The following is a 57,671-nucleotide window of genomic DNA, read 5'->3' on the forward strand; positions in this document are numbered from 1 at the left end:
GCCAAATGTTCTGACGACGGACAGTGCGGGATAGTTGAACTGGTCGCCCATCATGTCCGATGGCCCCCAATAGAGCACATCGCCTAAACGTTTCCTGAAGCGCCAGACGCCCTCGTCAATCACGCATTCGTCCAGATAATTTGCCAGATAATAGGTGCCGACGCCCCGAAGATTGCTGATTTCCACGGTGTAGGCGCGCACTTTGGCCGTGTCAGCGGTATGTTCCAGAATGTGGAAGCGGGGCGGAACCTGGAAGAGGAATTTGAGCCCGAATGCCTCAGGGTCTGCCTTCCCTCGAATGGCGTCGCGGCCTATCATCGGGTTGCGTCCCGTCATGCGGATTTCGCCATCTTTGCAAAAGGTCATAGAGTAGCGTTGGGGATCGTTCGAATTGATCGCTTCGCAATACTCAAAATACAGGCCGTTGATCCCGTTCCATATGTCTGACATGCACTCTCTCCGTTAGGACGAAATTCGATATTGGGGTTCCGCAGCGTCCGACAGCGCGACGCATGATCCGCATCCTCGACCACTTGATAGCAGGAATAACCTATCAACAGGGAGGCTGGACTTGGGGGCTGGCTTTTTCAGGGCCGCCGGGAGCAGGACGCCATCGATAAACGCCTTTCTAAAGAGAGGTTCAAACGCCAGGGGCTGTTTTAATTCTTGACGCTCGCAGCGGTGCATGAGGCCGACAATCGGACCATGCACGGCTGATACGAGGATCACGCCATTGTTGGGGGGAGGGTGCCATGTCAGTCGTCCGGCCGACCGCGATGCGTGCTGTTTGGGGACAGAGCCTATGAGTTTTCAGCGTCGTTCTGCCGCAGTGGTAGGCGTCTACACGACCGAACAGGGGCGGTCCCTCAAGCGATCATCGACGTCGCTGCAGATAGAAGCGGTCAAGGGTGCGCTCGATGATGCAGGGCTGTCTCTGGCGGATGTCGACGGTATTGTTGCGCCCATCACGATGGAGGCGGCGGGGCTGAAGCTGCCTTCCGCGCAGCACTGGGCAGCCCAATTGGGTGGTAGGGCGCTGACCTATACGGACAGCGCCGGGGGACATCTGGGCGCTCAGAAGGCTGCTGCGGCCATCGCCGCCGGTCTTGCCAATGTTGTCGTCCTGTTCCACGGCAAGGCAAATCTGGAGATCGGCCCGCGCGGCAAGATCAACCAGACCATGCATGCCGAAACCTGGGAAAGCATGGCCTGGGGCGGCTATATGGCGCCCTGGTATGCCATGTGGGCGCGGCGTTACATGCATGAATATAATGTCACCAGCGAAGACCTGGCGCAGGTTCCGGTCATTCATCGACATCATGCGACGCTGAATCCGGCATCGCTCATGGGGTCTCGCGGTGAATTGACAGTCCAGGACGTGCTGGAGTCCCGGTTGATCGCCGACCCGCTTCGCCTGCTGGATTGTGCGCTGGACAATGACGGCGGATGGGCGATCGTGATCGCTGCGGCCGACATCGCCCGCGATTGCCGGAGGAAGCCGGTCTGGATCATCGGCGGTGCAGAGGCCGTGGACTCCGACCTGTACATGACGATCGACACGCCCTGGATCGGACGTGAAGGATCGGCTGCGAGCAAGGTGGGCGAAATTGCCTTCGCGCAGGCGGGGATTACCCCAGACGAGGTTGATGTCGCAAATCTTTACGACTGTTTTTCAGTCACATTCCTCCGCGACCTCGAAGAACTAGGCTTTTGCAAATTGGGGGAAGCGGCGGATTATGTCCGTGCCGGGCATACCCGCCTTGGCGGTTCCATGCCGTGCAACACGGACGGGGGCCTCTTATCCAATACGCACAATGGCAATCCCACCGGGATGATGGCCATCGAGCTTGTACGCCAACTGCGCGGCGAGGCGGGCGCCCGGCAAGTGCCGGATGCGCGGATAGGCTTCGCCTTTTCACAGGGCGCCGCCGTCCACGGGGTCTGCGGCAGCTTGGTGCTCGCGGCCGACTAGGCGCGCTTCCCATGAAACCAAGTTAAAGAAGAGGATATAATGAATAATCATCAAGCACTTGCCGGAGTTCGGATTCTCGATCTGAGCGGCACCATTGCGAGCGCCGTCGCAGCCATGCTGCTGGGCGATTATGGAGCGGAGATCATCCATATCAAGCCACCGACCTGGACGGCGTCGGCCGACCTTCCCGGACTGGCGGTCTGGCATCGCAACAAGCTATGCTCGTCGTTGGACTGGGATACGGAAGCCAGCGTCGATGAGGTGCGCCAACTCCTCCGCGGCGCGGACATTTGCGTCACCAGCGACGAGGCGACCGTTGCCCGGCTTGGTCTTGATGCCGGTGCGCTGCCAAGGCTGGTTCACCTGCACATGCCCTCATGCGTTCCGCTTGATGCCGGCGGTTTTGATGTCGACAATCTTCTGGCGGCGACATCCGGGGTTGCCCTCCGCCAGGGGTCGTTCGAGGGCGGTGCCATTGATCTCGTGACGCCCTATATCTCCTATGAACAGGGTCTGTGGGCTGCGACGGCTGCGGTCGCCGCGCTGGTCGAAAGGGAAAAATCGGGTTTCGGCCAGCAGGTGGTCGTCGATGGTTTCCACGGGTCGATCGTGGCCAATATCGCGACGCTGGTGATGGACCCCGACGCGCCGTCGATCAACACGGCGGTCGGGCCGGGCGGGCCGAACCCGCCTTATTCCTCCTATCGCTGCGCTGACGCCAAATGGGTATTCCTCGGTGCGCCCACGCCCAAATTCCAGCAAGCCGCCCTGGCTGTGCTGGGCATCCCGGAGCTCTGGAACGATCCCCGGATCAACGGGGTATTCACGAACCTGCACAGCCCTGAAAATCGCGGCTGGGTTCGCAAGGCGTTCGAGGATGCCTTCGCTGCCCAACCAAGCAAATATTGGCTGGAGCAGCTTGAAGCGGTTGATGTCCCCGTCGGCCTTGTCGGGGAAAGCAAGGACTGGCTTGACGATCCGCAGATCCGGGCGGTTGGTCAACGTCAGGTGCTGACGGACCCGGGCCATGGCGAAGTGGTGATGGGCGGGCTGCTCGTCGACCTTTTCGGCACGCCTGCCAAAGCCTCCTCGCCCCGTCGTTTCGTCGCGCTGGATGAGCTGCCGTCTTGGTCCGAGCAGGCGGTGCCGACGAAACAGAAGTCCCCTCCATCCGGTCGCGGGCCGCTGGACGGCATCCGGGTGCTCAATCTCGGCGCAATGCTCGCCGGGCCTTATGCGGGCATGCTGATGGCGGAACTGGGCGCGGACGTGGTGAAGGTGGAGCCGCGGGGCGGCGATGTGTTCCGAATGGTCGGATCCCACTATAACCGCGGCATGCGTAGCCTGGAGGTCGACCTTCGCAACAGTATCGGACATGCGTCCTTTCTGCGGCTGGTGGGCGTGAGCGACGTCGTCATCGACAATTACCGGCTTGGCGTTCTGGGGCGCCTGGCGATCGATTATGACTCGCTGACCGCCGTCAAACCGGACATGATTTCCGTTTCGGTCACCGGTTTCGGCGAAACCGGTCCATCTGCCTACCGTCCCGCTTTCGACCCAATGATTCAGGCCACGTCCGGCATGCAGAAGGCCCAGGGAGGAGACAGTGATCCGGTCTTCATCGGCGTCGCCGTCAATGACGTTTCGAGTGGATGCGCCGCCGCTTTCGCGGCCTGCCTTGCGCTGTTCCATCGCGCGCGCACCGGCATGGGGCAACGCACTGGCACCTCGCTGGCCGCCGCTTCGGTGTTCATGCAGTCGGGCGAACTGGTTCAATATCCGCACTGTCCAGCTCCGCGCGTCGGCGGTCGGGACTTTGCCGGCCCCTCGAAGATCGATCGCTTCTATCCCGCTGCCGACGGCTATGTCAGGGTGCTGGCGAACAGCATCGACCAGTTTGTGGACGCAGGCTTGCTGCAATCTTCGGCTGTGTCGGACGAAGCGGCCGTCGGCGAGATTTCCAAGGCCTTGCAAAAACTGTCCCGGCAAGATGCGATCTCGTTGCTGGAAGCGCATGGAATCACGGCTGTTCCCGCGCGCAATATCAGCGAACTACCAGCTGATCCGTTGGTACGGGATGGCTACCTCACGACCGTGCGGGGCAATACAGGAGGCGACTTCTATGTGCCGCAGCGCCTGGCCCGCTTCGCACGAACCGAGCGGTCGGACACGCTGCTGACGGCGGGTGCGGGGGAACATAGTTCCGAACTGCTCGAAACGGCGGGTCTCTCGGCCAGCGAGATAGAAGGCGCAATCGCCAGCGGGGCGATTCATCAGGGCGAGCCACTGGCGGGCATCGGCGGGGTGTCATACCGATAGGGCGGTTGAAGCCCTGCCGGTCAGGAAGGCCGCATGATGATGTCATGCGGCCTTCAGTTTTTCAGGCTTGCTTCGCTACCGCCGCCGTTCGATCCGTCACAGGTTCATCCTGCACCGCGCTCCAGTCAGGATATTTGCCCAGTCCAACCAGCAGCATGGCCGAAAACAGGCTTGCGGGAATGGAAGCCAGGATGAAAAGTGAATAGCTGCCGGTAGTATCGTAGATCACGCCGCCCAGCATGGGGCCAAGGGCGCTGCTGATGGCGATGATGCTGGCCATCACGCCGAATATCTTCCCGTAATTCTTCATGCCTCCATAAATGCTGGTCAGATAGCCGCAGAGTTGCAGCTTGGTGCCGCTCGCATAGCCGATCACCAGCATGGCGGTTACGATCAGGGCTGGGGTTCGGAACGGTTCCAGCAACAGCAAGAGGGCGGCTGCGGCCATCGCGTTGGTTATCGCCCCCACCGTCCCGGCATGGAAGCGATCCATCAGCCAACCGCTGACAAGGCTTCCGGCAATGGCCCCAAAGCCGGACAGGCTTGCCAGATAGGCTGCGGATGTGCGGCTGAGCCCCGCCTCGATCAGCAGCGGCACCTGGTGCACGACAAGGCAGGCGGTCAGCAGCAGCGTGATGAGCGTTGCGGCACCGACACGGATGATCGGACCGCTGCGAAGCGCCTGACGGATCGACAGCCCGTATGCGTAAATCTGTGGCCCGCCGGCTTCGCCCTGACCGCCCCGCCGTTTGTCATCATGTCCATCATACAGAAATAGCGCGCACAGGACGAAGACGGGCAGTCCCCAGCCAATGCCCATGACGACATAGCTTGTTCGCCACCCGAAACTTTCGATCAGCCAACGGACGAGCGGCGGCGCGACGATATTCGCGAAAGATACGCCGCAAAGTGTTACAGCGACCGCAAGGCTCCGCGAGGCCACGAACCGCGACATGACGGCGGCGGTCCAGATGGTCGTTTTCAAAAAGGCCTGGCAAAGGGCGAATATGACCCATAGCATGGCCCATTGCGTCAGGTTCCCGTTTGCGATCGCAAAGGAAGCAATGCATGCGCCAGTCATTATCGTGCCGGGAAGAGCCAGGAATCGAACTCCCCAGCGATCGACAAGTACGCCCACCAGCGGCATCAACGGGACCGATATGATTGCGGAAATGCTGGCGCCGATGGCAATCTCGGTCCGGTTCCAGCCAAAGTCCCGGCTAAGCGGTTCGATGAACAGGCCCATCGAATAATATGCTATCGGCGGGTAGGACATGCCCAGAAATGCTGTCAGAACCAGCGGCCAATGTGCCTTCCATTCCCTCAGTCCCGGTGATTTGCTGTCCATTGAGAACTCTTTTCGATTTGAGTCAGAGAGATGTCGGCGATCGCCATGCGACCAGTTGACGCCCTGGAAATGCGGAAGGCATCATTCCCTGAAAGAACTCCCGCCGTTGGCGGAAAGTATCTGTCCGGTGATCCAGCCGCTTTCCTCCGAAATCAGGAATGTCAGAACGCGCGCGGCGTCGTCGGGCCGGCCGATGCGGTCCAGCGCATTGATCGGCGCTTCATGGTCGCCTTCCTTGACGATGCGTCCGGGATTGACGCCGTTGCAGCGCACGCCGAACTTGCCATAGGCAAGGGCGACGCTTCGCACCAGCGCGCCCAGCGCCGCCTTGGAGGAAGCGTAAGCGGGCCAGGTCGGCGACCCCATGAATGCCGCTCCGGAGGTGACAACGGCAATGGCGCCTCCGCCCGCATTTATCATGTGTGGCATGGCCGCCTTCATCAGCCGGGCGTGGCCGATCGTGTTGACCCGGAACACATGTTCCCAGACTCTTGAGTCCATATCCAGAACGGGACGATCTGCGTCCGCTGTCGCGGGAGACAGATCGGCCCCGGCGATCGCGAGGCCATCCACGCCGCCGAACCGATCGAGGCAACGCTGGACGAGGCGATCGATGGACGCATCATCGGCCAGATCGAAAACGACCGGCAGAGCCGTTCCCGGACCTTCCAGACCGGGCATCAGGGCATCGAGCCCGGCACCGTTGATGTCACCGACGACGACATGCGCGCCGCAACCTGTCAGGCGCGCCGCCAGAGCCGCCCCGATTCCCGTCGCGCCACCGCCGATGATGATGCGTTTGCCGCGCAAGTCGTGCACAGTCACCTCACCACTGTTTCATGGCTGCGCCATCGAATGGCCCAAGGCCGCACGGATCACTCGCGAACGACCCAGCGGTAGGACGTGGCGTTTGCGCCCGGCACGTCCACAAAGCCGATTTGCAGCGGCTGACCGATATGGATATCCTGCCAGGGCGTGCCTATCAGTTGCGCTATGACGATGCAGGGGCGCGGCTGCTCAACCAACTCGCCCATTGCCACGACATAGGGTGCTTCCTCCGCGAATGCGCCCAGCCCGCGGTGCACAACCGTATAGGAATAAAGATGGGCGTTGCCGGAAACGGGAGTCCAGTTCAAGGCATCTGACAGGCACGTCCGGCATGCCGGATAGGGCACCCAATGATAATCGCCGCAGTCCCGGCACTGCGGCACCAGAAACTCGTGGCGTCGCAGCCCTTCAAGGAAAGGTGCGTTTCGACCGTTCAGTTCTGGTAGCGGTTTTGAATGGACCGCGGTTTCCGGCTCAAGCACGACCATGACTGTTTCCTGTGACTTGGCGGTTAGAAGCGTTCGACGCCCGGAAGCTTGAAAAATTCCGGATCCTTTTCCAGCCCGGCGACAAAGAAGTCGTTCATCTTCTGGTCCATCCAGACGCGTTCGCCCACCATCTTGCCATCCTGAAACGTGATGACCGCGTTGAAGTAGCAACGTTGTGGTTCACCCGTCCCAAGCTTGAACATGGTGCTGATTTCCGTGGTGAAGCTGTTCTCGCCGAAAGATCGCGTGAGGGTGGTGCCTGCATCTGCGGGCGTCTCCCGCCGTTCGGGATCGACCTGTGCGATCACGATCTCATAGTTCAGTTCATGATAGCGGTGCACCGCTTCCTTGCCCTTGACCCGGATGCGGGCGGGAAGAAATTCGTAGACCGGATCGTCGATGAGGGAATGTTCCATGATGCCGTCGAAATCACCGGCAAAGAAACGACGGCTATGTTCCCCATTGAGTTCGATCATTTCGAGCGGCGTCATACGAGGACCGGGGCGCTTTTCCAGCGGCATGAAAACCGCACGGTTTTCGGGCTGCATGGCCGCGAGCAGTTCTTCGTCGTTCAGGGCAATCATGATCTATCCTCTCAATTGTTTCAGTCTGACGGGCGCGTTCGGGAACGGACCCCGACACCCCGGCCGTATGCGAAGAGGAGTGATCGCCCCCCTTCGCGAAGCATCACGGGGCTGGCGTCACTCCCAGAGTGTGAGCCCTGGAATATTTGCCCCGCAGGAAGGCCCGGTCCCATTGATCCGGGGTCATCTTGGCGGCGCCTTCATGATTGTCGAGATCGAATTGCCCGCTCTTTTCGATGGCACGGGCCACCGCCGGGCGCTGGGCAATCTCGTCCATCCAGCGGTTCATGTTGGGATAGGCGGATCGGTCAAGGCCGGTGACGGTGACGTATCGAAGCGGGGGAAAGGCCGCCATGTCAGCGATGCTATATTCGTCACCCGCCAGATAGCGGCTTTCCGCCAGCCGCCGTTCGACGACATCGTAAAGGCGCAGCACTTCGTTGGTGTAGCGTTCAAGGCCGTGGGGCTGGTCCTTCACGCGGCGGCTGAAATACACATATTGGCCGAACATCGGGCCGATGCCCGACATCTGGAACATCAGCCATTGCATGCAGGTATAGCGGTCGGCCGATGCCTCCGGCAGGAAGGCGCCATGTTTTTCCGCGAGGTAGAACAGGATCGCACCCGATTCCCCCAGCGGGAATGACTTGCCGCCGAATCCGTCCTGATCGATGATCGCGGGGATACGCGAATTCGGGTTCACTTTCCGAAATTCCGGTTCGAACTTCAGATTTATGATGTCCACCTTGGTGTGGCGATACTCCAGTTCCAACTCCTCAAGGGCAATCACCACCTTCAGGACATTTGGGGAAGATCCGCCAAAAAGCTCAATCACCACCGCCTCCTTGACTGTATTTGCAAATTTTCTTTCAGAGGGAGTAGCGTGCCAGATGCGCAATTGACCTATCTTTCAGTTGGCAGGGTTTGATCCGTCCTGACGCCCGCCGGTCGAAAATCCTGACATTGGATAGGTTGCGAACCGCAGGCCAGGGCTAAAAGCCCATAGGGTTTGCCGACCTCGCGGACAGCCGGACGCTGGAAGCCGATGTTGCTTTGCTTTTACTGTCATTGCCTGGCTTTGCGGCATAATTGATGTTCGGAGGCAAATTTGGGAGAGGTGCCGATGTTGAGTGAAAATTCACCCCAGATGAAGGTCCTGAAGCTCACCTGGGCGACGCTTGACTGGGACAAGGAAGGGGAAGGGCGGGACATGAGCCGCTTTCTGCCCCTGCCCGCGAAGGAGACGCTCAGCGAGAGCGAGCGCAAGGATCTCGATTGGGTCGTGGCGCGCGACCAGCGCAAGTTCGATTGCATGCCAATGCTGCGTGATGAATATCCGTTCGAGGTGGCCCCTCTGTTCACCGGCCTGTTGCAGACGCCTCGCCTGGCCCGTCTCTGGGCTGAACTGGGCGACTATTACATGACCGCGAGCATTCGCGGCACCATGAACGAAGTCGAACGCGCCTGGATCGATATGGGACTGCTGCCGCTGCTCGTGAACGGATGGGTACAGGCCGGCAACATCGCGGTGGCGGCCGCGAACGGCATCTCCGCAGAGGATATTCAGGCAATTCGGGATGACCGGCTGGATGCGCTCCCTTCGGACGGGAAGGATCTGGTGGAACTGGTGCGGCTCACGGTCGAAGGCACTTTGACAGCCGAGCGATTCCGCGAACTGGCAGATGGCCGGGGCACGAAATGGGTTATCGAAGCGATCGGATACACAGTGTTCCGCTATGCTTCCGCCATCATCGATTCCATCATGTGGAAGATTCAGAAGATCGAAGTAGGCGACGAACTGATCGACGAGATGTTCACCGCCCTGAAAGAGGGCAAGCTGGGTGCCCAGAACATGATGGACAAGGAGGCCTTTGCACGAGGTGCGCTGGAACAATAGTAAAGAGTCCAGCTCATCGGACCTTGGCATTAGGTCGCGCCTTTGTTGAACCCGCTGAATATCAGTACGGGCGTTTGAATATATCTTGGGAGATGGACGAGCATGAATGGACTGTCCGGCAAGGCGATTATTGTCGCGGGTGCTGCGACCGGCATCGGCCTGGCGACTGCGCGCAGGCTGGCCGCCGAAGGCGCGAGGGTCGCCGTTGGCGACATCAATGCCAGCGGCGCGGATGAAGCGGCTCAGCAAATTCGGGATGCCGGGGGCGAAGCGATCGCGATCGCCTACGATCAGGCATGCGAGGCATCGACCGATAATCTTGTCAAACAGGCAGTCGGCCATTTCGGCCACCTTGACGGCCTTCATGCCAATGCTGCCGACCTTCGCCAGGAGATATTCGGCCGGGACATCGATATTTTGCACATGGACGTGGCGATCTGGGAACGGACGCTACGGGTCAATCTGATCGGCTATGCGACATTGATCAGGTCCGCACTTCCCCACCTGCTCAAGAATGGCGGGGGGAGCATCGTCTGCACGACAACCTCGACCAGTTCTCCACCCATCGGGCGCGACCAGGCGCCTGTAGCCTATTCTTCATCCAAGGCGGGGGTAAACGCCATGTGCCGGCATGTGGCGTCACGCTGGGGCCAGGAAGGCATTCGGTGCAATGCCGTTGCCCCCGGTGTGGTTCTGACCGAAAAAGCGAAGGAAGTCATGCCTCAGGAATTTATCGATGAGCTGAAGGCGGGCTTGCGTAGTCCGCGCCTTGGCGTTCCGATGGATATTGCGGCCACCGTCGCGTTCCTGCTTTCCGATGACGGCGCATGGGTGAACGGTCAGGTGCTGGGCGTCAACGGCGGGGCCTATCTGACGCCTTAGGTGATGATCGTCATCCGCCGGGGTTGAACGCCGCGTCGTCCATCTCCGTCAGCGCGCGCGCGAGGAAGGATTCGCGCGTCAGCAGGCAGGAGCGGGAAAGCGCGGCATCGGGGGCGACGATTTCAAACCCGTGGAATCCGCCCATCCAAGAATGTATCTCCACCGGTACGCCCGCCTCAGCCAGGCGGCAGGCATATTGCAGGTCTTCGTCGCGGAATATCTCGCTCGACCCAACTTCGACATAGGCGGGGGGCAGGCCCTTCAGGTCTGTTTCACGGGCTGCCGCAGCATAGGAATCCACATTGGGTCCGCCGGTGGCATCGCCCAATATCGCGTTCCAACCGATCTGGTTATGGCGTGGTCCCCATCCGGCGGCGGCGTAGCGACTCGACACCGTGACCGTGCGATCGTCGAGCATGGGATAGATCAACATCTGATAGGCGATCGGCGGCCCGGCTCTGTCACGCGCATAGATTGCCGTCGACGCGGCGATCCCGCCGCCGCCGCTCTTGCCCATGATGATGACCTTCGCCGGGTCGATGCCGATCCGGGTAGCATTCTGGTGGATCCACTCCAGACCGGCATAGGCATCCTCCACCTGTGCGGGGTGGCGATGTTTTGGCCCGACCCTGGGCGAAATACTTACCAGCACGATGCCGTGCGTGGCGACCAATGCCGTGTCAAAGGGCGTGACGCCAGCCGTTGCCCCCTGCCTGATCTTGCCGCCGTTTGCCGTATAATAGAGGCACGGTAACGGCCTGCCGGTCCTGCCGGACGGCTCGACGATCAGGACGGGTATCTGTTCTTCGCCGTTGGCCGCCGGGATTTTCAAATGGGTCAGCTTGACGTCCCCGTCCTGGTCGATCACCGCGTCGGGTGTGCCCGGATCATTTCCGACAATGTTCAATAATTGTTCGGCGCTTATGTCGGGAGAAGCCATCGGGTTTGAGCCGAGCTTTTCCTGCATGATGCGATGAAGCTCAAGGTTGAGCGGCGGCGGATCGGTTGGGTTGTTCAACTGCGGCCCTCCTGCGCCAGTTGCCGGCAAGCCTGAGCCTTGGCCGTGTCGCTCTGCCCCAGGGTGGTGACGAAGCTGTCGCGCAACATCTACCATGGCGACGGAGCCGCACAGCCTATCTTTGGTGAGGGCGCGGAGGGTCGTCGTGCCGTTGACGGGGAAGCGACGGAACCGGCTCCCGAATCAGCAGCAAAGATCGCTGATATGGTCATCCGCATGGGACGCCAGCAGGTCTACCGCCTGCTCGACATGCCGTTCCATGAGGGCGCTCGCCTTTTTGGAGTCGCCCGCAGCGAACGCATCCACGATTGCTTCATGACTTTGCCAGACGACATCGCGGGAATTTTTTTCCTTGTAGAAGGAATCGTTGAACGATTGCGGCAGGTCCAGTGCCTCCAGAAAGCGGACCAGCGTCATGCTGCCTGAACCGACCCAGATCATGCGATGGAAGCTGCGGTTGAGTTCCGCGATCATGCGGGCATTTTCCATGCTCACGGGCCTAGCGGTCTGGCTTGCCTTCTTCACCTGCGCGCAGTTGCCCCGCAGGGCGGCGACCAGCTTTTCATCCCCTTTCGCGCAGGACAGTTCGGCCGCATAGCCTTCCAGCAGGCTACGCATCCGGTAGCGGTGATGGATTTCCTGCCAGACCTGCGGTTCGACGATGGCGCCGCGATTGGCCTGGATCTGGACCAGTCCTTCCGTTTCCAGCGCCTTCAGCGCCTCGCGGATGGGCGTACGGCTGATGCCGAAGGTTTCGGCGACCCGCTCGATATTGATCTTGTCCCCCGGCTTCAGTTCACCTTCCAGGATGGCGGCGCGAAGGCGGTCGCGGGCCTTGTCCGACAGGGGCGGGTTTCTCAACTGGTTATCGGGTGTTGCTGCCACTGACGTTCCTAGAAATGACGTATCGCTGATATGGGTCGTTCTTATGCGATATTGTATCTTACAAGAAGATGGGACAGCGCCAAACAGAATAGTATCCGGACGATCGCCGTACGACGTTGCTTCGTGCGAAGAAATGCTCTGATTGACCATTCCGATAAAGAGCATCGCCGTGGCGTGTCAAGCCGTCGAGGTAAATGCGAAGGACGAGCGCGTGGGCAAATTGCCACCCGTCCTATCTTACGACAGGCAATTGCGAACGCGCTCCGGCGCAAGAAGCCTTATGCCGTTCAGGCTTGACGATTAATCATTACATGCAATATGCAATCTTGACATATGTCGGACTGGTCCGGACAGAATTTTAACGGGAGTGGATCACTTGAAAGCCGTAGGTTTGACCGATTTTGGCGGTCCTGAAGCGCTTGAGATCCTGGATTTGCCGGACCCGGTGGCCGGCCCGGGACAGGTGCTGATCCGCATCCATGCGGCAGCCGTCAACCCGACCGACGCGCTGATCCGCAGCGGCACGCACGTCAAGATGTTCGGGCGTACCGCGCCGCCGCCCTATGTGCCGGGGATGGATGCTGCAGGCGTGCTGCTGGCGATCGGCGAAGGCGTGGAGACGGACCTGAATGTCGGCGATCCCGTCATCGCCTTCATCGCGCCTAACGGTTCCTATGGCGCTTATTCGGAGATGCTGGCGGTCCCTGCCAATTCCGTGGTGAAGGCGCCGCGCGGCATGAACCATGTCGAAGCGAGCACCATCCTGATGAATGCCATGACCGCCCGGCTGGCAATCGACCTGCTGGGCCTGAAGCCGGGCAATACCGTGCTCATCAGCGGCGCCGCCGGAACATTCGGCGGCTATGCGGTGGAACTGGCGAAGGAAGACGGGTTGGTGGTGATCGCCGACGCGTCCGAAGCCGATGAGGGCGCCGTCAAGGGCTTTGGCGCCGATGTGGTGCTGCGCCGTGGCGATGATCTTGCCGGGCGCGTGCGGGAAAGATTCCCCGATGGCGTCGACGGCGCGATCGACGGCGCGCTGTTCAATGAACGGCTCGCCCCGGCGGTACGCGACGGCGGCACCGTCATCACGCTGCGGATGCAGACCGGCGAGGCGGATCGCGGTGTCAAGCTGGTCCCCGTCCGGTCGAAGCTGCATTCGGAGGAACGCAACAAGCTGGATGGGCTTCGTCGCCTGGCGGAGGAAGGCAAGCTGACCATTCGCGTCGCTGGCACCTATCCCAAGGAACGGGCCGGCGAAGCGCACCAGCGGCTGGAGCAGGGCGGTTTGCGCGGGCGGCTCGTGCTCGAATTCTGATCGGGATTCAATCCCGATGACGCTGTCCAGATCAAGGATGACTGAACGACATGGCTTATGATTTCGATCGCTTGCTGAACCCGGCTTCCATCGCCGTCGTCGGCATTGGCGCGCGACCCTCCGGCCCGGCGCGGCGGATTGTCGCGAACCTTCTGTCGCTGGGTTACGAAGGGGAACTTTACCCGATCAATCCCAAATATGACACGATTCTGGACCAGAAATGCTATCCCTCGCTGGAGTCGATCGGCGCGCCGGTGGACCTGGCCATCATTTCGGTCCCGGCGACGGATGTCGCGGGTGTCCTGCGTACAGGGGCTGCGCTGGGCATCAAAAACTATATGATCATCAGTTCGGGCTTTGCCGAAGTCGGCGGCGAAGGTCATGTGCTGGAAGGCGAGCTGAAGGCGATCGCGCAGGAGCATGAACTGCTCATCATGGGCGCGAACTGCGCGGGCAGCATCAATTTTCACCATCGCAAGCACCTGTCCTTCACCGCCGTTTTCGAAGGCGATGAATTCAAGGCCGGGCCGGTTGCCTATATCGGGCAGAGCGGGGCCATGGGGCCGATCTTCTATTCCATGGCGGTCAAGCAAGGGATCGGTTTCAGCCACATCATCAGTTCCGGCAATGAAACGACGCATGGCCTCACTGATTTCGTGGAATATCTGGTCGACGATCCGAACACCAAGGTCATCGTCGCCTATGCAGAGCAGCTCAAGAACGGCCGCCGCCTGCTGGAACTGGGCAGGAAGGCGAGGGCTGCAGGCAAGCATATCGTCGTGTTCAAGTCCGCCCGTGCTTCGGCCGGCGCTCGCGCGGCGATCTCGCACACCGGCTCCATGGCAGGAAACGACGCCATCTGTTCGTCGCTGTTCCGGCGGACGGGCATCGTCAAGGTCCGCACGCTGGAGGAACTGGTCGCAGTTTGCAAGCTGCTGCTGGCGAAGCGCCCGCTGCCGACCGGGCGACGCACGGCGATCCTTGCCATTTCGGGCGGCACGGCGGTGATCGCCGCCGATCTGGTCGAGGAAAGCGGCTTCGCGGTGCCGACACTGCACCCGGACACCAGGGAGCGGCTGAAGGAATGGCTGCCCGAATTCGCCTCCTTCGACAATCCGATCGACGTGACATCGGGCCTGTTCTACCAGCCCGACAAGTTCGCCAAAGTGCTGGAGTGCCTGATCGCCGACCCCGGTATCGATCAGGTCGTCGTGTTCGGCGCCTACAAGCATGCGATCGGTCAGGCGCTGGCCGAAGCATCGGCGAAGGTGCTGGCCGACTGCCGCAAATATGCGGTGGCGGCATGGATTTCCGGCGGGCCGGAGGTCGAGGCCTATTTCACCGATGCAGGCGTGCCCTATTTCGACAATTTCGCCCAATGTTTCGAAGCGCTGAACCTGATCCTGCCGCCAGACGATGGTGCGAAGGCGCCGGGCAAGGGCGATGGCGGCCATGCCGCGTCCCGCGATACGCATCAGGAAGTGCTGACCGAGGATGTCGTCAAGGCGCAGCTCAAATCCTTCGGCGTGTCGGTGCTGGACGAAGTCGTCACATCCTCCGCGCAGGACGCGGCGGATGCGGCGCGCAAGGTAGGTTTCCCGGTCGCGATCAAGGTCATCTCGCCCGACATCCCGCACCGCGCCAAGGTGGGAGGCATCGCGCTCGGCCTGCACAGCGGGGAGGCCGTGGCCGACGAGTTCGGCAGGATGCTGGCCCGCGTGAAGGAGCGCGCGCCGGATGCCGCGGTGGATTCCGTCATCGTGCAGAAGATGGTCGCGCCCGGCCCCGAACTGTTCCTGGGCATGTCGCATGATCCCAGCTTCGGCCGGGTCCTGACCTTCGGCCTGGGCGGCATCCTGACCGAGGCGTTGCAGCAGATCAGCTTCGCACCGCTGCCGGTCACGCCGGACGATGCGCGCGCGCTGGTGAAGGAGGTGCCGGCGGTCAAGGCGCTACTGTCCTTCAACCCCGGCGCGGAAGAAGCGCTGGCGAATGTCATCGTGCGCGTCAGCGACTGGTGCGTCAGCAAGGGCGAGGGCCTCAAGGAACTCGACCTCAACCCCATCATGCTGGACGAGGGCAAGCCCGTGCTGATCGACGGGCTGGCGGTGGTCCAGCACGCAGAGGCGCCGGCGCTGGCCGCGGCGCATTCGTAGGAAGACGAACATGCTCAGGGACAAATGCGCCATCGTCGGCTTGGGTTACACGCCCTTCTCGTCGAAATCCGGCGTAACCACGGAAATGCTGGCGGTCGAGGCGTGCCAGAATGCGATGGCGGATGCGGGGCTGAAGCCCAGCGACGTGGATGGGCTGCTCACCTATCATATGGGGGATAGCGCGCCGGTGCAGGTGGTCGCCAGTTCGCTCGGCATCCGCGAACTGCGCTGGTACAATGAAATCGCGCAGGGCGGGCCGGGCAATTGCGCGGTGATCCTGGAAGCGGCGATGGCGGTGATGGCGGGGCTTGCCGAAACCGTCATCTGCTATCGCGCGATGAACGGCAGGTCGGGGCAGCGCGCTGGCGAAACCGGCGCCGCGGGCAAGGCCGCGGGCGAGATGCAGTTCCTGATGCCCTATGGCATAATCGGCGTGCCGGTCTGGTATTCCATGTGGGCGCGGCATCACATGGCGACCTATGGCACCACCAGGGAACATTACGGCCATGTCGCCATCGCCCAGCGGCAATGGGCGATGAACAATGAGCGGAGCTTCAACCGCGATCCGTTGACGATGGACGAATATCTGGCGACGCCGCTGATAGCCGATCCCCTGTCGCGGCTGGACTGCTGCCGGGAGATTGACGGCGGTTGCGCCATCATTGTCACCAGCGCGGAACGGGCGAGGAATTTGCGCCAGCCGCCGGTCTATATCCGTGGCGGCGCATACGGCATGGGTCCGGGCGGCGGCCGCAACTATGAAAAATGGGAAGATTACAGCCAGCTTTTCTCCCACTATGTCGGGCCGCGCGTGTGGCAGTCGGCGGGCCTTGGCCCCGGCGACATGAACTTTGCCCAGATCTATGACGCCTACAGCTTCGTCGTCGTCCATCAGCTTGAGGATTTCGGCTTCTGCGCGAAGGGCGAAGGCGGCCCGCTGGTAGCGTCCGGCGTCACGGCGCCGGGCGGCAGCCTGCCGCTGAACACGGGCGGGGGCATGCTCAACGAAGGTTATCTGAACGGCCTCAACGTCGTGGCCGAGGCAGTGACGCAATTGCGTGGGCAAGCGGGCGTCCGTCAGGTCGCGGACGCGGAGGTCGGGCTGGTGAGCGGCTTTGGCGGCCCGCAGGGCAGCGCAATGGTTTTGAGGAAGTGAAGATGGCGCCTTTCGTCCCCGTTCCCGACATATTGACCCAGCCCTATTGGGATGGATGCAGGAACCATGTCATCACCGTGCAACAATGCCGGTCCTGCGGTCGCAAGCGGCATCGCCCGGCGGCGGGGTGCCATTGGTGCGGGGGGCAGGATGTCGACTGGGTCGAACTGTCGGGCCGCGGCTCGCTGTACACCTACACGGTCGTCCACCGCGCCTTTCATCCCAGCCTTGCCGACGAAGTGCCCTATGTCGTGGGCCTCGTCGCGGCGGAGGAAGACCCGACCGTGCGCTTTCACACCCGCATCCTGGAGTGTGATCCGGCCGATGTGCGCGTCGGCATGCAGCTGGAGGTGCTGTTCCGGGAGGAAACGGACGGGATCGTGCTTCCCTATTGGCGGCCACGCGCTGCGTAAGGCGACAATAATTTTTTGCAAATAAAGGAGAGTTTATGGGCCTCTATTATGATGAGATGGAAGTCGGCCAGGAATGGATTTCGCCGGGCCGGACCGTCACCGATTATGACATTCTGGCTTTCGCGACGCTGACGTCGGACATGAATCCCATCCATGTCGACCATGAATATTGCAAGACGACATCCTTTGGCGCGCCGATCGCGCATGGTTTCCTGATCGCGTCGCTGGCGGCGGGCTTCGGCGCGCGCATGGGCATTGCGGAAGGCACGATCGTCGCCAATCTGGGCATCAGCTGGCGCTTCCCGAACCCCGTGAAGGCGGGCGACACCATCCATCTGGTGATGAGCGTCAAGGAAAAGCGCCCGTCCAAGTCGCGTCCAGGCGAAGGCATCATCATCCGCACCTATGACGTGAAGAACCAGCGTGGCGAAACCTGTGCGCTGGGTGAGGTTGCCGCGATCTTCAAATGCAAGCCAGTGGCCTGATCCGCGCATCGCTCCCACATGGCGGCCGGGCGTCGTTGCCACCAGGCGTTTGAGCTGACTGGAGGCGCCATCGTCGCGGCTGATCTCAATGCTCCCTTATAACAACAGGAGCATCGGGATGCAGTCTCGACGGATTTTTGCCGGACGTCCGCCGCCCGGGGGAGTGAGTCAATGCGCGCTTGGCTTTTCAGGACGTTAATCGGGTTTGGCCACCCTGAGTATCGCGCTGTCCGGGCCTACCGTCACTATCCAGACGCGTGACCCCACGATGGTCGCACCGCTAACGAAATTTTCGCCGTGGCCAAGCGGCAGGTCTTTCAAGGCGTAGCGGATTTTTCCGGTCAAGGGGTCCAGGATCACTGCGCTTGAATGGATATCCTTGCAGCGATGTTCGAACGAACAGTCGTTCAATATGGATTGGACGCTTGCAGTGTGTCCCCCGATCACGAGCGAGCCATCGGACTGGCGCCGGATATTATCCGGCCTGAAATCAAGTTCCGTAACGACGCTGGGCGGTCGCACTTTGCCGCGCTTGAACATGATGATTCGGTTGCGCCCCCATTCGGCGACATACAGAGTTTTACCGTCTTTCGAACTTTCGATACCGTTCAGGCCCGACCCCTCTGTCCCGGGAATCTTGGACCAGCCCTTGTCAGGTCCCCATTCCCACAGTTCGCCGGTCGGTTCTGAATTCGACAAATTGCGGATCAGACTGGCCCGCCCGTCCGGTGTGGCGAAGCTGCCGAACGATGCGCTCGCGAAATTGGTGGCAACCAACCTTTTGCCGGGTAATGGAGCTATCGCGTTGAGGGACAAGCGTTGCGGTGTAGGAACGCAACCGACCCACGTGAGGTTGGGAATTTTGGGCCTCGCGTCGAGATCGAAAACCTCAATTCGTCTTTCGGGGCCACGCATATAGAGCGTGTAGGTGCCTGGTTTCCCGACGCGCAGATTGAGTGCACTTCCGGCATAGCCCATTTGCCCCGCACCTGTGGGAGCGATAGGCCCGGGGCAACTGCGGTAGGTCGCGTGATCGAACTTGATCGCCACCTCGGACACCACATGGCTCTTGTCGGAAACCGTGTCGACGAGCCGCAAAGGATTGGAGATGATGAGCCATCTGGTTTCAGGCAACTGGACCAGATCTTCAGAATGCGTGGAAAGGCATAAGATATCCAATCCATCATAGACGCCGCATTTTCTGCCAGTTTCGGCATGCGTGCTGCAACTAAAGGAAAAGAACAGGAGCAATATGCCTTCAGGCAAGAATTTGTGCATGCGTTTCTCCAAACCCCGCGAAGGAAATGAATTGCCCCCATTCAGCGACTGATCATCTGGTCAAGGCCGCCATGCTGTCCTGAATCTTGGAGGCCGAGGCGGGCGCCCTGCATGTCGCTCCCGCAAGCAGGAGGAGAACTACGACCGTCATGTGCGACACCATGGCGTCGTGGAAACCAAACGCCAACAAGGTGGTTGCCGCCGTTGCACCCAGCGTCTGACCCATCAGGCGGGTCGTGGCGATCAATCCGCTGGCGGCGGCGGTGCGATCGCGCGGAACGGCGCCGATGAACATGCGCGTGTTGGGGGCGGTGAAGAAACTGACCCCCACACCAAGCAGGACAAGCCTCCAGAGAATATCGAACTGGCTGGCATCGGCGGGAATCCGCGCCAGCGCCGTGACGCCCATTACCGAAATCAGCGATCCAAATAGTGCCAGCCGATCGGGCCGGATGCGGTCGGAGAGGATGCCCGCGACCGGCCCGACAAAGAAAGACGCTATCGGCATCGACGCCATCAGGGTGCCGACTTCCATCGGGCTGAAGCCATGGGCCTGCTGAAGCTGGAAGGGGAGCATGACGATCAGGATCGTGAAACCCGTGTAGATCAGCGCCGCCCCGGCGGTGGGTAAGGCAAGCCGGGGCTGGGCAAGCAGGTCGATCGGCATCAGCGGCCTGGTCCGAGCGCGTTCGCGACGGACGAAGAAATATCCGAGGAGCAGGCCCGCGGCGACGATGACGGCCGCCATGTGCAGGGCGCCGCCCTGATTGGCATATTCGATGCCGGCGATGGTCAGCCCGAACATGGCGGCGCAAAGCAGCGCGCCCCATAGATCATAGGTGCCGCCCTTTGGCTCTGAAGGGGGCAGTGCCTTGTCGAGTAGGAGGGAAATGATCCCTAGGGGCGCGCCGATGACGAACACAAAGGGCCAGGGCGCGACGCTCAGCATGAATCCGCCCAGTGTGGGCGCGAGCGCTGCGGCGCTGGCGCCCACGATCGTGTTCAATGCCAGGCCACGGCCCAGTTGATGCGCGGGATATATGGCCTTCACGATCGCCATGGAAACGCTCAACACCGCTGCCGCTCCCAGCGCCTGTAGTGCGCGAATGGCGAGCAGGAACGGCAGATTATGGGCAAAGAAGCATAGGCCGGTGGCTATGGAGAAAAGCAGCAGCCCAAGCCGGTAGAGCCGATTGTGACCGATCTTGTCTCCAAGCGCCGACAAGGGCAGCAGACCCATGACGAGAACAAGCTGATATATGGTTACGACCAGGACGACGGCGGAATTGTCCACGCGCAGGTCGGAGGCGATGGTCGGCAGCACGATATTGGCGACCGAACCATCCATGATGCACAGGGCCTGACCGAAGCTGACCGCCGAGATGGCGAGCAGGCGGCGCGGCATCGGGAGGCCGTCTTGTCCGGCGGTCATGCTGCAACTCCGATCGTGGATTGGTCCAGACGTCGTGCGAACCCCCGGCTGAGGGCGAGGACGATCAGGCCGGCAAGGCTCCAGCCGCTGATCCAGATCGTCGCGCCCAGCGACGAACCTGTGGCAAAGACAAGCGCGGCGGCCGCGAATCCGCCGGAACTGCCCACCAGCACCGCGCCCACATTGGCGGCAAGCGTCGAGCCGGTGTAGCGCACGTTCGCCGGGAACAGCCCGGCAATATAGCTCCATGCCGGCACGGCGATGAATTGGCTGAGCGCCAGATGCAGGCTGAGTGTCAGGCCCAGCACCAAAAGGCTGTCGGTCGTCCCGATCAGCCACAATATGGGGAAGGCGAGGGCGAAAAACGCGGCGAAAACCAGCGCCAGCATCGAACGATTACCCAGCCGATCGGTCATCAGACCAGCTATGGGCGGCGCCAGCAAGGTAAGGGCGCAGGCAATGGAATTCACCATCGCCACTTCAGCGAATGGCAGGCCACGGGTGCCGACCAGATAGGGAATGTAGAAGGTGCCAGCGCTTGCCGGCCCGTTGACCGTGATCGCCACGGCGCTTGCCAGCAGCAGTTGCCGCCAGTTGGGGATCACCGCTTCGCGCAAGGGCGCCTTTACCGTGTGATGGCTGCGCGCCAGTTCGGCGAACTCGGGCGAGTCCTCTACTCGCCGGCGCAACAGAAAGGCCGTCAGCGTCAAAGGTATGACGAGCACGAAGGCGATGCGCCAACCATAGCTGCTCATCTCCGAAGGCGACAGGAGCGCACTGGCGGTCGCCGCGACGGCGCTCCCGAAAAGGGCTCCCGACGCCATGCCAAGGGGAGTCATGGACGCCAGGAACCCGCGGCGCGAGGGCGGCGCCGTTTCGATGACCAGAGTTACAGATCCCATGATTTCCGAACCGGCGGAAAGCCCCTGCCCGAAACGAAGGATGACGAGGAGCACCGGAGCGGCCAGGCCGATCGCTGAGTGGCTCGGAAGCAGGCCGATCAGCGCGGTGCACAGGCCCATGAGGCCGATGGTCATCATCAGCGCCGTCCGCCGCCCGCGCAGATCGCCGATGCGCCCGAACAGGATGCCGCCGAGGGGGCGACCGATGAAGCCCACGCCATAAACCGCCAGCCCCGCCAGAAGGGCGCTGTGGTTGGCCCCGGGAAAGAAGAGCGGCGAGAAGTAGACCAGCAGGACGTGGAAGATGGAATAGTCATAAAATTCGATGAAGCTGCCTGCAAATGCGGCAGTCGCGGCGCGCCGTGCCGCCGACGGGATCGGTTCCTTTTCAGCCCTGGTCCGTCGTTTCCACATGATGTGCCCGCTGGAGCCAATATCTTCCATCGCCTTCGTCACCCCACCCTCCACTCTGTTATTCCACAATCCAGCCGTTGCGCGTGGTCAGGGACTGAGAATGGAATTGCCGCTGTCGACAGGAAGAAGCACGCCAGTGATGTGCGAGGAATCCTCGCTTGCTAGGAAGAGGGTGGCCCGCGCGATGTCCCAGGAGTCGCCTTCGGTGCTGAGCGCGGCGACGCGCGGGATATATTCGCCCGGCACCGTCGCCCGCCGTAGTGGCGTGTCGAGCGCGCCGACAATGATCGCGTTGCATCGCACGCCCTGCCGGCCATAGCCCGCCGCCGTGCTGATGGTGAGGCCGGTCATGCCCGCCTTTGCGGCCGAATAGGCGGGCATGGCGGCCGCCCCCCTGATGGCGGCGAGCGTCGAGATATTGACGATCGCGCCGCCGCCCACCTTGATCATCTCTGGAAGTGCGGCTTTGGTCAGCAGGAAAGGGATGGTGAGGTTGACGGTGATGCTGTTTTCCAGATCCTCGACCGTAGTTTCGAGCAGCGTCTTCAGCGGGGAGACGGCAGCATTGTTGACCAGAATATCGACCCTGCCGAAGGCGGCGAGCGCTTCCTGAACGATCCGCTGGCAATCCGCCTCGGTGGCGAGGTTGGCCAGCACGGTGACCGCTTCCCCACCCGATTCCTCGATCAACTGCCTGGTGCTATCGGCGCGATCCTGATGGCGGTCGACGACGACGACCTTCGCGCCATGCTGCGCGAGCAGGAGGGCGATCGCCTTGCCGGTGCCGAAAGAGCCCGTGGGGGATGGCTTTCCTCCGGCTCCGGTAACGATGGCGACTTTGCGTTCAACTTTCAGTGTTTGCGTCATATCTGCCTTTCCGACGGCGTCCCCGCCTTTTGCGAAGGGGCCGAAACTGATGGGAATGGCGCGCCGCAGCCGGGGGAGTGGGGTCACGGCGCGCCGCCCCTCCTATTCGCCGAACCGGTATCTGAGGCGCAGACCGTACATCCGGGGCGGGCTCATCCCCACTTCAGCGACGCCGGAAACCGTGTAGGAATTCTGGTTCGGCAGCTTGATCTTTTCCTTGGTGACGTTAGTCGCGAACAGCGCGAGATCGATGGGGGACCCGCCCACGCTGTTCCAGTCCAGGTTCAGGTTGACCAGATTGCTCGACGGGGTGATCCCCATCGGGAAGCCGTTGACATATTGCGGCTCCAGCGCGTTGGTGATGTATTTCGACGTGTAGACCCATGTCGCGCCGATCGAAACCTCGCCGACGCTGCTGTCCAGCGGCAGCGTGTAGGTGCCGGTGACTGTCAGCCGGTGCTTGGGACTGTCCAGAAAGCTGCTTCCGCTCTTCACGCGGGGCGTGGCCGATGCCCAGGGCGTGCCGACCAGCTTTGGCGCCAGGTCCGTCGCGGTCGCCACCTCGACAATCTTCGTATTCAGATAAGTATAGCCGGCAGACAGGCGGAGACTGTCGAAGAACAGGGCGGACGTGTCGACTTCGATGCCGTAGGACCGGGACTTGCCCGCATTGATGATGGACGAGCCCGCATTGATACCGCGTGCCTGCGCTTCAGGCGTGGCGACAAGCAGGGCGGCAACCTGCTGGTTGGTGAGGTTGTTGTAGAAGCCTGCAATGTTGAAATATCCACTGACCGCGCCATGGAAACTGGCCTTGCCACCGATTTCGTAGGAATCGAGCTTTTCGGGCTGCCAGGCTTCGAGACCGATGAAGGCGAAGTTTATGCCCCCCTGACGATAGCCGCGCGAATATTTCGCGTAGAGCAGGTGATCGGGCGACAGCTTGTAATCCAGGCCGACCGTCCATGTCGGCGCATCCGATTTATTGGTGATGGTCTTTTCGCATGCGGACGGATCCGTGCGGGCGATGTTGGTGAACCTCGCTGTGTCCGCGCATGTCCGCCGGATGGATACGCCCGTTCTGGGATCGATGAACGATCCGGCGGCGGTGGTCAGGGCAACACGCGTCGTACGGTCGGTGGCAACGATCTTGTCGAACGTCCACCGCAGCCCGCCGGTGAGGGTCAGCTGGTCAGTGACTTTGTAGGTCGCCTGGCCGTAGATGCCGTGATTGTCGAAATTGAACCGGGTGCGGCTTTCGCCGACGCTGCCGGCCAGGATCGGGTTGGTGCAGGACAGGGTGCTGGGACGGTCGCACAGGGTGAAGATGCCCGTGGCGCTCTGGTTCCAGCTCAGCGGCCTGCTGAATTCCAGATAGCCGCCGATCGTGTAGTTCAGGCGGTCGTCGGCGGTCTTGCCCTGGATTTGCAGTTCTTCGATGAAGCTGCTTTCGGCGCCTGCGGGAGCGCCCGGTGCGATCACGTCCAGGACGACGCGGTCATAGGCCGTGCCGGCGGGAATGACGATGTCGGGAAAGGCGGGACTGATGTTCCGCGCGCGAAACCCGCCTTGATTGTTGACGTTGGCGACGACGAAATTGCTGCTGCCGGCGTCGAAATAGTCGAACTCCTTATATTCGCCGTAGCTCATGATGTTCTTGATCGTCAAATTGTCGCTGGCCTGCCATTTGGTGGTGTTGATGGTTTGCCACGTATCGATCTTGATGAAGGGATTTCTGATCCGCGTTTCCACGTCGTAGAGACTGTCGCCGCGCGCGTTCTGACGGGCCAGCTGGTCGGCACAGGAGGTCGCCTGAAGCAAGGCGAGGCCCGTCGCATTCAGGTTGCAGCCAACCATGCGCGACGCATAGCCGTGAGTATTCGAATGGCTATAGTGGAAGATCAGATAGTTTTCGAGATTGGGCGTCAGATCGCCGACGATGCTGAGGCGTCCGTACAGATAGTTGACGTCGTTGAAGTCCCTGGCGCCAATGCCGGACCGGTTTTTCATATAGCCGTCGCGGTCGTGGCGCTCGACTGTCGCCCTGATCCGGAATGTATCGGAAAGCGGCACGTTCAGGACCGCGGCAACACGCTTCTGGTCGAAATTGCCATAGGTGCCTTCGGCATAGCCTTCCAGGCTGTCGGTGGGCTTTTGCGGGGTCAGCAAGATGGCGCCGCCCGTCGTGTTTCGCCCGAACAGCGTCCCTTGCGGGCCTTTGAGGACCTGCACGTTGCCCAGATCGGTGAAGGAACCCGCGCCAACCGTGTTGCCGCCGGTCGTGCCGCCCTGTGCGCGCACGCCCACGACTTCGGCGAAATAGACGCCCGTAGACGGCGCGGTGGACAGGTCCTGGTTGAAGCCGCGAATGCTGAAGGATGCTTTTTCGGGGCCGTAACGCTGGTTGACCGACAGGGACGGCGTATAGGTGGCAAGATCCGTCGCGACGGAGATGTTCCGCTTGGTCAGGTCTGCCTGGCTATAGACGGTCAGGGACGCGGGAACATCCTGCAGGCGCTCTTCGGTCCGGCGTGCGGTGACGATGATATCGCCCGCCGTCGCTGCTGGCGTGGCCTCGCTCGGAGCCTGAGCCTGTGCCTGATGGGCCAGCCCTACCGATGCAAGCGCGCTGCATCCAAGGAGCAAGGCGCGGATAGCCTGTATATGCATGGTCTGTCTCATCTTATCCTCCCCTATTGTCCGCCTTGATTGGCATGGCGGTTATTGCTTCAAACCCATCTTGCGGCCGGGTCCTCAAAGCCCCCGCAGGCGTGGATACTGGTCCTGAAATGCGCACTTCCGAGCAGTTCGGACGCGCTCGGCCGGTGTGTGGCGATGCGCGGGACGATCTTCCCGCGATTGCAATGGCCTTGTCTGGCAAGGCGCTTTCGAAGGGTTTCGCACTTGCCGGGATAGACGAGGAAGGGTGGACGATCTATAGCCAGAAGTCCATAAATCATTAGCAGGAGTCCGGCATGGTTGATCCGGTGGCGGAGATCGTCGCGCTGCTCCAGCCAACCGCGCCCCTTTCGAAGATGGTGAGTGGCAAGGGGCGCTGGAGCACGCGCCGTTCGGGGTTCAGGCAGCCTTTCTTCTGCCTCACCCTGGAGGGGTCCGGCCGTCTGGCCGTCGACGGTCATGATCCGATCATCCTTCAGGAAGGGGATTTCACGCTGATCCCTTCGGGCGACGATTTCACCATGTCGGATCTGGAGACGGTCGCGCCCGAAACCCTGGATGTATCGATGGGCATGCTGCTGGATGGCGAGGTGCGGCATGGCATAGCGACCGGCGCGCCTGACGTACGCTACCTGGTCGGATATTGCATTTTCGGATCGCCCGACGCGGCCCTGCTGCTGTCGCTGCTACCGCAACTGGTGCATATTCGCGGCGAAGCGAGGCTGTCGACGCTGGTGCAACTCGTCGCCGAGGAAGCGCGCGGGCTGCGACCCGCGCGGGAGGTGATCCTGGCCCGGCTGCTGGAGGTCCTGCTGATCGAAGCGCTTCGTTCCACGGCGGGGACCGCGGCGTCGCCCGGCCTCTTGCGCGGGCTGGCCGACGAACGGCTGGCGCAGGCGATACGCAGCATCCACGAAAGCCCGGCCCGTCGCTGGACGATCGCGGAAATGGCGAAAAGGGCCGCTCTCTCCCGCTCGGCCTTCTTCGAACGGTTCAGCCGCGCCGTGGGCGTCGCTCCGATGGAATATCTGCTCGCCTGGCGCATGGCCATGGCCAAGGAACTGCTCCGCCGAAGCGAAGGCGATGTCGGCGTGATAGCGGAACGCGTCGGCTACGGCTCCGCGAGTGCCTTCAGCGTCGCATTCAGCCGGCATGTGGGGCTGTCGCCTACCCAATATGCGCGAGGGCAGATGGCTACCTGAGCTCGGCGTGCCGGGCTATTGTTCGGGCGGGTCGTAGATGATCGGGAAATTGGGGTGAGCCAACGGCCCATAGGCCTTGATCCCCAGCCCGTCGGTATATTCGCTCTGCGCGCCGGTATAGCGCGCGTCGCCCGGCACGAGGACGCCCGCCCATGACCAGCGCGGCCGCCCACCGCGATTGGGAGCCGTACCGTGGATCGTGCCGTTGGCGTGGACCGTGGCATCGCCCGGTTGCAGCGCAATCGGTTCGGTCAGCGTGCAGAAACGATCAATATAGGGCGCCCATTCGTCCCAAAGCGCCCCCACCTGACCGAGATTGCCGAGCTTGTGCGACCCGGAATAGAATTGCATGGCGCCCATATCCCGATCGACCCTGTCCAGCGCGATCCAGGGGGTGAGGAAGTTTGATTCCAGATACATGTGGCCGGGCGTGTCCTGGTGGAAGTCCGTGCCATTGCCCTTGCCGCTGTCGCCGGGCAGTTTTGCCATGGTTGCGTCCATCATCATGCGGATGGAACTGTCGCGGCCCAGCAGGCGCGCGGCGTTGCGGCCGAGTTCGCGCGATGTCCGGAGCGCGGCATAATGGTCATCCCGCCCGCAGTCGGGATTGCTGCGAAACCATGTCTGCCAATATTGTGTCGCCGGCGTTTCCTGCTCCAACCCCTTGCGGCCATCCACGCCGAAGGTCCGTTGGGCGCGTTCCAGCAGGATGGCGGCGCTCTGCGGGTCGATGAGGGCGGGCAGCTTTACCCATCCATGTTCGAAGAAAAAGGCGATCTCCGCATCCGTGACGGGACGAACCTGTATCTCTGCGCCTGCACCTGCCACCATCATCCATCTCCCCGCCCGAGCCTTGCCCGAGCATATTTGACAGGAAGTCGTGCAGACTGGAGAGGCGGCTGAAACCTATCTTCCAGAAGGCGCAAAGGCTTGCCAAGTCGGTTCCGTTCAGCCCATCATCCACATCCGCCTGCCTTCGGATAGGTTCACCCTGTAACGACCGACGTCCAGAATGGCGGTCGTCATCCGGCCGTCCTGCGGATTGGATTCCAAATATAATAATGCAGATGGAGTAGTTCGATGTCCGATGCCGATTTCAAGGTCGAAATCCCCGATCATCTCTGGAAGAAACAGTTTGCCAGCGACACGGTGATGAGCGCGCAGGAAATGATCGATTTCAACCTGGAACATTCGCGCAAGTTCATGGAAGGCGATTTCGACGGGATCATGGCCGAATCCATCACGGACGACGCGGTATGGGAATTCTACCCCAACCGCATCCGCATAACGGGGAAGGAAGCGCTGCGCCGCTATCACGAGATCAATTATGGCGTCGTGATCGAACAGATCGATCCGCGCAACGGCGAGGATACGCGCGAATATTATTCCACCACGACCAGCCCCAATATGTTGGCGCACGAGTTTAGCTGTGTCTACACGCGCAAGGACGGATCGACCTTCCGTGGCTATACCAACGCCGTGATCCCCTTCGCCAATGGCAAGATGTGCGGCGAGCGCATCTATCTGGATAAAGACATGGCCGAATGGTTCGAAGATGGCATGGGCGAGGAATTCTTCAATATGTCAGGCGTCGAACGCTTTTGATACCGTTTCCTGGACTGGCGGCGCGTCGACAGGTGCGGGTTCCGACGGGATAGGGTGGAAGGGCGCGCAGGCCGGACCCGGCCTGTGCGCGAAATTTCGTGAACGGTTCGTCGCGTCGATGGGATAAACGATAAAAGAGGGTGGGGGTGAATGCGCAGGCATAAGCGAATGATCATTCCGGTGGGCATCGTGCTGGCGGCGGGGGGCGGCGCGATTGCCCAGGCGGGCGGCGAGACGGTGGCCGGGGGCGGTGGCGCTTCTATCTATGGCGCCAAATGCGCATTGTGCCACGGCCAGTCGCTTCAGGGTAGCGGCGGACCGACGCTCAAGAGCGCGGCCTTCAAGGCGAAATGGGGCAGCGCGGGCGTTGACGGGCTTGCTGATTTTATCGCTCGGTCCATGCCGCCTGCGGCCGACCCCCCGCTCGACGCGGGAACTGCAAAGGAGCTTGCATCCTATCTGCTGGCGGAAAACGGTGTCGGCGCACAAGCGGCCGGTGGACAGGCTGAGGCATCCTCGCCCGCCCCCGCGCCGACCTCCTTCGTGGATGATATTTCCCGTGCCGCCGGCGAGCGGCTGAAGGCAGTCGCGGCCAGGCTGCGACCCGTCACCGACATGATGTTGCGGCATGAGGCAGGCGACGACTGGCTCGTCTGGCGGGGCAGCACCAATGCGCTCGGCTATAGCCAACTCAGCCAGATCAATCGATCTAATGTCGGGCGGTTGAGGCCGATCTGGAGCAAGTCGCTGGGATCGAGCACGAATGGCATCGGCCCGCTGGAACATGATGGCGTGATTTTCCTGCACGGCGGCGGGCACATCACCGCACTCGACGCGCTGACAGGCGACACGATCTGGAAGCGGGAGGACAAGGCGGTACCCCGGGGCCTCAGCCAGCCACGCGGAATGGCGCTCTATGGCGATGCGCTCTACGCATCGACCGTCGACAATCATCTGATGGCGCTGGACGCCCGAACTGGCGCGCTGCGCTGGGACAAGGTGATCGGTGTCAAGAACTCGCTCACCTCCGCCCCGTTGGTGGCCAATGGCCGGGTGTTTCAGGGCGGCGCTGTTTGTTTCGGCAAGGGGATGCGTTGCTTCATGGCAGCGTTTGACGCGAAGTCGGGTGAAGAGCTGTGGCGCTTCGACACCATTCCTGGCGACAATGCGCCCGGCGCGGAAAGCTGGGGCGGCGCCCCGGCATCCGAGCGCGGCGGTGCTGGCGTTTGGACTGCGCCAAGCTATGATTATGCCAATGATCAGATCGTCTTCGGCACCGGCAACACTTATTTAGTCAACACGCTGCTGAAAAACGATCCTGGAAAGCCGGAAGCGGCGCTCTATACCAATTCCACGCTGAAGCTGGACGCTCGAACCGGGAAACTCGCCTGGCATTTCCAGCATTTCCCCGGCGACGTCTGGGATGAGGATTGGGCTTTCGAGCGCATGATTGTCAAGGACCCGCGCGGGTCCGGCAGACAGGTCGCGATGTCCATGGGCAAGCTGGGCGTGCTGGAAGCACTCGATATCAAGAGCGGCAAGTATCTCTGGTCCTATGACTATGGGATTCAGGATATCATCACCGCAATCACCCCAGTCACGGGCGCTAAAACCATCAATTTGCACAAGATTCCAGGCGAGGGCCGGACTACAAAGGCTTGTCCATTCGCTGCGGGCGTCCGCAATTGGCCTGCCACATCCTATGATCCGCGCAGCGGGGTGCTGTTCATCCCGGCTCTGGATAGCTGCATGGAAGTGACCATCGACAGTTCCAACATCGCAGGGTCAGTTTGGAAAGTCACGCCGCGTCCCGGTTCCGACAACAAGTTCGGGCGGGTGACGGCGGTCGATCTGCGTACCGGCAAGACGCTGTGGGAAAACAGGCGCCGCGCGCCCGAAGCCTCGGCAGTGCTGGCGACGGCGGGCGGGTTGTTGTTCGAAGGGTCGCGCGACCGCTGGTTCCGTGCGCTGGACAGTGGCACCGGCGAGACGCTCTGGCAGACGCGGCTCAATGACACGCCCAATTCCTTCCCCATCACCTATACAGTGAAGGGCAGGCAATATGTTGCGATCGTCACCGGTGGCGGCACCTATCAGGATAATTTCGTCGCTCATCTGACACCGGAGATAGAAGCATCCACGGGCGGGCCTGCCCTGTGGGTCTTTGCCTTGGACGGAGGCGATGACGAACCGGAGCGCCTATCCTGGTTCGATCGGCTGTGGGCGGCTATCAAGAGCGTGCTCGGCCTGGGCGCGTGAATGCCATCGAAGGAGACGCATGTTGGAAACCGAATTCGAAGTCCTCGCCGAAGGGCTGAAGGCGCCCGAAGGTCCGGTGGTCATGCCGGACGGGTCGGTGCTGGTCATGGAGATGCATGCCAACCGCATCAGCCGCGTCTGGGGCGGCGGCAAGAGCGAGGTGGTCGCACAAATCGGGGGAACGCCCAATGGCGCGCAGATCGGTCCCGACGGCGCGCTCTATGTCTGCAACTGCGGCGGGGAGGGCAACAGGCCAGGCGAACATGGCGGGGGGGGGCGGATCGAGCGCGTCGATCTTGCCACCGGGAAGGTCGAGCGGATGTACGACAGTATTGATGGCCGGCCCATCAGCGCGCCCAACGATCTGGTGTTCGACGCAACGGGCGGCATGTGGTTCACCGATTTCGGCACCGTGCGCGAGCGGGTGATCGAAAAGAGCGGCCTCTACTGGTGCAAGGCGGATGGTAGCGAGATCCGCGAGGGCTATTTTGGCGGGCTGGGCTATAATGGCGTTGGCCTGTCGCCCGACGGCGGGACATTATATGTGACGGCGAGTTGGACGGGGCGACTGTTCAGCTTCGATGTGGAAGCTCCGGGGCAGCTGCGCAAGGATGCGGAAACGGACATGCCGGTGCCGGTATATGTGGGATCGGCCGCAGGGGAATCCGTGTTCGACAGTCTGGCCGTTACCGAGGCCGGCGCGGTATGCGTTGCCACCATCATCGGCGGCGGAATTACGACGTTCAAGCCTGGCGGAGAGACGCGCTTCCGGCCCTTGCCGGACCGGACTGTCACCAACATTGCCTTTGGCGGCGATGACATGCGCGATGCTTATGTGACCCTGCTGCGAACAGGCCGCCTCGTCAAAATTCGCTGGGACGAACCGGGGCTGAAGCTCCATTTCGGTTGACGGTCAGAGGGGGCTGGCCCGCGACTTTCAGGGGCGCGGGCCTTTTTCCCTCAATTCGGCTTGAGCGGGAAGACGGCGATATTCATGCCGCTGACCGAACTGACCCATAGTTCGCCCCCCACCCGCAGCGCTGTGGTGGTGAGCGGCATGGGCCGGGGTTCGAAGCGGCCGGACAGGCTCTTTGCCGCAAGCGTTTTCGGCGTGATCTCATAGACGTCGAACCGGGGCTGGCAGCTCTGGCCTTGGAAGCAGCGCGCATTGACCTCCGGGTCGTAGCGCATGCCAGTGGTGATGAGCGTTCCTTGGGCGGTCCAACGCAGATTGTCCGGCAATATGTCGATTTGCGCGGACCGAACCGGCTTGGTCTTGCCGTCCAGGGCCATGCGGACGATTTCGCGGCTGCCCGACATGGCGACATAGATGGAGCGTTCGTCCGGCGCGAGCGCCAGGCCGTTCGGGCCGGAGCCTTGCGAATAGGGCAGGGTGCGCCAGCCCTTGTCGCGCGACCACAGCCGAACGTCGCCGCCTGTCGGCCGGCCGGCGACAATGTCGGGCAGGAAATTGGTCTTCGCCTTGCCGAGGCTGGTGACGACCAGCGCGCCCGATTTCAGCTGCGCGAGCGAGTTCGCCATCATGTCGGCGGGGAGCGGCACGCAGCCCACCCAGGTGAGCGATGCGTCCTGCCGGCGCACCCGGTAAACCTCTATCGCTTCGCGACTGCCGTGATTGATGACGAAGAGCGACGGCGCGGCGCTGTCGGTGAGAGCGATGCCATGTGCCGTCAGCGCGCCCGACGCGAGAGGCCCGGGACAGTCGGCATAGGACTTTCTGTCCCAGCGGGCGCGGACGCCGGGGACCAGATTCACCGCCTGACGCGTGCGGGGGCTGACGCGGTAGAGGGCGTCGGGCGCATAACCGCTGACGATAATCCATTCGCTCCGGGCGAGCGGCGCCATGTCTTCGGGATTGGAAATGCCACAGATCGAGCTATCATTCCCATTGGCAGGGCATGTGCCGGCGGGCTGCGCGTCGGCCTTCGCGCTGGCGGCGCTGCCTGGCAGCGACGCCGCGCCCAGCATCATCGCTGCAAGGGTCGTGGCGCGGGTTCGCGCGCGCTTCGACATAGGGATGCCCATCCATTTCTCTCCTGCCCATGTTGGCGGATTATCGTTGCCAACCACATGAAATCGCGGCTGTACCCATCGGGGCTAGCATCGACAGGCTCTAAAGGCGAACAGCCGGCTGTCCTCTATCTTTGGATTGGTGCACTACGGACAATCTCAGGCTTTGTTGCGCCTCATGTCAGGGTTCGAGCCGATCCATGCAGGTCTTCACAAATGCAATGCTGTCTTCATGACCTGCGTTGATGCCGACGCTCCGATCCATGACCAACGCGGTCGTCACGGCGGTGAGGATGAAAATGGCGGCGTCGGGCGTGCAGCCCGCAGCGGCGGCATGCGGGCGAAGCGCCGTCTCGAATGCCTGCGCCTGCATCGCCCGGAAATTTTCGACATGGGCGGCCAACTCCGCCCGAACCGCTTCGTTGCGGTGGCCAAGGCCGATCATTTCCGCCATCAGCCGCCCTGCATCGCGGGCGGTGTTGACGTCCCACAGGGCATGGATCGGCCGGTCCGACGCCAGCGCTGCCTCGATATTCAGCCGATGCTTCTCACCGATATAGCGGTAGAAGGCGATCAGCAGGTCTTCGGTCGTTTCAAAATGATAGTGGACGAGTGGCGTCTTCATGCCCGCCTCTGCAGCGACGCCGCGAACGGTAAGCGCGTCATGGCCCTGCGTCTGCAAAAGACGTTCCGTTGCTTCAAGAATGAGCATCCGCGATTGATCCGCAGACAGACGCCGCCGTGTCGGCTTGTTCTTATCGACCAAATTATCGTCTCCCAATCGCGTCGACGGACCGGCTAACAAAGGTTGACAGGGTGGTCAACGAGACGTAGTCACACGCTACTGACCAATTAGTCAGTAATATCTTCAGGAGAGACAGAGCCATGTCAGGCGAAGCGATCCTCGATCCCGGCGTGCGCTCGGTGACGGATGAGGAAGTTCGGTTCTTTTTCGAAAATGGATGGGTGAAGCTGGAGCGACTGATCAGCCGCGACTATGCCGCGCAGTTGTTGAAAGGTGCCAAAAGGCTGTTTGGCGATGACGGCAATGCGCCGAACGACGAGCCTGAACTGCCAGAGGGATATCGCTGGTTTCGCACGCATGTCGGACTTGGCGACAGCGATCCGCATTACCGCGCCCTTGCCACCTCGCAGACACTGGGCCGGAACTTCGCGTGCCTGTTCGGGCGGGAAAGTTCCATTCGCAAGATGCGCGATTCCCTGCTTTTGAAACATCCGGTCGGCGGCGGGATGGCGGAGCCGACGCGTTATCATCAGGACACGCTGCAGAACTTCTTTTCGGAGGCGAACACGCTCAACATCTGGATGGCGCTCGACGAGGTCAGGCGGGAGCAGGGGGCGCTCCGCTTCTACAGCCGCTCTCATAAACTCGGCAATCTGGGCAATTTGCTGAACCCGGAAATCTGGGAGAGTTGGGCGTCCTATTTGGAAGAACATTGCACCCTCACCGACCCCATCCACTTGCAACCAGGCGATGTGACAGTGCACAGCCACTTCACCATCCATGGCACCGGGGCGAATAGCAGCCCCCATCCCCGCTGGTCATGGGGGGCGCTCTATCTCCCCGGGGACGCGCGTTATACCGGCGCGCAGAGCCCGTTCACGGACGGGCTGGGGCTGGAGCCGTTCGGTTCGCTCGACCATCCTGCTTTCCCCATCATCTACAGCCCGGGCGGACGTCATGCCGAGTGACGTTCTGGGATCCTTGCTGGCCGAGCGCGAGATCCGTCAGCAACTCTACGCAGCCTGCCGGGCTCAGGACCGGCTGGACCTGCCTCTGCTTCTGTCCGTTTGGCATGAGGGTGGGACATGGGATGATGAAGTCTTGGAAACGGGCGACCCGGTTGTGGAAGTGGCAGGCGCGATCATTGGTCAACTGGGCGCCTCCCAATGCCATGCGCATCATCTGTCCAATGTAGAGATCGTGGTCGATGGAGACCGTGCGGTCAGTCGATGCGACCTGTCTGCGGTCCGTCGATCCGCCATGATGGTCGACAGCCATGATTGGGCACAATATCTGGATCAGTGGTCCAGACGCGACGGGCGTTGGGCGATCGACGGCAGGCGGATGGTCGGGCGCGAAGCATGGACGCAGCCGGTCGAAGATGGCGGACGCGGTGAACGGTCGCGTCGGGACCTCGCCGATCCCGTCTATGCGTTGTTCGCCTTTCCGGGAAGCGATAGGGACGAAGATGCCGAGGAAGAGCGAGACCGCCGTGAAATCCTGATCGCGGAAAGGGAAATTCTGCGCCAGTTGAATCGCTATTGCCGTGGCATCGACCGCTTCGACGTCGAGCTGTGGAAATCGGTCTGGCATGATGATGCGACGCTGGATTATGAATCCGGACAGTTGAAGGGGCGGGCCATGGCAATGGCCGTCCAGATGACATTGGGACACGACGTGTACGCCGCGCATTCGCACCAGATCATGAACCCGACCATCAGGATAAAGGGCGATCGGGCCGTTAGCGAGACATGCGCGCACGCGGTACTCCGTGGATATCCCGACAGGTCCGGGATGGTCACCGACAGCCATTATCGCGGGCGATATCTGGATCGCTGGTCGTGCAGGGATGGCCGCTGGGCAATCGATCATCGCACGCTGACCGAAGAGCTGATGTGGAACCAGTCGGGGCATGGGCGGATGGGTCATGAAGCCCGGCGGGACCGTGAGGACCCATCCTATCGACTTTTTGCATCGGTGGAAGGCGGCGAGGGCGAAGAAATCGAACAATTGTCGGCCGAGCGGGCCATTCGCGCGCAAATTCACGCGCATGGCCGGGCCGAGCGCCATCAGATCGGAAATATATTGATCGTGGTCGATGGCGATCGGGCCGTCAGCGAAACCGGCGCGATCATCCTGCGTCAAGGGGAGGCTGAAGGCAATGGGCGAACCGATGACCATTGCCGCGGACGTTATCTTGACCGTTGGGCGAAGCGCGACGGGGGCTGGACGCTCGACCAGCGTCGTTTCGTCGAGGATTTCATGTGGTACCAGACTGTCGAATCCGCCGCGATCGTGCCCTAGAACCAGCTGATAACCCTGATTATCACATGTTGCACGTGATTTATCGAAAGATAGGTTTGGCAGGCCAGATACCTAACATAAAATCTCGGACGTTTCGATCGATCCGCGAACGTAGGACAAGGCATTCAGCGGACCCATGATCCGCCTGAAGACTAAAAAGGGGGAGGAAACTAGGATGCAGAAGAAATATCAGAATGGAGTGAGGCTCGGCCTCTTTCTCGCCTCTGCAATGACCAGCGGTCTTGCAGTAGCCCAGACCAACGATGTCGGCATCGACGAGATCATCGTCACCGCGCAGAAACGCGAGCAGAATCTTCAGGATGTACCGATTTCCGTCGCCGTGATCGGGCAGCAGGAATTGACCGCCAGCCGCATCACTAGCTTGCAGGACGTAGGTGCTGTGGCGCCGGGCGTTTCGGTGCGCAAGACTCCGGGCGGGCTGGGTGCCCCGCAGATCGTTGTGCGCGGCGTCGCCAGCGCGGGCGGCCTGCCAGGGTCTGACAAGTCGATTTCCATCAACATCGACGGCGTTTATGTGGGCGCCAATTATGGCTTGACCACGGACCTGCTCGACCTGGTCCGCGTCGAAGCGCTGCGCGGTCCTCAAGGCACGCTGTTCGGCCGGAATACGACCGGCGGCGCATTGAGCTTCGTGACGGCCGATCCGACGGGCGAATTCGGCGTTCGCCAGGAAGTGTCGGTCGGCAATTTCGACCAGTTCCGGTCAATCACCCATCTGGAACTGCCGCAGTTCGGGGCGTTCAGCGGCTATCTCAGCTATATGCGCAACGAGCGGGACGGTGATATCAAGAACCTGGATGCCGGCATCGTCTTCGATCGAAGCGCCGCGGGCCTTGGCCGTCAGATTTCACCCAAGACGCTGGGCGCCAACAAGACCGACGCATTCCACGCCGCGCTCAAGTTCGAACCGAGCGACAGGTTCAACCTTGTCTACAAGTTCGACTGGGCCAAGGCGATCACGACCGCCGAGGGTTCGGGCGTGATCGCCTATGATCCTGCCGTGGCGGCCGGGTTCGGGCTTTCGGCGCTCAACGTGGCGATCGCCGCCAACCCGCCCCTGTTTTCCGGGGATCGACGCCCTGACGCGGTGCATAACGCCTTTGCGGTTCCGGGGCGAATGAAGACCCAGGGGCATGTCCTGACGGCGAATCTGGACATCAATGAGGATCTGGCGCTCAAGAGCATCACGGCCTATCGCAAGGTCGATGTGTTCGGCACGCTGGACAATATCGGTCTGGGTCAGCTCTTCTATCCGGGTAATCCTGATCCCTTCTATTTCAACGTGAACCAGAATGCGAGCCGGCAGAAGCAGTGGAGCGAAGAGCTTCAACTAAACTATAATTCAAAGTTGCTGACGCTTACGTTGGGTGGCCTCTATTACAAGGAAAAGATCTCCACCGGCGCGCCGGATGGGCTGGCCGGGATTGCGAATTTCTTCACCGTTCCTCTGCCGGGCAACGTCCTGCCGGCCGGTCGCGACATCACCTTCCTCACGGCCAAGTCGGCTGCGGCCTACGGTCAGGCCGAAGTGCATATCACGCCTCAACTGGATATCGTCGGTGGTATTCGCGTGACGCGCGACACGAAGGATGGCACTTATTACAGGGCCATTCCTGCTTATGGCATTCCACTGACCGCAACGCCCTTCACCTACAAGAAGACCAAGCCGACCTATCTGGTGGGGGTCAACTATCATGTGACGGATGATATCCTGGCCTATGCCAAATTCTCGACCGGCTATATTTCAGGCGGTTCGGTCGGAGGCGTCGCTTTCGATCCGGAAACGGCGAAATCCTGGGAAGCGGGTATCAAGTCCGACTTGCTGGACCGGCACGTGCGGCTGAACCTGACCGGCTTCTTCGCCAAATATGGCAATCTGCAGCAAAGCGTGCCGGGCTATCTCGCGAACCATCCCGAACTCAACCTTGCGATGGTCAATTATGGCAATGCGGAGGCCAAGGGTTTCGAGGCGGAAGCGACCGTGGTTCCGCTCCATGGCCTGTCGCTGTCCGTTGCTGTGTCCTACACCGACTTCAAGTTCACCAAGTTCACTCCGCTTTGGCTCAGCACCATCGCCCAGTTCGGCGGATCGCCGGACAGCTTCCCGGTCTGGCTGCGTCCTTCCACTACCGCGAATCTGGCGTTCGATTATGAGTCGGATCCCAATCCAAGCCTTGGCAATGCGCGCCTGGCGATCCGCTTCGATGCCAATTATCGTTCGAAGGTGATCACTCCGGGTATCTTCACGACCGCGATCCAGCCAAGTTTCCAGAGCATCTACAAGACAGGCGGCAACTGGATCGGCAACGCCCGCGTGGCCCTGAAGGACATCACCCTGGGTTCGGGCAAGGTCGAAGTCGCGGCTTGGGCGCGTAACCTGCTGAACAATCGAGGGTCAATGTGGGGCAATTATTCCTACTTTACGGCTGGCACGACCTATGAGGCGGCGCGCACCTATGGCCTGGACATGACTGTCAGCTTCTGACCGTCATTCCCTGCTGCTTGAAGGCGCCGTCGTTCTTGAAGAGAAAAGCCCGGCCTCGTGCCGGGCTTTTTGTCGCCGGGCAAGCCGGGCCAGCGACGGCAAGGCGGCGAGAAGGGTAGATTTCGGCCATGGGCGGCGCCCGTTCTAGATTGACGTGGGGCCAGAGATAACATATTACATGTGAAATGGCATGGCGGGCAGAAATGGGTTCCGGCCTGGAGTCGGACCTGGCACCTATGTTGCCCACAAGACTAGCAAGAAATACCGGACAGGCCGAATTAGGAGGCGATCGTGACCGACGTGAAGGCAAAAAGTACCGTTATCAAAGCGAGCGAGGATGACGCGCGCAAATATTGGCTGGATGAAGGCCGTCAGCCCGGCGGCACCGTCCGCGAAATAGATCATTCCCAATATCATGAAGGCGTGCATCCGCTGTTCGAAGGCATCAAGATCATCGACTGCGACACCCATTTCACCGAGCCGCCAGATCTTTTCCAGCGCAATGCGCCCGCCCACCTCAAGGACAAGATGCCGCGTGTCGTCGAAAAGAACGGCATCGTGCGTTGGTATGTCGGTGACAAGGATTTCGGTTCCTATGGCGGCAATGTCGTCAGCAAGGAACGTAACAAGCTGCTTGGCCGCTTGTCCTATACCAATTACGACTTGATCCACCCCGGCTCGTTCAAGGTGAAAGAGCGGCTGGAGGAAATGGATCGCATGGGCGTCTGGGGCCATATCTGCTTCCAGAATGGCGGCGTGACCCAGGCCGGTGCGCTGCTGGGTCTGGACAAGGATCTCCGTGATACCATCATCCGCATCTATAACGACGTCTGCATCGAGCGGATGGAGGAGTCGGGTGGTCGGATCATGGGCATGGCGCAGTTGCCCTATTGGGACAACAAGTTCCTGCTCGAAGAAGCGCGTCGCATGATCGATATGGGCATCAAGGGCTTCGTTCTGCCCGATCGGCCCGAGCGCGCAGGCGATTCCTATCTTGGGGAAGGCGGCGTCATTAACCCGGTTTGGGAAGAGTTTTTCGATCTGTGCAACTCGACTGGCACATCGATGAACTTCCACCTGAATTCAGCGCTGGATTCGAGCACGGCGATCTGGGACAATCTGAATTTCTACCAGACTCAGACGGTCGTGACGATGCTCCACACGCTGGCGATCTCCGTCAGCATGGCGACCTTCATGGTTTCGGGCATTCTGGACAAATATGAGGATCTGAAGCTCGGCTTGATTGAAAGCGGGATCGGTTACATGCCGTTCGTGCTGGAATGCCTCGACCATCAATTCAATGAGATGCTGGTGCCCGAGATGACCGGTCTCAAAAAGCGCCCGAAGGAATATTTCGCTAAGAACTTCTGGGTCTCCTACTGGTTCGAGAAATATGGCCCGCAGAAGATGCTCGAAGAGATCGGCTATGATCGCGTGATGTTTGAGACCGACTTCCCGCATCCGACTTCGATCTATCCGGGCATTCAGGAACGCGCGGTCGAATCAATCGGACATCTCGATTATGAAAAGCGTAAAATGGTACTCTCCACCAATGCGGCTACACTGTTCAACATCGACCTCTGATTGAAAGCGAACGTGAATAGATAGTGAAATCATCACGAAGAACCGTATAAGATCAGTTAAATGTGAAAATTCCAAAGTACCAAGAGCGCTCCCGTGTTATGCGGAAGCGCTCTTTTTTTCTGGGTCAGGGACTGAACCGATCTCGCTGCGGAAGGCTGCGGCAGCCTGCGGAAAGATAGGTTACGCGCAGGAGCGGTGATGAGATGCATAGTCTCCCAAACCATCAGACAGCACATGAAGTGCAATGCATTTTACCAGGGGAGAGGAAGCCATGACGCTTAAGGAGAAAGCCCGAGTCGGCCTTCTGCGAGGCACATTTCTGGCCGGAAGTGCACTGTTCGCGCTTGCCGCAACCGCTGAGGCGCAAACGGCGGAAGACGCGCCTGCTGCATCCGCAGGCGACATAATCGTGACTGCACGTCGGTCCGAAGAACGGCTTCAGGATGTTCCGATCTCGATCAGTGTTTTCAATCAGGAAGATCTGACGAAGCGAAATGTTGCCGTTGCCACGGACCTGGCGACTTACACCCCTTCGCTCAGCGTCAACCAGCGCTACGGCCCGGAAAAGGCATCCTTTGCCATTCGCGGCTTCAACCAGACCAACAATACGGCTCCCACCGTAGGCATGTACTTCGCCGAAGTCGTCGGTGTGCGCGCCCAGGGCGGCACGACGTCCGGCAATACGGTGGGCGCCGGCGCCTTCAGTGATCTGGCCAATGTGCAGGTTCTCAAGGGGCCACAGGGCACGCTGTTCGGCCGCAATACGACCGGGGGTGCCATCCTGCTCACGCCGCAAAAACCCACGGACAAGTTCGAAGGATTTGCCGAGGGGACTTACGGCAATTATGATCAGGTCCGCCTGACCGGCGCGCTCAACGTCCCACTCGCCGATACCTTCAAGGTTCGTTTGACTGTAGAGCGAAATTCGCGCGACGGTTATATGAAGAACCATGCGCCCGTTGGCGCAAGGGACTTCAACGACGTCAATTATTTCTACGGGCGGCTCAGTGTTGTTGCCGATCTCACGCCGAACCTCGAAAACTACATGATTGCGCACTATAGCCGGTCGCGCACCCATGGTTATGCCTCCCGCATAAACAACTGCAATGTGGGTGGCACTGGCACGACCCTCTTGCAGTCATTATCCTGCCAGGATCAGCTTACGCGACAGACAGCGCGAGGCGATGGCCCCTACGATGTCGAAAATAGCCTAGTCAATCCTTTCGAGCATCTTGAACAGTGGCAGATCATCAACACTACCACATGGCAGGCAAGCGATACGATCACGCTCAAGAATATCGCCAGCTACGGCGAATTTCGTGAGAGGATGAATCTCGCTTATCTGTCCACCAACTTCACCACGCCGAATCAGAATAATAGCGGGGGCTTTACCCTGTTCGGCAATTTTATCCCGGCGGGTCAGCCCTATATTCTTTTCGCTACCAACGGGGCGGGGAAGGGCAGCTATGCCGCCGCCGAGTCCACAGTTACGGAGGAATTGCAGCTCCAGGGCAAGAGCGCAGATGGCCGCATCAATTATGTTCTTGGTGGATATCTGGAGTTCAGCCGGCCGATCGGGTTCAGCAACACGATTTCGCCCAACTTCCTGAACTGTGTCGATGGTGAGAATTTCAACTGCACCAATCCTCTGGGTTTCGGAAACTTCTCCGAGGCGCGGACGAAGATGGCCTTTGATAATCATGGCATCTACGGACAGGGCACCTATAAGTTCTCCGACCAGCTATCCTTGACGGCAGGTGCGCGTTGGACCTTCGACAAGATCGTGGGGACCGGGCAGGGAACTCGTATTTCCTTCTCGACGGCACCGGGTTCATACATCGATCCGCGTACCGGCATGTCGATCCGCCGGACCTGCACGGACACTGTGACCTATCCCGGCAAGGTCGTTCAGGCTTCTAGCCAATGTTCAACGCATCGTGAGAATAAATCGGACAAGCCGACCTGGGTCATCGATCTCGACTTCAAGCCGATTCCTGATCTGCTGCTTTATGGGAAATATGCGCGCGGTTACCGTCAAGGTGGCATCAACTTCAATTCCGTGGGCTTTGAGACCTGGGGTCCGGAAAGCATGGATAGCTATGAAGGCGGCGCCAAGTTCAGCTTCAATGGCGGGATTAAGGGCTATTTCAATGTCGCCGGCTTCTATAACAAGCTGTCGGATGTCCAGGTGCTGGCACAGTTGATCCCCACAGCGGCGTCTCAGCAAGCAGGAATCAGCGGTGCTTCAGCAATCCTGAACGCGGGTAAAGCGCGCTCCTACGGCGTAGAAGTCGATACGTCCCTGTTGTTCTTCGATCGGCTTCGCCTGTCGGCCAGCTACGCCTATCTGAACACCAAGATCGTGAAGATCGACTCTCCGTCGGAATTGGCTGCCCAACTGGTCGGGACGCCATTTGGGTCGGTCAACCCACAAGTCGCCCAGGGAACTGGCTTCCTGGATACGCCCAAGCATAAGCTGAGCGTCGACGCAAATTACACGCTACCGCTGGATGAAAGCCTGGGCTCGCTGTCGGTCGGAGCGACCTGGACCTATACGTCGACGGTCGTGACCAACTATAGCGATCCGCGATATGTGAGCGGCTATCCAGTCGGGATCACACCGTCCAACAATCTGGTCAACTTGAACCTTGACTGGAAAGAAGTGGCCGGCACGCCGATCAACCTTTCGCTCTTCGTCACCAACCTGACGAAGGAGGTGATCAAGATCCCGAACCAGTTCCCTTACGCCTTCTCCGGTGGTGCGGTACATTCGGGCTATCTGCCGCCGCGCATGTATGGTCTGCGTCTGCGGTATAATTTCGGCGGGTAAGACTGGTCTGGCTCAGGTCGGAGTCGATCCTGAATGGAGGAAGGGCGCACATTTCCAAAGCGTGTGCGCCCTTCCATTTTTCTGCTCGTGCCGGTTCCGCGGCCGCCCGGTTTCAATCCGGCACAACAATTTGGGGAGAGGCGATTTGAAAACGAGAATTGTGACCGTGCTGGCCGGGCTGGCCGTCTCGCTTCTTCCGGCGCAATCCGCTTCCGGCCGGCCATCACCGTTGGAAACTGTGAAGCCGATCGCGCTGCCGAATGTGGAGGATATGGCCGTCCTGCCGGGCGGGCGATGGCTGATCGCCAGCAGCATGAGTTCCGACGACATCAAACCCGGCCTCTATGCCGTGGAAACCGCAACAGCGCGGTTCGAGCAACTTTATCCCGACAATGGCGCCACTTCTCCGGCAGCTTCGTCGCTACGCCCCTCCAGCACCGCCCGATCGGCCTGTCCGGCTGAACTTGCCTCCGGCGAATTTTCCGGTCACGGCATATCCTATCGGCCGACGTCCGCTCGCGGCGGCGAGCTATATGTGGTCAATCATGGAGGTCGGGAATCGATCGAAATATTCGATGTTGAGTTACCTCGCGCAGTTGGCGTCGCACCGAAGCTGAGATGGAAGGACTGTATTCTGGCGCCTGCCGGGACGGTAGGTAATGCTGTGGCATGGACCCATGACGGACGAATCTATGCGACGGTGACGCCCGTGGTGAATGGCATGCCCCAGACCGGCGACATCCGCTACTGGACGGCTTCGTCCGGTTGGACGAGCTTGCCGGGCAGCGCGGTGGAAGTTCCTACCGGCATCGCGATCGCCCCCGATGGGCGGAAGATCTATGTCTCCTCCTTCCCGACGCGCAAGGTGATAGAGCTGACGCCAGGCAAAATCCCCGCGCGGCGCGAGGTTGCGGTAACGTTCGGTGCGGACAATCTCAGCGTGGCGAAAGATGGAGCGATCCTGGTTGGCGGACTAGACGGCAAGCCTGCAGATATCATGCGATCCTGTCCCGGATCGGACAGTCCGACATGCCGATTCACCGGCTATGTCGCTCGCATCAATCCAGCCTCGCTTACAGTTAGCTGCACGCTGTCGCTTGGCCCCACAGTGACAACGACCGCCACCCAGGTCGGAAAGTTGCTGTGGTTCGGTTCGAGCCGCGCCCCACGCATATGGCGCGCACCCGTCGCAGCACTGAAAAACTGCCCCGGCTCGTTCGATGTCGGTGCGGGTCGGGCAGGAGATGAGTAGATTTCAAATCCTACCGCACCTACGCCGCCAATGGAGCTGTATCGTCAGAAAGGCCTGTCATGAATGAATCCCAAGTCGGACAGGCGGACGGAGAATTGTCCCTCGGCTGGCGATTGCTACTGGCGAGTGCCTTTGGGGTCGGATTCGGATCAATCGGATTCGTCACTTATTCGATCGGTGCGTTTATTGATCCGCTGGGGCGGGAATTCGGATGGACGCGCACGCAGGTCCAGGGGGCGATAGCTTTCGGCGTCGGCCTGGGCGGCTTCTTCGCCCCGATCGTGGGCTATATGATCGACCGTTATGGCGGCCGAACGATCGCGCTATGGGGACTCGTCGGTGTCGCCGTCGGATATTTGATGGCGGGCGCTTCGCAAGGTTCGCTCAGCTTTTTCTACCTTGCTTATGCCGCTGTCGCGCTGCTGGGAGCGGGGAGCGGCCCGGTAAGTTGGACCCGCGCCGTTGCGAACCATTTCCACGAGCGCCGGGGACTTGCCCTGGCATTGACCCTGTCGGGAACAGGCATGGCGGCGATTTTCGTGCCGCCCTACACAGTCTATGTCGTGGAAAATTACGGCTGGCGTGTGGGTTATATAGCGCTGGCCCTGCTGCCCATGATCGCCCTCGCACTGGCGGCGCTTTTCTTCTTCCCTGACCGGTCCTCCCGGGGACGTATGGCGGCGGTCGATGAGCGGACGCTGACGGGCTTCACCTTGCGCGAGGCAGTTCGCTCCTTTCGTTTCTGGTTGCTCCTGGCATCGATCCTGACCATGTATATCGGAATCACGGGCATAGTGCCTAACCTCATTCCGGCGCTGACCGACAAGGGGTTCACTCCCGCGGCAGCGGCATCGATACAGAGCGGCTATGGAATCTCACTCATCATCGCGCGTCTGGGAATCGGCTGGCTGCTGGACCGTTTTTGGGGGCCAGGGGTCGCCGCCGTCACGCTGACCTCTCCGGTCATCGCCTGCCTTATATTGATGGGCGAGCCGAGCTATGCGGCGGCAATGCTGGCATCGGTACTGGTCGGCGCGGCGGCGGGCGCGGAACTGGACCTGCTCGCCTATTTCGCGGCGCGCTATTTCGGGCTGCGCAACTATGGGCGGATTTACGGGTTGCTTTACACGGGCGTCGCGCTGGGGGCGGGCCTAGGCCCGATATCCTTTGCCTATCTGTCGCAGATCAGCGGTTCCTATACGGCGAGTTTTCAGGTCGCGCTTGGCCTGTTCGCCTTCGGCGGCGTCAGTATCCTGTTCATGGGCCGCTATCCGCAAGGGCATGTCGGCAGCAACGCCAGACGGACTTGAACTTTCACCTAAGCAGTACCAACTCCTCAGCCATGCTGGGATGGAGCGCGATGGTGTCGTCAAAGGCCTGTTTGGTAAGACCTGCCTTTACCGCGACGGCCGCCGCCTGCAATATTTCTGGCGCGTCGGGGCCAATCATGTGCAAGCCGACGACACGCTCAGTCGCAGCATCGACCACCATCTTGTAGAGCGCGCGCTCGTCCCGCCCGGCAAGCACATTCTTCATAGCCCGGAAATCCGACGTGTAGACCTTGACCGCGCCAAGCCTGTCGCGCGCCTCCGCCTCGGTCATGCCAACGGCGGCAATCGGAGGATGACTGAACACCGCCGAAGGGATGCAGCCATAGTCTACCGTGCGCGGGTTGCCGCCGAAGACGGTATCAGCAAAGGCATGTCCTTCGCGGATGGCGACGGGGGTCAGTTGCACCCGGTCGGTCACGTCGCCCACGGCGTAGATGCTCTCGACGCTGGTGCGGCTATGGTCATCGACCCTGATCGCGCCCTTTCCGTCCAACTCGACGCCGACATCCTCGAGCCCCAATTCGTCGCTCTTGGGCCTGCGTCCGGTCGCGAAGATCAGCAGGTCGCAATCGATGGGATCGCCATCCCTGATATGGACGCGCAGCGTGCCATCCTCCCGCTTTCCCACCCGTTCCAGCGGGGCGTTGAAGCGGAAGTTGATACCCTTGCTGAGGCTGATCTGGAGCAGCCGGTCGCGAATTTGCGCGTCATAGCCGCGCAGCATCTGGTCCGATCGGTTGACCAGCGTCACATGGGCGCCAAATTCGTTGAAGATGCCCGCAAATTCATTGGCGATATAGCCGCCGCCCGCGATCACGACGCGCCTTGGGCATTCGTCCAGATGGAAGACCTCGTTGGAGGTGATACCATGCTCCGCGCCCTCAATCTCCGGGAGCATCGGCCAGGCGCCGGTGGCGATGAGAATATATTTCGCCGTGATCGCCCGGCCGCTGGCGAGCGTTACCGAATGGACGCCAGTGATTGTCGCCCGTTCCCGGAACAGCCGGACGTTGTGGCTTTCCAGCGTATTGCCATACATGCCCTCCAACCGGTCGACATCAGCCAGCACATTGTTGCGCAGCACCGTCCAGTCGAAATCGCAGTCGGGCACGTTCCAGCCGAAACGGCGCGCGTCCTTCAGGTCCTCGGCGAAATGGGCGCCATAGACGAGCAGCTTCTTGGGGACGCAGCCGCGAATGACGCAGGTTCCCCCGACGCGATATTCCTCTGCGATGGCGACGCTGGCGCCATGGCTCGCCGCGATCCGCGCCGCCCGCACGCCGCCCGATCCGGCGCCGATGACAAACAGGTCGAAATCATAGGGCATGGCGGCGGCTCCGTTCATAGTTTCTCCGGAGCGTTTCCTCAGCGACAAGCGTTCGCCCCGGACCTGCCGAAGGGAAGGATAGCGATGCGATCACCCCCCTTTTTGTGTCCGTCCGCATCGTGCGACCGGACGTTAGATAGGTGGCGTGGCCCTGCCATTGCCGAAACTCCCGCTTCGAAGAAGGCCGATGCCGCCGTCTGTCTGGATTAAGCCGGGCGAGGGGGCTAATCGCCTTATCTTGATGAAATAAGGAAGAGAGGATCAACATGCTTCCGCCAGTAAGACGCGTCGTCACCGGCCAGACGGGCGATGATCGCCATATCTATACCCATGTCGAAGAAGTTGCGCCGATGGAGATGGGCGGCGGCGCCAAATGGTATGGCATGTGGGGGTGGGAGGAACTCCCGACCCTTCCGTTCAGCCCGGAAGGTCCCTATCAGCCGCGCAGCATCTTTCCAGAAGCTGGCGGCATGCGCGCCAATATGGTGACCTTCCCGCCGGGCTTCGGCGTCAAGGGCGTCGAATTTCCTGCCATCGCCCCTGATCCAGAATATCATCGGCTGCAGGCGGCCGTATCCTCGGGCGGCGAGCACGATTTCGACGTCGGCATGCACTCGACGGACTCGGTGGACCTGGGCTTCGTCTTTTCCGGCGAGATCACGCTGATCCAGGGGGACGGCAGCGAGGTGACGCTGCGGCGCGGCGATGTGATGGTCCAGAATGGCGCAAAGCATGCGTGGGAAAATCGCGGCAGCGAATCGTGCATGATCTGCTTCGTGGTACTGGGCACGTCGCGCAAGGGTTGAACCGCCCGCAGCGGCGGAAATGGAGATGAGCAATGTCGGATAACGGATATGGCTTCGCCTACACGCGCGGCCTCAACCTCACCAATGTCCATGAGACGACCGATCAGGAAAAGGCAGAATTCTGGGCGGACAAGATGGCATGGCGGCCTGGCAAAATGGCCTATCCGCTAACCGCCTACAGCTTCCTGATCCAGAACCGGCCAGACATGTTGAAATATCACATGCGGCAGATGCAGTTCCTCCACGCGGTGCCCGCCAATGGCGAGATTCCGATGGGGATCACGATGCTGACCATGCTGCACTGGTATGCGTGCAACCGGGTGCCGGGCGGCGTCCTGCACGAGGTGATGGGCTGCCAGGAAATGGGCGCGAGCAAAGCGCAGGTGAACGAGATTTTCGGTCTGGCCTTCATGCATTCGGGGCCCTGCGGCTTCAACGAGGTGTATAATCAGGCCTTCGACTATATGGCGAGCTATCGCGAACCGGCGAATGCGATCCAGTGGCCCAAGGGCTGGGCGCCCGACGCCGCGGCCTTCCGCAGCGGGCTCGATTTCGACAATCCGGAACTGACCAAGGCGGAGCTGGAATCGCTCGACCAATGGTATACCGACACCATCGGCTATGTACCCAAATCCATTTCGACGCTGGCCAAATATAATCCGGGCTTCGTCAAGCAACATCGCGGCAAGTTCGAAGGCGCGCTGGCGACCAGCGCGCTACCCAAGCAGATGGTCCCCTATATCCTCATCCACTACAACATGAACCGGGGCTTCCGCGACGGCATCCGGGAGGCGACCCTGCTCGGCAAGGCATGGGGCATGAGCCGCGATCATGTCATCAACGCGGTGACGCTCGGCACCGGCTATATGGCAGGGATCGACGGCATGTATATCGTGGAAGAGGCTATCGGCGACCTTCTGGAACATTGGGACTGAACAGCGCGGTGGCAGCGACCGGATCGGCGCGGATGATCCGAGCCGATCCCGTTTATAGCCAGAATGGCCGCGTGTATTTCGACCACGCGGTCACACTGTACAGAAAAGGTTTTCCCGACAACTCATGCCTTTGGATAGAGCAACCATGTCAGCCAGGATAGGGGGTTGTTCGGTGTTTGGTTGCCGACCTGCTCTGCGGATGTAGCGCTCGATTGGGAAGGCGGCAAGACAATGGTCGCAGTTGCCGAGTTAACCATCCCGCGATCCTCGCTGTCCAGCCTGACGGAGCAGGTCACCTTGCCGCCCTCTATCGCATCGACCGTTGCCTTGGCGACGATCCTTTCCCCACCATAGACATTGTCGAGGAAGCGCGACGTCATGTTGGCGATCTGCCCGCCGGGGAACGCTGACAACAGGCAGTTCATCATATAGGCAATGTTGATCGGCCCCTGGTTGATTACCCTGTCGCCCAGTCCCTTGGCCTTCACGAACTCGACGTCGAGATGGATCTGGTTCGGGTCGGCCAGAAAGATGGCCCATTCCTTCATCGCCTCGGGATCGACGTGATCTATGATGAAAGGTGGCAGTTCGTCGCCCACTGCATAGGTCATGCCAGCTCCCTCCTTGGAAGCACCCACACATTGTCGGTTTCCAGCGCCGCGCCGCCCTCCGGTCCATGGAGGCGCAATCGATAGGTGAGCACATCCATGACGCCGAGCTTGCGGCTGCGCTTGCGCTCCAGACTCAGTACCTCGCCCGAGACGGTATAGGGCAGCCCGGTTCGCAACGGCGTGGAAAAGCGCACCTCGCTACTCCCCATCATCGGGCCATCGTCGACATCGAAATCGCAGGCGGCACAGAGTCCGGCCACGGTCTTGCCCATGGCCACCTGCGTCGCGACATAATAATAAATGGGGTGTGCTGTGCCGTCGTCCGCGGGTGCTATCCCCGTTGATCGGCACAGGGCGTCATTCTCCTGGGCTGAGATGACATAGGCGTCCGTGCCGTCCAGCCGGAGGCCGGCGACCTCGGGAGGCGGCGGCAAAACGTCCATATCGGGCAATGCTTATCTCCCTCAGAAGGAGCGCGGGTTAGAAGGATCTCGGCAGGCCGAGGCTTTCGGCGATCGAGTTGCGTACCATCTCATTGGAAATGGGCGTCATTCGAAGGATGCGATGGTCGCGCCAGTAGCGTTGCATGTCGGTTTCCGCTGAATAGCCCATGCCGCCCATGATCTGAATGCCCAGATCCGCCGCCTTCACGGCATTTTCTGTCGCCACCATCTTCAGCATATTGGCTTCCACGCCGCATTGTTTTCCGGCCGCCTGCAGGCTGGCAACGTAATAGAGCAGCAGTTCCGTCGTCTTCTGCCAGGTTGCGATGTCAGCGATATAATGCTGGAGGATCTGGAAACGGCCGATGATGCCGCCGAACGCCTTGCGCTCCTTCACATAGGCGAGCGCGTCCTCCAAGATGCCGTCCATGGCGCCCAGGCACTGCGCGCCGACCATGATCCGCTCGTTATTCAGCGTCGGCAGCATCATGTACCAGGCGTTGCCGGGCGTGCCGAGCACGTCTTCATCGGGGATGAACACATCGTCGAAAGTGACCGAGCAGGAACCCATGGCCCGCATGCCGAGCTTGGGCAGGAGCGAGGCGGTGATGCCCGGCGACTTGGCGTCGGCGAAGAACAGGGTCAGGCCCTGATGCCGCTTTTCCACATCCTTGTCGGTGCGGGCGAGCAGCAGGAGCCGGTCGGCGACCTTGGCGCCGGTGGTCCACATCTTGGCGCCGTTGACCTTCCAGCCGCCCTCGACCTTGACTGCGTTGGTTTTCATCGCGCCCAGCACGTCGGTTCCGCCATCGGGTTCCGTCACGGAGATGGCGACGCGCAGATTGCCCTCCGCCATGGGGCGCAGCCAGCGTTCCTTCTGTTCGGGCGTGCCATAGAGGCCGACCGATTTGGCACCGGCGAATGAAGTCACGCCCCAGGTCCAGATGAGGCCGCCGGCGGTGCGGGCCAGTTCACGGGCGAAGATCATCTGCGTCATGACGTCGCCGCCCAAGCCGCCAAATTCCTCCGGGATGCCGATCCCGAAGAAGCCCTGTGCCTTCAGCTTGTCCCAGAGCGGGAAGGGATAATTTTCCTCGTCCGCTTCCAACTGGCGCATGAGGTCTTTGGGTGCTTCAGCATCGACCCAGCGCCGCACCACGTCGCGGAACGCTTCCTGTTCTTCCGTCAGCGAGAAATCCATTGTCGTCTCATCATGGCTTTTGTGTGTTGCCTACCATCGGCGCAAAGCGCGTCGCGACAACCTATCGGAAGTCGGGCGATGGGGATCAGCGCAACATGTCGCGCGCGACGATCATGCGCATGACCTGATTGGTGCCTTCCAGGATCGAATGGACTCGCAGGTCGCGCCAGAAGCGCTCGACCGGGTAGTCCATCAGATAGCCATATCCGCCATGCAGTTGGAGCGCGCGGTCCACCACCGAGGAACCCGTGTCGGTGGCGAAACGCTTGGCCATGGCGGCAAAGCGGGTCTTGTCGGGTGCGTCCTCTGTGACCTTGACCGCCGCGGCATAGAGCAGGGCGCGCGCTGCCTCCAGTTCGGTCTGCATGTCGGCCAGCATGAACTGGGTGTTCTGGAAATCGGCGATTGACTGGCCGAACTGCTTGCGGTCCTTCGTATATTGTACCGCCTCGTCTATGCAGCGCTGCGCGCCGCCCAGCGAGCAGGCGCCGATGTTGAGTCGGCCGCCATCGAGCCCCATCATCGCAATTCGGAAGCCTTCACCTTCGGCCCCCACCAGATTCTCCGCCGGCACGCGCACGCCGTCGAAATTGACCTGGGCGGTCGGCTGCGAGTGCCAGCCCAGCTTGCGCTCCTGTGCGCCAAAGCTGACGCCGGGCAAATCCCGCTCGATGACGAGGCAGCTAATGCCCTTGGGGTCCTCGCCGCCGGTGCGCACCATGGTGACATAGACTTCGCTCTCGCCGCCGCCCGAGATGAACTGCTTGGAGCCGGTGACGATATAATGATCGCCATCGCTCACCGCCTTGGTCTTGAGCGCTGCTGCATCCGAGCCGGAGCCCGCTTCGGTCAGGCAATAGCTCGCCACATGCTCCATCGGCACGAGCATCGGGAGATATTTGTCCTTCACTGCCTGTCCGCCGAAGCGGTCGATCATCCAGCAGGACATGTTGTGAATGGAGATGAAGGCGCTGGTCGAAGGACAGCCATAGGCCAGCGCTTCCATGATCAGCGCTGATTCCAGCCGCCCAAGGCCAATGCCGCCCGCTTTCTCCGACACATAGATGCCGCCGAAGCCCAGCGCGCCCGCCGCGCGAATCGTGTCGCGCGGGAAGACATGCTGTTCATCCCACCCGCCCGCATGCGGCGTGATCGCGTTCGCCGTGAACCGACGGGCCATTTCCCGAATGGCAAGCTGTCCGTCGTTCAGGTCAAATTGTGACATGGTTACCCCTGTTTCTCGATGTCCCATCGGGAAACATCTATGCAGGGGGAGGGGTGGACGGCCCTATCTCTCGGCGGGGACGACCTGATCGAGATAATGTTCGACGACTTGCGCCAGGATGGAGAGGCCCAGGGTGCGTGCGTCCTTCACATGGGGGATGAGGCCGATCGGCCCGTGCAGGCGCGCCATGTCCGCTTCGCTGACCCCACGCCGCCGCAGTTCCGCCTGGCGCCGTTCGGACGTGCGCGCGCCACCCATGGCACCGACGAAGAAGGCATCGGATGCGAGCGCCCAGGGCAGGATGCCGGATTCCCACTCATGTTCGTGGAAGAGGAGGATGATCGCGGTCCAGGGATCGACGGAGATGTCGGGCGGGCTTCCCAGCCAGAGCGGCTGGGCGCTGGGCGGCATTCCCTGCCGGCCCGCCGGCCAGAAACTTTCCACCTGACAGCCATGGATCTGGGCAAAGCGTGCGACCGCGTGCATTTCCGGGCCGATGCCCAGCAGCAGCAGGCGCAGGCGCGGATGGAAGATGCGGGTGAAGCGGCCGCCATCTTCCCCGAAGCCAGAGACGCGCCCGGGTGGCGCTGCTTCCAGCCGATAGTTCGCCTTGCCCTCTTCCGTCGCGAAGGACAGGGCCACGGGCGCGCGCCCCTCCAGCCGGGCGAGCACATCGGCGAGGAGCGCGCGGTCGGGAGCGGGATCGATAAAGCAATCGACGCCGCCGCCGCAGGGCAGGCGGATGTCGATGAAGGGCGAGCCGAGGCCATAGCGCACGCTGCGTGCCCGACCGGTCTCGCGGACACCCTGCGCCTCCGTGATGAGCGCCGCTTCCAGGCATCCGCCCGTCATGTCGCCCACGGTGGAGCCATCCGGCTGCACCGCGAACTGCGCGCCGACGCTGCGGGAAAATCCGCCTTCCACCCCCACCAGCGTGCAGAGCACCGCCCCGTCGAACGTGGCGGCACGCAGGGCGTCCGTGTCGGCTGCGAGCATATAGGACGCCGCGTCGATCATGACCGAATGAGGGCGCGGCCGACGGAACCTTCGGGCGGACGATAGGACAGGACATAGCGCACGTCGCGCGGCGATATCGGGTCGTGGCAATGGTCGCAGACCAGCAACGGCTGGAAATCGCGGCCGCATGACCGGTGCGTCAGGATGAGCGGCGGGGGACCGTCCATCCAGCGATCTCCCCAGCGCAGCATCTGGATGAGCGGCAGATAGAGGTCGAGACCGGTCGGCGTCAGCCGATATTCGAAACGGGGTGGATTGGTCTGATAGGGATGTTTGGCCAATATGCCCGTGGCGACCAGAGTATTGAGCCGGTTGGCAAGAATATTGGGCGCGATCGCCAATGCTTCCTGAAACTGATCATAGCGTTTCACACCGAAAAAAGATTCGCGCAGGATGAGGAAGGACCAGCGATCGGCGAGGATGGCGACGGTGCGCGACACGGACGAAGGCCGGCCGCGCTCGAACGCGCCAGCCTTGCTCGACCGGCGGCGCTGGGGAAGATCGGGCGAGGGCGATTGGCCCGCCCCAGGGCCATCGCGATAACTGACCTCAAGCGCGGTGACGGGCTCCTTGCATTCTGAGCAGACCGTCTGCGGCCGGAAGTCATGGTCGCATTTGATGTGATGCAGCCGCAGCGGCGGCGCGTCCTCGCCAGCCAGATGATCGTCGCCGAAGCGGAGCAGCGCCAGCATGACCAGATAGAGATCGAGGCCCCGCTCCGTCAGCCGATATTCGGGGCGACCGCCGGGCGTCGTCACGCGATCTAATATCCCGGCATCGATGAGGCGGGTCAGCCGGTCGCTCAGCGTGCTGCGCGGGCAGTGGAGGACCGTCTGGATCTGGTCGAAGCGGCGCGCGCCCATGTAGAATTCGCGCAGCACCAGAAAGGACCAGGCGTCCGACAATATGTCGATTGTCCGGGCGACGGAACAATTGCGGACAAGCCGGGACGCGGACAATGACTTCACCTCGTTTCTGGCGCGGGATACGGAAGGCCGTGCCTTTAAGATCGACAGCACGGCCCCCGTCATTCGCGCAGATGCTATATGTACGGGCGGATCAGTCTGCGCAACTTGGGTCAGCCTTTCCGGTCGAGCCTTTCGATCACCATCGCGATGCCCTGGCCGCCGCCTATACACATGGTCATGAGGCCATAGCGGCCGCCGATGCGCTCCAGCTCGTAGAGCGCCTTGACGGTCAGGATCGCGCCGGTCGCACCGACCGGATGGCCGAGCGAGATGCCCGAACCGTTCGGGTTGACCTTTTCCGGGGGGAAGGCCAGCACGTCCGCCACCGCGCAGGCCTGCGCCGCGAAGGCTTCGTTGGATTCGATCACGTCGATCTGGTCGAGCGACAGCCCGGCCTTTTCCAGCGCGATCGGAACCGCCTTGATCGGGCCGATGCCCATGCGGTCGGGCTGCACTCCGGCATGGCCCCAGCCGATGATCCGCGCCCAGGGATCGAGGCCGGCGCGCAAGACACCCGCCTCCGAAGCCAGCAGCACCGCCGCCGCGCCGTCATTGATGCCCGACGCATTGCCCGCCGTGACGCTGCCGTCCTTCTTGAAGACGGGGCGCAGCGTCGCGAGGCCGGCCACGTCCGTTTCCGCGCGAACATGTTCGTCGGTGTCGAACAGGCGCGTTCCCATCTTCGCCTTGACCTCAATGGGGAGGATCTGGTCGGCGAAGCGGCCTTCCGACTGGGCGAGGGCGGCGCGGCGGTGGCTTTCCGCCGCCAGTTCATCCTGCCGTTCCCGGCTGATGCCATGGTCGCTGGCGACATTTTCGGCGGTGATGCCCATGTGCATGCCCTCGAACGGGTCGCTGAGAACCGTCAGCAGGGCGTCCGTCATCTGCACATCGCCCATCTTCTGGCCGAAGCGTGCCGCGCTGACGATATGGGGCGAGCGCGACATCGACTCCGCGCCGCCCGCGACGGCGATGTCGCAATCGCCCGTCACGAGCATTTGCGCCGCCGAGATGATCGCCTGAAGCCCCGATCCGCAGAGGCGGTTGAGCGTCAGCGCGGGCACTTCGACGGGAAGGCCCGCGTTGATAGCCGCCACGCGAGCCAGGTAGGCGTCCTTCGCCGTGCTGGGGATGACATTGCCCATGACCACATGCCCGACCTGGTCGGGTGAGGCGTTGCCGCGTTTCAACGCTTCGGCGATCACCGCCGCGCCCAATTGGGCGGGCGGGATATCCTTGAGGCTGCCGCCGAAATCGCCGATGGCGGTCCGCACGGCGGAGATGATGTAGATCGGCGTCATAAGGTCCTCGATAGTTTCAGTGCTCCGATGGCCGTCAGACCATCGCGAAGCCGCCGTTGATGCTGAAGGTCTGGCCCGTGATCCAGCTAGCGCCTTCCGACGCGAGGAAGGCGACCATCGGCGCCACGTCGCCAGGCTGGCCGATGCGCTTCAGCGGATAGTTCTTCACCATCTTGGGCATCATTTCCTCCAACCATTTGGGGTCGGAATGGGCCGACTGGATCATGCCGAGCGTGATGGCGTTGCAGGTGATGTCGTAGCGGCCGAATTCCTTCGCCAGCGACTTGATGAGCGCGATCGTGCCGGCGCGGGCGGCGGCGGCCATGGAGAGGTTCGCTTCGCCCACGCGCGAGCTGTCACCGCCCAGCGAGATGATGCGGCCGCCCTTGCCGGCGTCGACCATATAGGGCAGCGCGGCGCGCGAGGTGTAGACCGTCGCCAGCATGCCGATGTCGATATGACGCTGCCACTGTTCGTCGGTGGTTTCCAGGAAGCGGGCGCGCTGGGCGACGCCGGCATTGTTGACGACGATGTCGATGCCCCCGAAGGTCTTGACGACATCGTCGACCATCGCCTTGGTATCGGCCGAGCTGCCGACATCGGCCTTCCATGCCTTGGCCTTGCCGCCTGCAGCTTCGATATCCTTGACGACGCCTTCGGCCGCATCGCCGCTCGACTGATAGTTGACCGCGACCGCCGCTCCTTCCGCCGCGAGGGCGAGGGCGATCTGGCGTCCTACGTCCCGCGCCGCGCCAGTAACCAGAGCGACCTTTCCTGCAAGCTGTCCTGTCATGTCATTGTCCTTTCTGTAGATGTGTGGCCCGGCTCTGTTCAACCAGCCGGAACAGCCGGTCGGGGGTTGCGGGCAGGGTCTGGATTTCGATCCCGAGCGGCGAGAGCGCGTCGGATATGGCGTTCGCGATGGCGGCGGGCGCACCAATCGTGCCGCCTTCGCCCATGCCGCGAAAGCCGCCGACATTGTTGGGCAGGTCGGCCTCGATATGGACGATGCCGATGTCGGGCACGTCGGTGGCGAGCGGTAGCAGATAGTCGGCGAGGCTGGCCGTCACCAGCTGACCCTCATCGTCATAGTGGATTTCCTCAAGCAGCGCGGCACCGATCCCCTGCGCGACGGCGCCATGCACCTGCCCGTCGACGATCATCGGGTTGATGATGCGCCCGCAATCCTCCGCCACGACATAGTCAGTGACGCGCACTCCATAGGTTTCGGGGTCCACTTCCACGACCGCGACATGGCAGGAGGAACAGGCGGTGCCGAGATAGGGGTCGTAGGATTCGGAACCCGTCAGATCTTCGCGCTTGTCATGCGGGATGCGGCCCATCTGCATATAGACGGCGTTCGCCAGTTCCTTGAAGGTCATGGCGGCATTGGACGAACGGGCGCGGATGATGCCGCCCGATGCGTCCAGGTCCTCGACCGGCACGTCCATCAGGATGGAGGCGGCGCGCAGCACCTTGGTCTTCACCACGCGCGCCGTCTTGATGGCGACGCCGCCGGCGATCACGGCTGACCGGCTGGCATAGGTGCCGGTGCTCATGGGCACGAGCGAGCTGTCGCCCTGGCGGATCTCGATATCCTCCAGCGCGCAGCCCAGCTCGTCCGCGATGATTTGGGCCAGCGTGGTTTCCAGGCCCTGCCCGTGGGATGCGATACCAAAGGCGCCGATGACCGATCCGGTCGAATCGATGGTAATGGTGCCGGTTTCCGTGCCGGTGTTGATCGGCATGCCCGGCGCCACCGCGATGCGCGATCCGATGCCGGTGAGTTCGGCGTAGCAGGATAGGCCGATGCCGATCCAGCGGCCCTGCTCACGCGCCTTCTTCTGCCGTTCGAGCAGGGCGGGATAGTCGAGATGAGCGCAAGCCGCCTCCAGACATTCCATGAAGGCCGACTTGTCCCAGATGATGCCGGAGCCGGTGCGGTAGGGAAATTCCTCCCCGTCGATCAGGTTGCGGCGGCGGATTTCGGCGGCATCCATGCCCAGCTTGCGCGCTGCCATGTCGACCAGCCGCTCCATCGCAAAGGTCGAGGATGGGCGGCCGACGCCGCGATAGGGACCGGTCGGCGGCTTGGGCGTAAGCACGCCGCGAACCCTGCCGCGATAGTGTTCGATGCGATAGGGACCGGGCAGGAAGCTGACGACCTGCACTGGCTCCAGCCCCGCCGTCCAAGGATAGATGGAATAGGCGCCGATATCGCCGATCACCTCGGCCCGCAGAGCGAGGAAGCGACCTTCTTCGTCGACAGCGAGTTCCGCGTCGATCAGCTCGTCGAAAGCCTGGCTGGACGCGGTCAGTTCCTCCAGCCGATCACCCGTGAACTTGACCGGCCGTTCCAGCTTGCGGGCGAGCGCGCAGACCAGCATTTCCTCATGATAGAGGGAGCCCTTGCCGCCGAAGCTGCCGCCCACATCGGGCGCGATCACGCGCAGGCGGGCGCCGGGGAGCGAGAGGCTGTCGGCAAGAGCGTCCTTGACGATGCCGGGGATGTTGCTGCTGGTCCACAGCGTCACTGCCATGCGCCTGCGATCATAGTCGGCGAGATAGCAGCGATTTTCCATCGACGTCGCGGTCTTGCGCGTCATGCGGAACTGCGCGCCAACCCTGACCGGCGCGGTCTCGAACACGGCATCCACCTCACCGCGCCCGAATTCGCGGGCGATGATGATGTTGGTGCCGGCTTCTTCATGGATCAGCGGCGCGTCGTCCGCGACCGCGTCCACCTGCCGGATGGCGAAGGGCAGCGGCTCGTAATCGACCTCGATCAGCGCGAGTGCATCCTCGGCGGCGTAGCGGCTTTCCGCCACCACAGCGAGTACGGGTTCGCCCACATACCGTACCTTGCC

At 61.5% G+C, this 57,671-nt stretch carries 48 protein-coding genes (1 of these 48 running past the window's edge); 22 read left to right on the forward strand and 26 right to left on the reverse strand.

Annotated elements, in window-relative coordinates:
* On the reverse strand, nucleotides 1-450 hold a 450-nt coding region (locus tag F7P65_RS18730; protein ID WP_150294457.1), incomplete at its 3' end, for a nuclear transport factor 2 family protein.
* Between the two features lie 352 nt (nucleotides 451-802).
* On the opposite strand from F7P65_RS18730, the gene F7P65_RS18735 reads away from it, so the two are divergent.
* Nucleotides 803-1,972: a thiolase family protein gene (locus F7P65_RS18735; protein WP_150294458.1), complete on the forward strand. Its 1,170-nt coding sequence runs from the start codon at nucleotides 803-805 to the stop codon at nucleotides 1,970-1,972.
* Between the two features lie 39 nt (nucleotides 1,973-2,011).
* On the forward strand, nucleotides 2,012-4,291 hold the full coding sequence (locus F7P65_RS18740; protein WP_150294460.1) for a CoA transferase: 2,280 nt from the start codon (nucleotides 2,012-2,014) through the stop codon (nucleotides 4,289-4,291).
* 61 nt (nucleotides 4,292-4,352) lie between these two features.
* On the opposite strand, the gene F7P65_RS18745 is transcribed toward F7P65_RS18740, so the two are convergent.
* The 5 genes from F7P65_RS18745 to F7P65_RS18765 form a co-directional block, all read right to left on the reverse strand.
* Nucleotides 4,353-5,639 (reverse strand): MFS transporter, encoded by a 1,287-nt coding sequence (locus tag F7P65_RS18745; protein ID WP_150294462.1) that lies wholly within the window; start codon nucleotides 5,637-5,639, stop codon nucleotides 4,353-4,355.
* A gap of 81 nt (nucleotides 5,640-5,720) precedes the next feature.
* Nucleotides 5,721-6,464, reverse strand: coding sequence for an SDR family NAD(P)-dependent oxidoreductase (locus tag F7P65_RS18750; RefSeq protein WP_150294464.1), 744 nt, complete (start codon nucleotides 6,462-6,464; stop codon nucleotides 5,721-5,723).
* A gap of 50 nt (nucleotides 6,465-6,514) precedes the next feature.
* Complete coding sequence (locus F7P65_RS18755; RefSeq protein WP_150294466.1) at nucleotides 6,515-6,955, reverse strand: Zn-ribbon domain-containing OB-fold protein; 441 nt, start codon at nucleotides 6,953-6,955, stop codon at nucleotides 6,515-6,517.
* A 23-nt stretch (nucleotides 6,956-6,978) separates the two neighbouring features.
* Complete coding sequence (locus tag F7P65_RS18760; protein WP_150294468.1) at nucleotides 6,979-7,539, reverse strand: hypothetical protein; 561 nt, start codon at nucleotides 7,537-7,539, stop codon at nucleotides 6,979-6,981.
* Nucleotides 7,540-7,642: 103 nt separating this feature from the next.
* Complete coding sequence (locus F7P65_RS18765; protein WP_150294470.1) at nucleotides 7,643-8,374, reverse strand: glutathione S-transferase family protein; 732 nt, start codon at nucleotides 8,372-8,374, stop codon at nucleotides 7,643-7,645.
* A gap of 288 nt (nucleotides 8,375-8,662) precedes the next feature.
* Between F7P65_RS18765 and F7P65_RS18770 the strand changes: the two genes are divergently transcribed.
* Nucleotides 8,663-9,436 (forward strand): hypothetical protein, encoded by a 774-nt coding sequence (locus tag F7P65_RS18770; RefSeq protein WP_162854706.1) that lies wholly within the window; start codon nucleotides 8,663-8,665, stop codon nucleotides 9,434-9,436.
* A gap of 102 nt (nucleotides 9,437-9,538) precedes the next feature.
* On the forward strand, nucleotides 9,539-10,318 hold the full coding sequence (locus F7P65_RS18775) for an SDR family NAD(P)-dependent oxidoreductase (RefSeq protein WP_150294474.1): 780 nt from the start codon (nucleotides 9,539-9,541) through the stop codon (nucleotides 10,316-10,318).
* A 10-nt stretch (nucleotides 10,319-10,328) separates the two neighbouring features.
* Here the strand turns inward: F7P65_RS18775 and F7P65_RS18780 are convergent, their stop codons facing one another.
* Nucleotides 10,329-11,336 carry an alpha/beta hydrolase gene (locus tag F7P65_RS18780; protein ID WP_162854707.1) on the reverse strand — a complete coding sequence of 336 codons (1,008 nt, stop codon included), beginning with the start codon at nucleotides 11,334-11,336 and terminating at the stop codon, nucleotides 10,329-10,331.
* 183 nt (nucleotides 11,337-11,519) lie between these two features.
* Nucleotides 11,520-12,221 carry a GntR family transcriptional regulator gene (locus tag F7P65_RS18785; RefSeq protein ID WP_162854708.1) on the reverse strand — a complete coding sequence of 234 codons (702 nt, stop codon included), beginning with the start codon at nucleotides 12,219-12,221 and terminating at the stop codon, nucleotides 11,520-11,522.
* 376 nt (nucleotides 12,222-12,597) lie between these two features.
* Between F7P65_RS18785 and F7P65_RS18790 the strand changes: the two genes are divergently transcribed.
* From F7P65_RS18790 to F7P65_RS18810, 5 genes are read left to right on the forward strand one after another with little or no spacing between them, the layout of a single operon-like run.
* A complete protein-coding gene (locus tag F7P65_RS18790) occupies nucleotides 12,598-13,539 on the forward strand; it encodes an NADP-dependent oxidoreductase (protein ID WP_150294482.1) in 942 nt (313 codons plus the stop codon).
* Nucleotides 13,540-13,589: 50 nt separating this feature from the next.
* Nucleotides 13,590-15,695 carry an acetate--CoA ligase family protein gene (locus tag F7P65_RS18795; RefSeq protein ID WP_150294484.1) on the forward strand — a complete coding sequence of 702 codons (2,106 nt, stop codon included), beginning with the start codon at nucleotides 13,590-13,592 and terminating at the stop codon, nucleotides 15,693-15,695.
* A 10-nt stretch (nucleotides 15,696-15,705) separates the two neighbouring features.
* Complete coding sequence (locus F7P65_RS18800; RefSeq protein WP_150294486.1) at nucleotides 15,706-16,851, forward strand: thiolase C-terminal domain-containing protein; 1,146 nt, start codon at nucleotides 15,706-15,708, stop codon at nucleotides 16,849-16,851.
* 2 nt (nucleotides 16,852-16,853) lie between these two features.
* A complete protein-coding gene (locus tag F7P65_RS18805) occupies nucleotides 16,854-17,264 on the forward strand; it encodes a Zn-ribbon domain-containing OB-fold protein (RefSeq protein ID WP_150294488.1) in 411 nt (136 codons plus the stop codon).
* 35 nt (nucleotides 17,265-17,299) lie between these two features.
* Complete coding sequence (locus F7P65_RS18810) at nucleotides 17,300-17,749, forward strand: MaoC family dehydratase (protein WP_150294490.1); 450 nt, start codon at nucleotides 17,300-17,302, stop codon at nucleotides 17,747-17,749.
* A gap of 195 nt (nucleotides 17,750-17,944) precedes the next feature.
* On the opposite strand, the gene F7P65_RS18815 is transcribed toward F7P65_RS18810, so the two are convergent.
* The 5 genes from F7P65_RS18815 to F7P65_RS18835 all read right to left on the reverse strand — a co-directional run bounded on the left by F7P65_RS18815 (nucleotide 17,945) and on the right by F7P65_RS18835 (nucleotide 25,324).
* Entirely contained in the window at nucleotides 17,945-19,027 is a 1,083-nt protein-coding gene (locus tag F7P65_RS18815; protein ID WP_150294492.1) for an SMP-30/gluconolactonase/LRE family protein, read from the reverse strand.
* Between the two features lie 52 nt (nucleotides 19,028-19,079).
* A complete protein-coding gene (locus F7P65_RS18820; protein ID WP_162854709.1) occupies nucleotides 19,080-20,459 on the reverse strand; it encodes an MFS transporter in 1,380 nt (459 codons plus the stop codon).
* Nucleotides 20,456-21,817, reverse strand: a complete 1,362-nt coding sequence (locus F7P65_RS18825; RefSeq protein ID WP_150294495.1) for an MFS transporter — start codon at nucleotides 21,815-21,817, stop codon at nucleotides 20,456-20,458. The genes F7P65_RS18820 and F7P65_RS18825 overlap by 4 nt, the downstream gene beginning before the upstream one ends.
* 45 nt (nucleotides 21,818-21,862) lie before the next feature.
* On the reverse strand, nucleotides 21,863-22,642 hold the full coding sequence (locus tag F7P65_RS18830; RefSeq protein ID WP_150294498.1) for an SDR family NAD(P)-dependent oxidoreductase: 780 nt from the start codon (nucleotides 22,640-22,642) through the stop codon (nucleotides 21,863-21,865).
* A 102-nt stretch (nucleotides 22,643-22,744) separates the two neighbouring features.
* Nucleotides 22,745-25,324 carry a TonB-dependent receptor gene (locus F7P65_RS18835; protein ID WP_150294502.1) on the reverse strand — a complete coding sequence of 860 codons (2,580 nt, stop codon included), beginning with the start codon at nucleotides 25,322-25,324 and terminating at the stop codon, nucleotides 22,745-22,747.
* A gap of 293 nt (nucleotides 25,325-25,617) precedes the next feature.
* Here F7P65_RS18835 and F7P65_RS18845 point away from each other — a divergent pair, with 293 nt between their 5' ends.
* Nucleotides 25,618-26,523, forward strand: a complete 906-nt coding sequence (locus F7P65_RS18845) for an AraC family transcriptional regulator (protein WP_150294508.1) — start codon at nucleotides 25,618-25,620, stop codon at nucleotides 26,521-26,523.
* 15 nt (nucleotides 26,524-26,538) lie between these two features.
* Here the strand turns inward: F7P65_RS18845 and F7P65_RS18850 are convergent, their stop codons facing one another.
* Complete coding sequence (locus F7P65_RS18850; protein ID WP_150294512.1) at nucleotides 26,539-27,357, reverse strand: phytanoyl-CoA dioxygenase family protein; 819 nt, start codon at nucleotides 27,355-27,357, stop codon at nucleotides 26,539-26,541.
* Nucleotides 27,358-27,603: 246 nt separating this feature from the next.
* Here F7P65_RS18850 and F7P65_RS18855 point away from each other — a divergent pair, with 246 nt between their 5' ends.
* The 3 genes from F7P65_RS18855 (at nucleotide 27,604) to F7P65_RS18865 (ending at nucleotide 31,297) form a co-directional block, all read left to right on the forward strand.
* Nucleotides 27,604-28,128, forward strand: a complete 525-nt coding sequence (locus tag F7P65_RS18855) for a nuclear transport factor 2 family protein (RefSeq protein WP_150294516.1) — start codon at nucleotides 27,604-27,606, stop codon at nucleotides 28,126-28,128.
* Between the two features lie 168 nt (nucleotides 28,129-28,296).
* Nucleotides 28,297-30,387, forward strand: coding sequence for an outer membrane protein assembly factor BamB family protein (locus F7P65_RS18860; protein WP_240334392.1), 2,091 nt, complete (start codon nucleotides 28,297-28,299; stop codon nucleotides 30,385-30,387).
* Between the two features lie 19 nt (nucleotides 30,388-30,406).
* Nucleotides 30,407-31,297 carry an SMP-30/gluconolactonase/LRE family protein gene (locus F7P65_RS18865; RefSeq protein WP_150294523.1) on the forward strand — a complete coding sequence of 297 codons (891 nt, stop codon included), beginning with the start codon at nucleotides 30,407-30,409 and terminating at the stop codon, nucleotides 31,295-31,297.
* Nucleotides 31,298-31,347: 50 nt separating this feature from the next.
* Here F7P65_RS18865 and F7P65_RS18870 read toward each other — a convergent pair whose 3' ends face one another.
* Nucleotides 31,348-32,433, reverse strand: a complete 1,086-nt coding sequence (locus F7P65_RS18870; RefSeq protein ID WP_150294526.1) for an SMP-30/gluconolactonase/LRE family protein — start codon at nucleotides 32,431-32,433, stop codon at nucleotides 31,348-31,350.
* Nucleotides 32,434-32,599: 166 nt separating this feature from the next.
* On the reverse strand, nucleotides 32,600-33,130 hold the full coding sequence (locus tag F7P65_RS18875; protein ID WP_150294528.1) for a TetR/AcrR family transcriptional regulator: 531 nt from the start codon (nucleotides 33,128-33,130) through the stop codon (nucleotides 32,600-32,602).
* A 173-nt stretch (nucleotides 33,131-33,303) separates the two neighbouring features.
* On the opposite strand from F7P65_RS18875, the gene F7P65_RS18880 reads away from it, so the two are divergent.
* The 7 genes from F7P65_RS18880 (at nucleotide 33,304) to F7P65_RS18910 (ending at nucleotide 44,949) form a co-directional block, all read left to right on the forward strand.
* Nucleotides 33,304-34,131 carry a phytanoyl-CoA dioxygenase family protein gene (locus F7P65_RS18880; protein ID WP_150294530.1) on the forward strand — a complete coding sequence of 276 codons (828 nt, stop codon included), beginning with the start codon at nucleotides 33,304-33,306 and terminating at the stop codon, nucleotides 34,129-34,131.
* Nucleotides 34,121-35,467, forward strand: coding sequence for a nuclear transport factor 2 family protein (locus F7P65_RS18885; protein ID WP_162854711.1), 1,347 nt, complete (start codon nucleotides 34,121-34,123; stop codon nucleotides 35,465-35,467). Before F7P65_RS18880 ends, F7P65_RS18885 begins: the two co-directional genes overlap by 11 nt.
* 175 nt (nucleotides 35,468-35,642) lie before the next feature.
* Nucleotides 35,643-37,973 (forward strand): TonB-dependent receptor, encoded by a 2,331-nt coding sequence (locus F7P65_RS18890; RefSeq protein WP_162854712.1) that lies wholly within the window; start codon nucleotides 35,643-35,645, stop codon nucleotides 37,971-37,973.
* 291 nt (nucleotides 37,974-38,264) lie between these two features.
* Nucleotides 38,265-39,557, forward strand: coding sequence for an amidohydrolase family protein (locus F7P65_RS18895; RefSeq protein ID WP_240334393.1), 1,293 nt, complete (start codon nucleotides 38,265-38,267; stop codon nucleotides 39,555-39,557).
* 271 nt (nucleotides 39,558-39,828) lie between these two features.
* Nucleotides 39,829-42,387, forward strand: coding sequence for a TonB-dependent receptor (locus F7P65_RS18900; RefSeq protein ID WP_162854713.1), 2,559 nt, complete (start codon nucleotides 39,829-39,831; stop codon nucleotides 42,385-42,387).
* A 145-nt stretch (nucleotides 42,388-42,532) separates the two neighbouring features.
* Entirely contained in the window at nucleotides 42,533-43,639 is a 1,107-nt protein-coding gene (locus F7P65_RS18905; RefSeq protein ID WP_150294538.1) for an SMP-30/gluconolactonase/LRE family protein, read from the forward strand.
* A 59-nt stretch (nucleotides 43,640-43,698) separates the two neighbouring features.
* Nucleotides 43,699-44,949 (forward strand): MFS transporter, encoded by a 1,251-nt coding sequence (locus tag F7P65_RS18910; protein ID WP_150294540.1) that lies wholly within the window; start codon nucleotides 43,699-43,701, stop codon nucleotides 44,947-44,949.
* 4 nt (nucleotides 44,950-44,953) lie between these two features.
* Here the strand turns inward: F7P65_RS18910 and gorA are convergent, their stop codons facing one another.
* Nucleotides 44,954-46,315, reverse strand: coding sequence for a glutathione-disulfide reductase (gene gorA / locus F7P65_RS18915; protein ID WP_240334394.1), 1,362 nt, complete (start codon nucleotides 46,313-46,315; stop codon nucleotides 44,954-44,956).
* Nucleotides 46,316-46,563: 248 nt separating this feature from the next.
* Between gorA and F7P65_RS18920 the strand changes: the two genes are divergently transcribed.
* Together F7P65_RS18920 and F7P65_RS18925 are read left to right on the forward strand one after the other, a co-directional pair.
* On the forward strand, nucleotides 46,564-47,103 hold the full coding sequence (locus F7P65_RS18920; RefSeq protein ID WP_150294542.1) for a cupin domain-containing protein: 540 nt from the start codon (nucleotides 46,564-46,566) through the stop codon (nucleotides 47,101-47,103).
* Nucleotides 47,104-47,135: 32 nt separating this feature from the next.
* A complete protein-coding gene (locus tag F7P65_RS18925) occupies nucleotides 47,136-48,038 on the forward strand; it encodes a hypothetical protein (protein ID WP_240334395.1) in 903 nt (300 codons plus the stop codon).
* A gap of 122 nt (nucleotides 48,039-48,160) precedes the next feature.
* Here the strand turns inward: F7P65_RS18925 and F7P65_RS18930 are convergent, their stop codons facing one another.
* The 9 genes from F7P65_RS18930 to F7P65_RS18970 all read right to left on the reverse strand — a co-directional run.
* Nucleotides 48,161-48,649 carry a MaoC/PaaZ C-terminal domain-containing protein gene (locus F7P65_RS18930; RefSeq protein WP_150294544.1) on the reverse strand — a complete coding sequence of 163 codons (489 nt, stop codon included), beginning with the start codon at nucleotides 48,647-48,649 and terminating at the stop codon, nucleotides 48,161-48,163.
* Complete coding sequence (locus tag F7P65_RS18935) at nucleotides 48,646-49,092, reverse strand: hypothetical protein (protein ID WP_240334397.1); 447 nt, start codon at nucleotides 49,090-49,092, stop codon at nucleotides 48,646-48,648. The genes F7P65_RS18930 and F7P65_RS18935 overlap by 4 nt, the downstream gene beginning before the upstream one ends.
* Before the next feature lie 37 nt (nucleotides 49,093-49,129).
* Complete coding sequence (locus tag F7P65_RS18940) at nucleotides 49,130-50,293, reverse strand: acyl-CoA dehydrogenase family protein (RefSeq protein WP_054945783.1); 1,164 nt, start codon at nucleotides 50,291-50,293, stop codon at nucleotides 49,130-49,132.
* Nucleotides 50,294-50,378: 85 nt separating this feature from the next.
* Entirely contained in the window at nucleotides 50,379-51,518 is a 1,140-nt protein-coding gene (locus F7P65_RS18945) for an acyl-CoA dehydrogenase family protein (protein ID WP_150294547.1), read from the reverse strand.
* Nucleotides 51,519-51,581: 63 nt separating this feature from the next.
* Nucleotides 51,582-52,535: an XdhC family protein gene (locus tag F7P65_RS18950; RefSeq protein WP_162854714.1), complete on the reverse strand. Its 954-nt coding sequence runs from the start codon at nucleotides 52,533-52,535 to the stop codon at nucleotides 51,582-51,584.
* Nucleotides 52,532-53,503 carry a winged helix-turn-helix transcriptional regulator gene (locus F7P65_RS18955; protein ID WP_205452177.1) on the reverse strand — a complete coding sequence of 324 codons (972 nt, stop codon included), beginning with the start codon at nucleotides 53,501-53,503 and terminating at the stop codon, nucleotides 52,532-52,534. The genes F7P65_RS18950 and F7P65_RS18955 overlap by 4 nt, the downstream gene beginning before the upstream one ends.
* A 110-nt stretch (nucleotides 53,504-53,613) precedes the next feature.
* Complete coding sequence (bktB, locus tag F7P65_RS18960; RefSeq protein WP_150294552.1) at nucleotides 53,614-54,804, reverse strand: beta-ketothiolase BktB; 1,191 nt, start codon at nucleotides 54,802-54,804, stop codon at nucleotides 53,614-53,616.
* Nucleotides 54,805-54,838: 34 nt separating this feature from the next.
* Nucleotides 54,839-55,597 (reverse strand): SDR family NAD(P)-dependent oxidoreductase, encoded by a 759-nt coding sequence (locus tag F7P65_RS18965; RefSeq protein WP_150294554.1) that lies wholly within the window; start codon nucleotides 55,595-55,597, stop codon nucleotides 54,839-54,841.
* A 1-nt stretch (nucleotide 55,598) separates the two neighbouring features.
* On the reverse strand, nucleotides 55,599-57,671 hold the 3' portion of the coding sequence (locus F7P65_RS18970; protein ID WP_150294556.1) for a xanthine dehydrogenase family protein molybdopterin-binding subunit. The gene runs 321 nt beyond the window's last position; the window shows 2,073 of its 2,394 coding nt (coding positions 322-2,394); its start codon lies beyond the right edge, outside the window — the gene reads right to left on this strand; its stop codon occupies nucleotides 55,599-55,601.

Source organism: Sphingobium estronivorans (assembly GCF_008692605.1).
GTDB lineage: Bacteria > Pseudomonadota > Alphaproteobacteria > Sphingomonadales > Sphingomonadaceae > Sphingobium > Sphingobium estronivorans.

Bases quoted from the DNA above. Each gene is read 5' to 3' on its own strand.
- F7P65_RS18735 (WP_150294458.1), top strand. From the start codon at position 803: ATGAGTTTTCAGCGTCGTTCTGCCGCAGTGGTAGGCGTCTACACGACC.
- F7P65_RS18740 (WP_150294460.1), top strand. From the start codon at position 2,012: ATGAATAATCATCAAGCACTTGCCGGAGTTCGGATTCTCGATCTGAGC.
- F7P65_RS18745 (WP_150294462.1), bottom strand. From the start codon at position 5,639: ATGGACAGCAAATCACCGGGACTGAGGGAATGGAAGGCACATTGGCCG.
- F7P65_RS18755 (WP_150294466.1), bottom strand. From the start codon at position 6,955: ATGGTCGTGCTTGAGCCGGAAACCGCGGTCCATTCAAAACCGCTACCA.
- F7P65_RS18760 (WP_150294468.1), bottom strand. From the start codon at position 7,539: ATGATTGCCCTGAACGACGAAGAACTGCTCGCGGCCATGCAGCCCGAA.
- F7P65_RS18770 (WP_162854706.1), top strand. From the start codon at position 8,663: ATGTTGAGTGAAAATTCACCCCAGATGAAGGTCCTGAAGCTCACCTGG.
- F7P65_RS18775 (WP_150294474.1), top strand. From the start codon at position 9,539: ATGAATGGACTGTCCGGCAAGGCGATTATTGTCGCGGGTGCTGCGACC.
- F7P65_RS18795 (WP_150294484.1), top strand. From the start codon at position 13,590: ATGGCTTATGATTTCGATCGCTTGCTGAACCCGGCTTCCATCGCCGTC.
- F7P65_RS18800 (WP_150294486.1), top strand. From the start codon at position 15,706: ATGCTCAGGGACAAATGCGCCATCGTCGGCTTGGGTTACACGCCCTTC.
- F7P65_RS18805 (WP_150294488.1), top strand. From the start codon at position 16,854: ATGGCGCCTTTCGTCCCCGTTCCCGACATATTGACCCAGCCCTATTGG.
- F7P65_RS18810 (WP_150294490.1), top strand. From the start codon at position 17,300: ATGGGCCTCTATTATGATGAGATGGAAGTCGGCCAGGAATGGATTTCG.
- F7P65_RS18815 (WP_150294492.1), bottom strand. From the start codon at position 19,027: ATGCACAAATTCTTGCCTGAAGGCATATTGCTCCTGTTCTTTTCCTTT.
- F7P65_RS18820 (WP_162854709.1), bottom strand. From the start codon at position 20,459: ATGACCGCCGGACAAGACGGCCTCCCGATGCCGCGCCGCCTGCTCGCC.
- F7P65_RS18830 (WP_150294498.1), bottom strand. From the start codon at position 22,642: ATGACGCAAACACTGAAAGTTGAACGCAAAGTCGCCATCGTTACCGGA.
- F7P65_RS18835 (WP_150294502.1), bottom strand. From the start codon at position 25,324: ATGAGACAGACCATGCATATACAGGCTATCCGCGCCTTGCTCCTTGGA.
- F7P65_RS18845 (WP_150294508.1), top strand. From the start codon at position 25,618: ATGGTTGATCCGGTGGCGGAGATCGTCGCGCTGCTCCAGCCAACCGCG.
- F7P65_RS18850 (WP_150294512.1), bottom strand. From the start codon at position 27,357: ATGATGGTGGCAGGTGCAGGCGCAGAGATACAGGTTCGTCCCGTCACG.
- F7P65_RS18855 (WP_150294516.1), top strand. From the start codon at position 27,604: ATGTCCGATGCCGATTTCAAGGTCGAAATCCCCGATCATCTCTGGAAG.
- F7P65_RS18860 (WP_240334392.1), top strand. From the start codon at position 28,297: ATGATCATTCCGGTGGGCATCGTGCTGGCGGCGGGGGGCGGCGCGATT.
- F7P65_RS18865 (WP_150294523.1), top strand. From the start codon at position 30,407: ATGTTGGAAACCGAATTCGAAGTCCTCGCCGAAGGGCTGAAGGCGCCC.
- F7P65_RS18870 (WP_150294526.1), bottom strand. From the start codon at position 32,433: ATGGGCATCCCTATGTCGAAGCGCGCGCGAACCCGCGCCACGACCCTT.
- F7P65_RS18875 (WP_150294528.1), bottom strand. From the start codon at position 33,130: ATGCTCATTCTTGAAGCAACGGAACGTCTTTTGCAGACGCAGGGCCAT.
- F7P65_RS18880 (WP_150294530.1), top strand. From the start codon at position 33,304: ATGTCAGGCGAAGCGATCCTCGATCCCGGCGTGCGCTCGGTGACGGAT.
- F7P65_RS18885 (WP_162854711.1), top strand. From the start codon at position 34,121: ATGCCGAGTGACGTTCTGGGATCCTTGCTGGCCGAGCGCGAGATCCGT.
- F7P65_RS18890 (WP_162854712.1), top strand. From the start codon at position 35,643: ATGCAGAAGAAATATCAGAATGGAGTGAGGCTCGGCCTCTTTCTCGCC.
- F7P65_RS18900 (WP_162854713.1), top strand. From the start codon at position 39,829: ATGACGCTTAAGGAGAAAGCCCGAGTCGGCCTTCTGCGAGGCACATTT.
- F7P65_RS18910 (WP_150294540.1), top strand. From the start codon at position 43,699: ATGAATGAATCCCAAGTCGGACAGGCGGACGGAGAATTGTCCCTCGGC.
- gorA (WP_240334394.1), bottom strand. From the start codon at position 46,315: ATGAACGGAGCCGCCGCCATGCCCTATGATTTCGACCTGTTTGTCATC.
- F7P65_RS18920 (WP_150294542.1), top strand. From the start codon at position 46,564: ATGCTTCCGCCAGTAAGACGCGTCGTCACCGGCCAGACGGGCGATGAT.
- F7P65_RS18925 (WP_240334395.1), top strand. From the start codon at position 47,136: ATGTCGGATAACGGATATGGCTTCGCCTACACGCGCGGCCTCAACCTC.
- F7P65_RS18930 (WP_150294544.1), bottom strand. From the start codon at position 48,649: ATGACCTATGCAGTGGGCGACGAACTGCCACCTTTCATCATAGATCAC.
- F7P65_RS18935 (WP_240334397.1), bottom strand. From the start codon at position 49,092: ATGGACGTTTTGCCGCCGCCTCCCGAGGTCGCCGGCCTCCGGCTGGAC.
- F7P65_RS18940 (WP_054945783.1), bottom strand. From the start codon at position 50,293: ATGGATTTCTCGCTGACGGAAGAACAGGAAGCGTTCCGCGACGTGGTG.
- F7P65_RS18945 (WP_150294547.1), bottom strand. From the start codon at position 51,518: ATGTCACAATTTGACCTGAACGACGGACAGCTTGCCATTCGGGAAATG.
- F7P65_RS18950 (WP_162854714.1), bottom strand. From the start codon at position 52,535: ATGATCGACGCGGCGTCCTATATGCTCGCAGCCGACACGGACGCCCTG.
- bktB (WP_150294552.1), bottom strand. From the start codon at position 54,804: ATGACGCCGATCTACATCATCTCCGCCGTGCGGACCGCCATCGGCGAT.
- F7P65_RS18965 (WP_150294554.1), bottom strand. From the start codon at position 55,597: ATGACAGGACAGCTTGCAGGAAAGGTCGCTCTGGTTACTGGCGCGGCG.